We start from the raw sequence: 56,072 nt of genomic DNA, 5'->3' as shown, positions 1-56,072 counted from the left end.
CCGGCGCAGTTGTCGGGCGGTCAGCAGCAGCGTGTCGCGATCGCCCGCGCGCTCGCCATGAACCCCAAAGTCATGCTGTTCGACGAGCCGACGTCCGCGCTCGACCCGGAAATGGTCAACGAAGTCCTCGACGTCATGACCTCACTCGCCAAGGAAGGCATGACCATGCTCGTGGTGACCCACGAGATGGGCTTCGCCCGTAAGGCCGGCGACCGTGTTCTCTTCATGGCCGACGGCCAGATCGTCGAGGACTCCGAGCCCGCCACCTTCTTCACCGCGCCCAAATCCGAGCGCGCGAAGGACTTTCTCGGCAAAATTCTCAGCCACTGATCGGAGCGGGCACCCGCTGCGGTGCCCTCTCGGTCGACCGTGCTCCACAGGCAACACCCGTCATTTCAATTGGAGGAACTCGATGAGGATCAACCGCTCGATTCGTGTGGGAATCGGCGTCATGGCGCTCGCCGTCGTCGCATCGGCCTGTGGCGGAGGTGAAGAGAAGAGCGCCTCCCAGAGCGCGTCGGAGGGCAAACTCACAGTCGGTATCAAGTACGACCAGCCCGGCCTCGGACTGCGCAACCCCGATGGTTCCTTCAGCGGTTTCGACGTCGAGGTGGCCGAGTACATCGCAGGCAAGCTGGGTGTCGCGCCCGAGAACATCGAGTTCAAGGAGTCCCCGTCGGCTCAGCGCGAGACGTTGATCCAGAACGGTGAGGTCGACTACATCGTCGCCACCTACTCGATCACCGACGCCCGCAAGGAGAAGGTCGACTTCGCCGGGCCGTACTTCATCGCCGGCCAGTCGCTCCTGGTGAAGTCCGACAACACCGACATCACCGGCCCCGATTCGCTCAACGGCGGAAAGAAGCTGTGCTCCGTCACCGGGTCCACCCCGGCGCAGAAGGTCAAGGACACGTACGCGCAGGACGTGCAGTTGCAGGAGTTCGACACGTACTCCGCGTGCGTCGAGGCCCTGCGGAACGGTGCCGTCGACGCCGTCACCACCGACGACATCATCCTCGCCGGCTACGCGGCGCAGTACCCGGGCGAGCTGAAGGTGGTCGGCCAGCCGTTCACCCAGGAGCGCTACGGCGTCGGCCTGGCCAAGGGTGACGACGAGACTCGCGGCAAGATCAACGACGCCATCGAGGCGATGATCGCGGACGGTTCGTGGGAGCGCGCGTTCAACGAGACCGTCGGCGCGTCGGGCTACCCGATCCCCGCGCCGCCGACCGTCGATCGGTACTGAGCAACTCACTCATCCGGGTCGGACGACTCCCCTTTCGTGGAGTCGTCCGACCCGGTTCGACGCCAACCACCGGTGACCTGGGGAGACGGTAAGTGGACCTACTGAGCAAATACAGCGATCAGCTGATCGACGCGTTCTGGACGACGGTGCAGCTGACCGCGTTCTCGGCTGTCGGTGCTCTGATACTCGGCACCATCCTCGCGGCCATGAGGGTGTCGCCGATCCCGGTTGCGCGCGGCGTCGGCGCGGCGTACGTGACGATCTTCCGGAACACTCCCCTGACGCTCATCATCATCTTCTGCTCGTTCGGGCTCTTCCAGACGATGGGCGTCAAGCTCGCCCCCGAGCAGTCACCGACGTTCTTCGAGGAGAACAACTTCCGGCTCGCCGTGCTCGGCCTCAGCATCTACACCGCGGCCTTCGTCTGCGAGTCGCTGCGGTCCGGTATCAACACCGTGCACGTCGGCCAGGCGGAGGCGGGCCGGTCGCTCGGTCTCACGTTCTCCCAGAATCTGCGGCTCATCGTGCTGCCGCAGGCATTCCGCGCGGTCACCGCGCCCCTCGGCAGCGTGCTGATCGCCCTGACGAAGAACACGACGATCGCCTCGGTGATCGGCGTGGCGGAGGCATCGCTCCTGATGAAGGAAATGATCGAGAACGAGGCCGCCATCTTCGTCGTCGGTGGCATCTTCGCGCTCGGATTCGTGATCCTGACCCTGCCGATGGGGCTCCTGTTCGGATACCTGAGCAAGCGATTCGAGGTTGCACGATGAGCAATTCCGCCACCGTCCTCTACGACGCGCCGGGACCGAAGGCGAAGAACATCTACCGCCTGATCTCGGTGGCCGTCGCCCTCGCGCTGCTGGTAATCGGCTACTTCGTCTACGCCGCACTCGACGACAAGGGCCAGCTGACCGCGGCGAAATGGGAACCGTTCACCGAATCGACCTCGTGGACCACCTATCTCATTCCCGGCATCCGCGGCACCCTCGTCGCGGCCGCCGTGTCGATCGTGTTCGCGTTGATCCTCGGCGCGATCCTCGGCATCGGACGCCTGTCGGACCACCGCCCGGTGCGATGGGTCGCGGGCGGGATCGTCGAACTGTTCCGCGCCATCCCGGTGCTGATCCTGATGATCTTCTCGTACCAGTTGTTCGCCGAGTACGAGGTGTTCAAGTCGAAATACCTTGCGCTCGCCGCGGTCATCGTGGGCCTCACGCTGTACAACGGCTCGGTGATCGCCGAAATCGTCCGGGCAGGCATCAACTCGCTTCCCAAGGGCCAGAGCGAGGCCGCCATGGCACTGGGGATGCGCAAGAGCCAGGTCATGCGCACCATTTTGCTGCCGCAGGCCGTCACGGCGATGCTCCCCGCGATCATCTCGCAGATGGTGGTCGCCCTGAAGGACTCCGCGCTCGGTTACCTCATCGGCTACGTCGAAGTGGTGCGGTCGGGTCAGCAACTCGGTGCGTTCTACGGCAACTACCTGCCTGCCCTGATCGTGGTGGCGATCATCATGATCGTCCTCAACTACACGCTCACCGTGGTGGCGACCAGGGTGGAGAAGCGGCTGCGGGCCGCCCGGAAGGGCGGCGGGCCCCGGGGGGCCGTTCCCGAGCTTCCCGCGGTGTCCGTTCCGGGCATGGACATCACCGACAAGCGGCTGTGACGCGGGATCGCTTCCGAGACGAACAACACCGCGTCTGAGACGGCAACTGCGGTCGGATGGGAACTCGGTTCCCGTCCGACCGCAGTGTCATTCGTCGTGCCGTAGTCCGGTCGTGATCGTGGTCAGGTTTCGTCGAACAGGCCGTCGGTGTCCGCGCCGGCACGGTCGAGTTGCTCCTTGACGACCTCGAACGCCATGCCCTGGGGGAACCCACGGCGCGCCAGCATGGACACCAGCCGGCGGACTGCCCGGTCACGGTCGTCCGCCGCCACGGTGCGCAACTTCTTCGCAACCAGTTCGGTGGCTCGCGCTCGTTCGTCTTCGCTGTCGATCTGCGCGAGGGCTTCGGTGGCGTCTTCCTGACCGATGCCTTTGCGGCGCAGCTCCATTGCGAGCGCACGCTTCCCCTTGCCGGAGTACGTGTGCCGCGAATGCACCCACTGCTGGGCGAAGTCGGCGTCGTTGACGAGCCCGACCTCGGTGAGCCGATCCAGTACACGCTCGGCGATGTCGGCCGAGTAGCCCTTCTTCGCCAGACGGTCGGACAACTCCGCTCGACTCCGGGCACGGTCCGTCAGGAGACGCAGGCACAGATCCTTCGCCTGCGTCTCCGTTCCACCTTCGCCAGTGGGACGCACGGCGGCGCCTAGAACTCGACCGGCGCGGCGTCGTCCGTAGCAGCAGCAGTGACGTCGGCGCCGATTCCGAGCTTTTCCTTGATCTTCTTCTCGATCTCGTCCCGGATGTCGGTGTTCTCCAACAGGAACTTGCGGGCGTTCTCCTTGCCCTGCCCCAGCTGGTCGCCTTCGTAGGTGTACCAGGAACCCGACTTGCGGATGAACCCGTGTTCGACACCCATGTCGATCAGCGAGCCTTCCTTGCTGATTCCCTGGCCGTAGAGAATGTCGAACTCAGCCTGCTTGAACGGCGGCGCGACCTTGTTCTTGACCACCTTGACGCGCGTGCGGTTACCCACCGCGTCGGTGCCGTCCTTCAGGGTCTCGATCCGCCGCACGTCGAGGCGAACGGACGAGTAGAACTTCAACGCCTTACCACCGGTGGTGGTCTCGGGGGAACCGAACATGACGCCGATCTTCTCGCGCAGCTGGTTGATGAAGATCGCGGTGGTGCCGGAGTTGCTGAGCGCGCCGGTCATCTTCCGGAGCGCCTGGCTCATCAGACGTGCCTGCAGACCCACGTGGCTGTCGCCCATCTCGCCCTCGATCTCGGCGCGCGGGACGAGCGCGGCCACGGAGTCGACGACGAGGATGTCGAGGGCGCCGGAGCGGATCAGCATGTCTGCGATCTCGAGCGCCTGCTCACCGGTGTCGGGCTGCGACACCAGCAGTGCGTCGGTGTCGACACCGAGCTTCTGGGCGTAGTCGGGGTCGAGTGCGTGCTCGGCGTCGATGAACGCGGCGATGCCGCCGGCCGCCTGGGCGTTGGCGACCGCGTGCAGAGCGACGGTGGTCTTACCCGAGGATTCCGGGCCGTAGATCTCGACGACACGGCCGCGGGGCAGCCCGCCGATGCCGAGGGCGACGTCCAGCGAGATGGAACCGGTCGGGATGACGGCGATGGGCTGACGGACACCTTCGCCCAGGCGCATCACCGAGCCCTTGCCGAAGTTCTTGTCGATCTGCGCCAGCGCGAGGTCGAGCGCCTTGTCTCGATCGTGTGCCTGTGGTGCCATCGTCGTCCCCATTCTCGAGTCTCATCAGTGATCTGCGGTCAGGTTAGATCCAGGTACCGACAAGAACCGTGACCACCGAACATCTCCAGCATAGGGGAACGTGTGTTCGATTGGTGCGACCGGCCCGTTCGACACGCCGGATCTCTACCGGCGCTGCGGTGGAACGTCGAACTCGGCGCAGAGTTCACGCCACACCTCGCGGGGCTCCCGGCCGTCCTCGATGGCCTCGGCGGCGGTCTTGCCCCCGAGACTGAGCAGCACGTGGTCGACGAGTAGTGCGTCGCCGCGCATCTGCCCGAACTCCTCGCGGACGAGTTCGTGAAATTCTGTCAGTCGCACGCGTCCACGCTAGCCCAACCCCGGGCGGGACTCTCACCGCAGCGCGTCGCGGCACACCTCCACCGGATCCGCCACGTCCGCGATGCTCCGCGCGGCCCGCTGCGCGGCCTCCGCGTGGGCGCCGTTCGAGAGCACCTGGTCGACCGCCGCACGGAGCGCCGCGGCGCTCGGGGGACGCACCACGACGGCACTCCCCTGCCGCGCGGCGCGATTCGCGAGTTCCCACTGATCGCCGCCGCCGGGGACCACCACCGCCGGGACACCTGCGAGCAGGGCCTTCGCCAGCATCCCGTGGCCCCCGCCGCAGACGACGGCGGAGGCCTCGCGAAGCATCGCGTCCTGACGGCCGAGACCCGCTCGCACCCAGGGCGGAACCGCGGACGGCGATCCGTCCAGGATGGACGCGATCACGCGGACGCCGGCCCCGTCGAGCCCGGCGAGCGTCGTCTCGAGCATGCCCTCGGCACCGGTGAACGCGGTCGACGGAGCCACCATGACCAGCGGATCGGTGCCGTCCGGCGGCACGAGCACCTCGTTCGTCGGTTCCCACAGCAGCGGCCCGACCACGTGCGCCTCGGCGGGCCAGTCCGGTCTCGGTACCTCGAGCGCGGGGAGCGTCGCGATCAGCCGGCGCACCGGTCCCGGATCCTTCGCCGGCAGCCCGACGCCGACCCGGGCCTCGGAACGCTGCCGCCCGCCCTGCCGGATCGACCGTGCCGTCGCCGCCCGCATGAGCGTGTCGCGGGCCCGGCCCCGGATTCCCACACCCGGAGCCAACCCGCTTCCGATGGGCGGCAATCCCCGGGACGCCGCGTACAGCGGGTGCGGGGACAACTCGACCCACGGGATCCCCAGCCGCTCCGCCGCCATGCCGCCACCTGCGGTGAGGACGTCCGAGACCACGAGATCGGGTCCCATCGCGCGCAGGTCGGGAAGCAACTCGGTGGAGATGTGCGCGGCGCGGGCGTGGATGCGCGCGCCCGCGTCGAGGTCGTCGTCCGTCGGGCGGGGTGCAAGACCTTTCAGCAACTCGGCAGGCACCCCCGCTGCCCGCGCGCGCTCGACCCACCGGGTGCCGGTGAACAGGACCGGTTCGTCCCCGGCCTCGATGAAAGCGAGGCACAACGCCAGGGCGGGAAAGGCATGTCCGGGATCAGGCCCGGCGACCACGGCGACTCGCACGAAGCACAGGGTGTCACACGGTCGGCGTCACCGTTTCTCGAACACGGCTTCGGCCGCGGCGAGGGACCGCGCACGGTCGGCGGGGACGAGTCCGATCCGGGTGCGACGGTCGAGGAGGTCGTCGACGTCGAGTGCGCCCTCGTGGGTCACCGCGAACTCGAACTCGGCGCGGCTCACGTCCACGCCCTCGGCGATCGGGGCCAGTAGTCCGGGGTCGGCCGCGGCGATCAGCGCCGCCTCCGTTCCGTAGCGGGCGAGCAGCGTCGGCGGGGCCGAAACCTGCCGCAGCGCTTCGGGAGTCGCGGCGCCGACGAGCGGGAGGGCACGCGTCCGGCACGCGCGAGCGTCCAGTCCCGCCGCCGCCACCGCGGCGTCGACGGCGTCCTCCGCCATCTTCCGGTACGTGGTCAGCTTGCCGCCCACCACACTGACCAGACCGGTGTCCGAACGGAGGACGGCATGGTTGCGCGAGAGGTCGGCGGTCGATCCGTCGCCGGTGTCGAGCAGCGGTCGCAGTCCGGCGAACGCGCCGAGGACGTCCGAACGCCGCAAGGGCACCTCGAGTGCGGTGTTGACCGTGTCGAGCAGGAAGTCGATCTCCTGCTCCGACGCTTCCGGAACGTCGGGGACGGGTCCCGGCGCCGCCTCGTCGGTCAGGCCGAGGTACACGCGACCGAGCTGTGCGGGCAGGGCGAAGACGAAACGGTTGGTCTCACCGGGGATCGGAACCGTGAGCGCCGCGGTCGGGTTCCCGAGCCGTTCCGCCGGCAGGACCAGATGTGTGCCGCGACTGGGTCGCAGCGTGATCGACGGATCGATCTCACCCGACCACACGCCTGCCGCGTTGACGACGGCGCGCGCCGTGATCGACAGTTCCGAGCCGGTCAGCTCGTCGCGCAGGGTCGCGGACGTCCCGGTCACGTCGTAGGCGCCCGTACGGGTGAGCACCTTCGCGCCGTGGAGCGCAGCGGTGCGGGCGAGGGACACCACGAGCCTGGCGTCGTCGACCAGCTGGCCGTCGAAGGCCATCAGGCCGCCCCGAAGACCGTCCCGGCGCACCGCGGGGGCCAGTTCGACCACCCGGTCCGCCCGGACCGTCCGCGACCGCGGCAGGATCGCCGACGGTGTGCGAGCGCTCGCACGGAGCAGGTCACCGGCCAGGAATCCCGTGCGGACGAGGGACTTTCCGAACAGCGTCGTGGAATCGAGGACGGGGACGAGCTGTGGCAGCGCCCGGACGAGGTGGGGCGCGGTGCGAGTCATGAGGATTCCGCGTTCGACCGCACTCTCGCGGGCGATGCCGACATTGCCCGACGCCAGGTAGCGCAGCCCGCCGTGGGCGAGTTTCGAACTCCACCGGCTGGTTCCGAACGCGAGGTCCCGCTTCTCCACGAGTACGACGTCGAGGCCGCGTGACGCCGCATCGAGTGCGACGCCGACGCCGGTCACTCCGCCGCCGATCACCAGGAGGTCGACGCGTGCGCCGTCCGCCAACTGGTCGAGCTCACGTGTCCGTCGCGCGGCGTTGAGCGCCGACGAGCGGCTCACGGACGTCGTGCTGGGGTGGGTCACCGGTCTCCTCGATCTGTCGAGTGGGTGTCGGCTGCGTCGGGTGCCAGATAGGCGCCGACGGCGTGCCGGAGTTGTTCGGTCAGGGCGTCGCCGGGAAGTTCCTCGGCGACCATCACGGCCGACTGGACCGCGGACTGGGCGATCAGCAGGACCATGGTGGCGATCTGACGGCTGTCTCCCGCGCGGATCGAGCCCTGGACCTGTCCCGCCGACACCGCGGCCGAGACCTGGTCGATGATCGCCCGCTGGCTGGTACCGAGCCGCTCGAGGATGTAGGTGGTGAACAGTTCCTGATCCGAGCGCAGGATCTTCACGAACAGCGGATGGTCACGCACCTCGGTGGACACGCGAACCACGGCGTCGACCAGTTGGCGGTGAACCGATTCCTCGGTGGAGAATTCGGGCATCACCGCAGCGATCTCGCGGGTCATGAGATCGGCGACCACCGCCCTGGTGTCCGACCAGCGCCGGTAGACGGTCGGCCTGCTGACGCCGGCCCTCCGCGCGACCTCCGCCAGGGTGGTGCGGCGCAGTCCGAAATCGAGGATGCACGAGCGTGCGGCGTCAAGGATGGAGTCTTCGACGCTCGCTGAGGTGTCGTCACGCGACGGTGGATTACGAATAGACATTGTATGTAACACCGTAACGCATGAATCCCCCGTCGGCACCTCACCGGCACCCGAATCACGTCCGTGCGGCCGGTACCGGATGCCGCGGGGACTCCCCGCCGTCGGAGATTCGAGGGCGTGAGCAGGACCGGAAGGCGGGGCGACAGGCTTGGCGTGGATGTCGGGCACCGACAACCCGCGACCATCGGTAAATTCGGTAAATATTGCAGTTCCGTCCGGGTCGGACTCTCATTCACCAGCCCGCGCGTCGTCGCCTTGGTCAGTGCTCCGTGAACTCAGCCGAAGTGGTAGAGCTCGAACCCCACCGCGCGTTCGGCGTCGAATCCCGGTTGCGGCCCGGTCACCATCTCGACCTGGGCCCGCGCCTGCTGCCCCACCGGCACGTCGCTGAGCGCTTCCAGGTAGTGCACGTGCTCGGCAAGGGAGAGTACCGCCCGATCCACCGTGTGGGTGACATCGACGGCGTGAGTGGGGGTCATCGTGTGCACCGCCACCCACCGGACTCCGCGCCACGGCGGCAACCCCGACTCCCCCAGTTCGGGAAAGATCCATTCGTTGGCGGCGTCCGCTGTGGCGTCGAGGACGGCTCGCCCGAGAGCACGGTGGTCCGCACTGTTCAGCCGGCCCGGCCCCCAGGTGTCCCCGAAGTTCGCCGTCACCACCAGATCCGGACGATGACGACGGATCGCCGTGGCGAGGTCGCGCCGGAGCGCGAGACTCTCGACGAGAGTGCCGTCGGGATAACCGAGGAACTCGACGTCGGTCACCCCCACCACGGCCGCCGAGCGACACTCCTCCGCCTCCCTCAGCGGGCCCGACTCCGTCGGGTTCAGGCCCGCGATCCCTGCCTCTCCGCTGGTGGCGAGCACGTAGCGGATGTCCTTGCCCTGCCCGGTCCAGCGGGCCACGGCCGCCGCTGCGCCGTATTCGATGTCGTCGGGGTGCGCGACGACGACGAGCCCACGATGCCAGTCCTCCGGTACCGGTTCCATGGGTAGAGCATGCCCGTCAGCTGCGCGTGATGTCCGATTTCTCGTCGGATCCCGACATCGCCTTGATCAACAGGTACACACCGAAGACGACGGCGCTGACGACGAGAATCCAGAACAGACCCTTGACGAGGGCACCGACCACTGCGAGGGCGATCCAGATCGCCGCGACAGCGAGAACAATCTTCCAGAACATGGCTTCCTCCACTCACGTCTCCCCGATCGATTTTCTGCGCCCGACGTCCGGTCGACCCCATGTATCGGGTACGCACCCCAGCCTGGCATGCCGACGCGGGTAAATCACCTGGTCAACGTAAAGATCAGGGAAAGATCAGGGTTCTCCCCCACACGAGCTCCCCTGGGGCGCTGCGTCGATCGACGAGGTCAGCGGTAGCGGCGAACGATGTCGTCGATCTCGCCGAGGGCAGCCGCGAGGCCGGCGAGTTTCTCGGTCGCCGACACGAGTTCCGCGCGTTCGTAGGCAAGTTCGCCGACGGCACTCTCCGTTCCGGGCACGGCGACCTCGGCGGCAGCGGCCACCAGTTCTTCGAACTGTTCGACGCCGTCGCCGAGTTGCGCGGCGGCAGAGGCGATCGCCCGATGGAGCGGCGCTGCCGCGGCACGACTCCCCCGGGCGGCGTCCTCCATGCACGTGATGTCGAGTGCCACCGCCTGCAACGCGGCTGCCGCGGAGCGGGCCGTGGTATGGGTGTCCTCGATGTCCTCGGCGCTGATGGTCGCGGACCGGGACAGCACGCCGAGGATGCCGTGCAGCGCTCGCTCGCTGTGGACGAGTCGCTCCAACGGCTCCCGGGCGGCCGAGGACGGCGCCGGAAGCACCCGTCGGGCAGGCAGACCCGGCGGCAAAGTCACGGCGTCGAGCTTGCGGTACCGGCTTACGGCCAGCGCCGCGGGAACCGCGAACACGACCGCGCCCCCACCGGCCATCAGCATCGTCCACTCCGGAGCAGCCATCAGAGCGAGACCGGCGGCGCCGGTGGCCGAGGTTCCGGACACGAAGCCGAAGCGCTTCGCGCGACGGCGGGCCCGCCGCTTCTTCCGCAGGAGACGTTCACGAGGGTCGCGCCACCGCTGCGCCGCGTCCGCGACGGACTCACCGGCCTCGCGCAGCGCACCCTGGATCCCGGCGAGCCCGGACACGACAGTGGCCGACCGGACTCCACGTCCAGGTCGGCCACCACGGGTGGAACTCATGCTCACAGGCGATTCGGTTACTGCGCCGTGCCGGTCTGGCCTGCCGCCGGCGGCTGCTTGTCGAGGTTCGGGTTGGCGGCGGGCGTCGCCGGTGCGCCGGCCGCACCGCCGGAGGGCAGTGCATCGCCCTTCATGGAGGCCCGGATCTGTTCGAGGCGGCTGTGTCCGGCCATCTGAATGCTCGCCTGCTGCACTTCCATCATGCGGCCCGACACCGAGTTCTGCGCCAGCTCCGCAGAACCGAGGGCATCGGCGTAACGCCGCTCGATCTTGTCGCGCACGGCATCGAGGCTGGGCGTGTTACCGGGAGCCGAAAGGGTGCTGTCCATCGAGCGCAGCGACTCGCTGACCCGTTCCTGCATCTTGGCCTGCTCCAGCTGACTGAGCAGCTTCGTGCGTTCCGCGACCTTGGCCTGCAGAGCCATCGCGTTCTGCTCCACGGCCTTCTTCGCCTGGGCAGCTGCCTGCAATGACTGGTCGTGCAGTGCCTTCAGGTCCTCGACGCCCTGTTCGGCGGTGACGAGCTGCGCGGCGAACGCCTCGGCGGCGTTGGTGTACTGGATGGCCTTCTCGGTGTCGCCGGCGGCCTGCGCCTGATCGGCCAGGTTGACGGCCTGACGGGCGTTGGCGTTGAGCTTCTCCACCTCGTCGAGCTGTCGGCTGAGCTTCATCTCGAGCTGGCGCTGGTTGCCGATGACAGACGCGGCCTGCTGCGACAGTGCCTGGTGCTGACGCTGCGCATCCTCGATCGCCTGCTGAATCTGAACCTTGGGGTCAGCCTTCTCATCGATCTTGGAATTGAAGAGCGCCATCAGGTACTTCCATCCCTTGACGAAAGGATTAGCCATGGGTGTGATCCTGCCTCCATCTGTTGCGCCGCGCGATGCGCGACCCGATACGCGACCGTCACGCACCGGAACAAGGGCTGCGCCCCGACTACCTGGCTCACCCGCCGACGGATCGGCGGTTGACTGAAATCTATCGGTTCGGCACGGGTGTTGCTATGCGGCAGCCAGCGCCTGCGCGGGTGCAGGGATGACCACCCGGGTGTCGCGGGCGATGGTCGTCGAGCCCGGTCGTGCGCTCGCGGCGGCGGCTTCTGCGGGCGCGGATTCGACCGCATGCCGCTCGGTGTCGGCGCGCTTGGCCGCAGACCCGTCGGACAGCGATTCGCTGACGTCGACGAGCACGTCGGACAGTGGGACGTCCAACGCGTCGCAGATCGCCGCCAGGAGCTCACTCGAGGCTTCCTTGCGCCCTCGTTCGACCTCGGACAAGTACCCGAGGCTCACGCGAGCACTGTTGGAGACCTCACGCAGGGTCCGGCTCTGCGAAACGCGCGTACGCCGAAGACTGTCACCGATTGCCTCACGCAATAGCAGCGCCATCTCGCTCCTCCTTCATCCGTCACCTGTCTCGCCTATCTCAACGCGCGAACAGGACCGATTGGTTCCCGACCTTAGCCTGCGGATGTTTCCTGCACACGATCGAGGAGTCCCGACACGGCGGCGGAAACCGCAGATTTACGGATCTGCCACCGGTCGCCGGTCAATCCGAGTTCGAGGACCGACGTACCGGCCGCCCCGGAAATGCTCAGGAACACCGTGCCCACTGGATGTCCGTCCTGCGTGTCGGGGCCGGCGACGCCGGTCAGTCCTACGCCCCAGTCGGCGCCGCAACGGGCGCGGGCACCGTCGGCGAGCGCGTGCGCCGTGGACGCCGCCACCGGTCCGTCCTCCGCCAGCCGGACCGGATCGGCACCGGCGAGAGTCGCCTTCAGGTCGGTGGCGTAGACGACGAGTCCCCCGCGCAGCACGGTGCTCGCGCCGGGCACACCGGCGATGGTCGCGGTGAGCAGTCCCGCGGTGAGTGATTCCGCGGTGGCGACGGTCTCTCCTCGGGCGGTGAGCACGGCGACCAGGTCGGATGCGCGCGTGCCGTCGACCAACGGGTCGGTCACGCCCCGGTGCTCGCGTTCGCTTCGACCTCGAGCACGCCGGCGCGCAGGCGGGCCGCCTGCACGACGTAGTCCAGCCCGGTCACCACCGTCAACAGCACCGCGGCACCCATCAGGACCCATCCGAGGGTGTCGAATCCGTCCGGTAGCGGCAGCAGGTAGAACCCGATCGCGATCGTCTGGACGAGAGTCTTGAGCTTGCCGCCCCGACCTGCGGGAATGACCGCGTGCCGCAGGACCGCGAACCGGAGCAGGGTGATGCCCAGTTCCCGCACCGCGATCACCGCGGTGACCCACCAGGGCAGGTCGCCGAGAATCGACAGACCCACGAGGGCGGCACCGATCAGCGCCTTGTCCGCGATGGGGTCGGCGAGCTTGCCGAAGTCGGTGACGAGGCCGTACTTGCGGGCGAGTTGACCGTCGATCCGGTCGGTGATGGCGGCGACCGCGAACACGCCGGTGGCGATCAGGCGCCACGTCGTCGAGTGGCCGTCGCCGACGAACAGCACGACCAGGAAGACGGGGACCAGCAGGATCCGGAGGATCGTCAGGATGTTCGCGATGTTCAGCAGTGGTACGGCCGTCTCACTCGCGGGCTCGACCGCCGGATCCGGGGCCGCCGGGTTGTCGGCGGCCGTCCAATCCTCGCGCTGCGCGCTCATCGGAGCACCGCAGCGTCGAACTGCACCCCGGGACACGGCGGGGAGTGGGAGGGATTCGTAGGTCGTACCGGCACGTGCCTAAGAATATCGGTACGGCCGTTGGCTAATGTTCACGACATGACTTCTCGGACGCCGGACACCGCCGACAATCAGCTGATCGTGCGGCGAGCACGAACCTCCGACGTTCCCGAGATCAAGCGTCTGATCGACATCTACTCCGGCAAGATCCTGCTCGAGAAGAATCTCGTGACCCTGTACGAATCCGTTCAGGAGTTCTGGGTCGCCGAGCGCGGCGGCACTGTGATCGGTTGTGGCGCAATGCACGTGCTGTGGGCGGACCTGGGCGAGGTGCGCACGATCGCGGTCGATCCGTCGGCCAAGGGCCAGGGTGCGGGCCATCACGTGGTGGCCAAGTTGATCGAGGTCGCGCGGGAACTCGAACTCGAGCGCCTGTTCGTTCTCACGTTCGAGGTCGACTTCTTCGGCAAGCACGGATTCGTCGAGATCGACGGCACACCCGTGACCGCCGAGGTGTACGCGGAGATGTGCCGTTCGTACGACACCGGTGTCGCCGAGTTCCTCGACCTGAGCTACGTCAAGCCGAACACCCTCGGCAACACCCGAATGCTTCTCACCCTCTGAAATCCCAGTGCGTGAGACAGATGGGCCCTGATCCCATTGTTGTTCGATGAACCCGTCCCGAGAGAGCGAGAACATGTCCCTGTTCGTAGTGGAATACACGTATTCGGCCGATACCGTCGCCGGACGCGACGAGCATCGCCCCGCCCACCGGGAGTGGCTCGGTGAGCTGGCCGAGCAGAAGACCGTCGTGTCGTCCGGCCCGTTCGCCGACGGCAGCGGCGCGTTCATCCTCGTCGACGCCGCCGACGCGGCAACCGTGGAACAGCTCTTCACACACGACCCGTTCGCCCGCAACGGCCTGGTGACGGCCACCCGGATCGTCGAATGGGTCCCGGTACTCGGCGAATTCAGCTCCTGAACCGCCGAGCACCGGACCCCTCGAGCACGACGCCCGGCGGAGCTACTTCGCCGGCGTCGTGTTCCGCGTCTTGAGAAGGCTGGCGACAGTCGTCACTGCCAGCACACCGATGATGACGGTGAGCGAGAACACCGTCGACACCTCCGGTACGGACACGTGCTCCCCGCCGTTGACGAACCCGAGTGTGTTCTCGTGCAGTGCGTGCAGAACCAGCTTGACGCCGATGAACGCCAGGATGATCGACAGGCCGTACGACAGGTACACCAGGCGATCCAGCAGTCCGCCGATCAGGAAGTACAGCTGACGCAGACCCATCAGCGCGAACGCGTTGGCCGTGAACACCAGGTACGGCTCCTGGGTGAGCCCGTAGATCGCGGGGATCGAATCGAGCGCGAACAGCACGTCGGTGAATCCGATCGCGACCAGCGCGAGCAGAAGCGGCGTCACGACGCGTTTGCCGTTGATCCGCGTGACGAGCTTGTCGCCGTCGTAGGTGTCCGTGGTGGGGAGGATCTTCTTCGCGATGGCGACGATCTTGCTGTCGCGTTCCTCCTCCACTTCCTTCTCGTGCCCGTGATCACGCACCAGCGTGTACGCGGTGTAGATGAGGAACGCGCCGAACAGATAGAACACCCAGCTGTAGGCGTTGATCGCCGCGGCGCCGACGCCGATGAAGATTCCGCGCATCACCAGCGCCATCACGATGCCGATCAGCAGCACCTTCTGCTGGTACTCCCGTGGCACCGCGAACGTGCCCATGATGATGACGAACACGAAGAGGTTGTCGACCGACAACGCCTTCTCGGTGACGTAGCCAGCGAAATATTCGCCGCCGTACTGACTTCCCCACAGCCACATCACGATCAGGCCGAAGAGGATGGCGACGCCGATGTAGACCGACGACCAGAACGCCGACTCACGGAACGTGGGGGCGTGCGGGGTGCGCACGTGAGCGAAGAAGTCGAACACGAACAGTCCGAGAATCACCACACAGGTGATGACCCAGACCAGCGGTGACACATGCATGAACACAGACCTCCGGTAGACCTAGCGGGTACCGGAGGTCTCTCCCGCCGCACCGGAACCACTGTCCGAGCGACTGACAGCCCCGGATCGGCAATGGTGCCGATCGTGTTGACGATGCTGTCACAGAGGTGGGGATACTCCCCTCCAATTCGGTGACCATTCAACCACAGTGCGCGCGAACCGCACATTTCGGACACGCGCACCGTGTGTCACCCCTGGTCGGGCGGGGCCTCGTCCGGGTCGCCGCCGCGGATCGACCACAGCAGGCCGTCGAGTTCCTCGGGCTTGATGAGGACCTCGCGGGCCTTCGAACCCTCGCTGGGGCCCACCACTCCCCTGGTCTCCATCAGGTCCATCAGGCGACCCGCCTTCGCGAATCCGACCCGCAGCTTCCGCTGCAGCATCGACGTGGACCCGAACTGGCTGGAGACCACGAGTTCCACCGCCTGCAACAGCACGTCCATGTCGTCGCCGATGTCGGGATCGACGTCCTTCTTCTCCCCGACCTTCGCGGCGGTGACGCCCTCGGTGTACTCCGGCTCCGCCTGGTTCTTGCTGAAATCGACGACCGCGGAGATCTCTTCGTCGGTGATGAACGCACCCTGCAGGCGGGTCGGCTTGCCCGCGCCCATCGGCAGGAACAGCCCGTCGCCCATACCGATCAGCTTCTCGGCGCCGGGCTGGTCCAGGATGACCCGGGAGTCGGTCAGGGACGACGTCGCGAAGGCCAGCCGGGACGGCACGTTGGTCTTGATCAGACCCGTCACGACGTCCACCGAGGGCCTCTGCGTGGCCAGCACCAGGTGGATACCGGCGGCGCGCGCCTTCTGGGTGATGCGGACGATCGCGTCCTCGACGTCGCGGGGCGCGGTCATCATGAGGTCCGCGAGTTCGTCGACGATGGCGAGGATGTACGGGTACGGCCGGTAGACCCGTTCGCTGCCGAGCGGCGCCGTGATCTCACCGGACTTCACCTTGGAGTTGAAGTCGTCGATGTGGCGCACCCGGTTGGCCTGCATGTCCTGGTAGCGCTGCTCCATCTCCTCCACCAGCCAGGCCAGCGCGGCCGCGGCCTTCTTCGGCTGGGTGATGATGGGCGTGATGAGGTGCGGAATGCCCTCGTACGGCGTCAACTCCACCATCTTGGGGTCGATGAGGATCATCCGGACCTCGTCGGGTGTCGCGCGGGACAGCAGCGACACCAGCATCGAGTTCACGAAACTCGACTTACCGGAACCGGTGGAACCGGCGACCAGCAAATGCGGCATCTTCGCGAGGTTGGCGCTGACGAAGTCGCCCTCGATGTCCTTGCCGAGACCGATCACCAGCGGGTGGTGGTCCTTGCGGGTGCTCGGGGCGGTGAGCACGTCGGCGAGGCGCACCATCTCACGGTCGGAGTTGGGGACCTCGATACCGACCGCGGACTTGCCCGGGATCGGCGCGAGCAGGCGCACGTTGTCGGTGGCGACGGCGTACGCGATGTTGCGGGCGAGCGCGGTGATCTTCTCGACCTTCACACCCGGGCCGAGTTCCACCTCGTAGCGGGTGACGGTCGGGCCGCGGGTGAATCCGGTGACGGCGGCGTCGATCTTGAACTGTTCGAGGACCTCGGTGATGGCCTCGATCATCGCGTCGTTGGCCGAACTGCGCGTCTTCGGCGGATCGCCCTCGATGAGCAGCGACGTCGGCGGCAGCGTGTAGTCGCCCTCGACCACCCGGTCGGTGACGAACTTGTCGACGTCGGGCAGCGGTTCCGGTTCGGGTTCCGGCTTCGGGGCGACGACGGGCTTGGCCTTGGCGCGCGCCGGTTTCGGGGCCGGTGCCGGAGCGGGCACGGGTTCCGTGGCGGGCTCGGTCTCCCACAGCCCGAGCACCTCCGTCTTCGCGGTGTCGCTGACGTCGTACTCGTCGGTGGGATAGTTGTCGGCGGGGGCACCCCGGACCCCGGTCTTGTAGTCGTCTACCGGGTAGCCGTCGGCGTCGAACAGGGTGGGGTCGTAGTCGCCGTCCTCGTAGTACTCGCTGTCGTAGTCGGCGTAGTGATCGCGGCCGAAGGATGTTCCGAAGTACGACTGCAGCTTGCCGGGCACCTCGCGGACCGTGGTGCCGGTGAGGAGCAGGACACCGAACAGTGCCGCCATCAGCAGCAGCGGCGCGGCGAGCCACACGGTGAGACCGTCGGTCAGCGGACCGCCCGCCGCGTACCCGACGAAACCGGCGCCGCGGGCCCTGCCGTCGGCGTCGGTGGGCGACCCCGTCGCGATGTGCCACAGACCCAGGGCGGGCAGGCCGACCAGTAGCGACCCCAGGACCAGCCTCGGCCGGATCTCGGGTTTCGGTTCGGTGCGCATCAGGATCACCGCGACGGCGACACCGATCAGCGGCAAGACGGCGGACGCCCCGCCGAACACGGCGCGGACTCCGGTCTCGATCCACTCGCCCACCGGGCCACCCGCGGAAAACCAGATTCCGCCGGCGACGACGACGCTGATCGCGATCAGCCCGAGGGCGATGCCGTCGCGCCGGTGGCCCTGCTCGATCTCGGCCGCCTTGCCGACGGTGCGGGTGGTGGCTCCGACGCCCTTCGCCACGAGCGACCAGCCGGCGCCGATTCCCCGGCCCACCGACTTCAGGGGACTGGACGTGGACGCCTTCTTCGCCGTGGGACGCCGCGCGCCGCCGCGGGAGCCGCCGCCACGCGGCGACGTGGACTTACGCGGAGTACTGACCGTCCGGGTCGTGCGGGACTTCGGCTTGGACGACGTGGCCGAGCCGCCTCGCACGCCCGTCCTCGCCGTGGACGTCGTGCTCGAACCGCGGGCGCTCGCCTTACCTGCCATGGCTCTCAGATTAGTCGCTACGGCACCTTCCGGACCATCCGCAACACCCGTAACAGCGGCCGGGCTGGGTCGAAATGGCCTCAGAACCCTCGGTCGAGGGAGGTCACGGCCTCGATGTCCGCGGCCTCACCCTCGGTCTCGATCCGCACCTGATTCCGGCCGAACGCGTGCAGGGCGAGTTCCGACGGTTCCCCCCGCAGAATCACCCGGCCGGCTCCGGCCGTGCGGACGGTGGCCTGCTCGCCGGACGGCCGCTCGAGTACCACCGTCACCGGGGCGTGCCGGTAGCCGAGCTTGCCGACCTTGCGCGCCAGACCCCACAGCGCGTCCTGACGGTCGGCGGGCAGCACACGCGGCTCCCACCCGTCGTGGGCGCGGCGCACGTCCTCGTGGTGGACGAACATCTCCCCCAGGTTCACCTGCGCGTCCACCCAGTACATCGGCGACCACATCGGCGGACCCGACCGGACCTCGTCCAGCAGTCGGCTCCACGGACGCGTCGCCGTCTCGTTCTGGACGCGTTCGGTGTACCCGGCGAGCAGGCCCACGACGATGCCGGGGGCAGCGTCGAGGCGTCGTTCGCGCACGATCAGGTGGGCGGCCAGGTCCCGGTTGGTCCACGTCCCGCAGAGGGTCGGGGCGTCGGGACCGAATTCGGCCATCGAGTCGACGAGGGCGAGGCGTTCATCTCGGGCGAAGGTCACCCGACCGAATCTACCTGCCGGAGAACTACTTGCCGTCCGCCGACGGCACCGCGATGACGGTCGGAACGATCATCGGCCGGCGACGGTACTTGTCGGCCACCCATCGGCCGACGACACGCCGGATCGCCTGGGCGATGCGGTGAGCGTCGTTGATGCCTTCGGTGGCCAGGCGCAGCAGCTCCGCCTCGACCAATTGCGCCGCGTCCTTGAGGGCCGTCGGGTCGTCGGAAAATCCGCGGCCGGACACCTCGGGGGTGCTGACCGCGCGGCCCGTGTGCTCGTCGATGACGACGTTGATGGCGATGAACCCGCCCTCACCGAGGACCAATCGGTCCGACAGTGTGGAGTCGCCGACGTCGCCGACGGACAGTCCGTCGACGTAGACGTGTCCGACGGGTACCTGTCCGACGATCTCGGCGAGACCGTCGACCATGTCGACCACCACACCGTCCTCGGCGAGCACGATCCGCTCCTCCGGCACCCCGGTGGCCTTCGCGAGTGCGGCGTTGGCGCGCAGGTGGCGCCATTCGCCGTGCACCGGCATGGCGTTGGTGGGCCGGACCGCGTTGTAGAGGTACAGGAGCTCGCCGGCCGAGGCGTGACCGGAGACGTGTACCTTCGCGCTCTGCTGGGTGACGACGGTGGCGCCGCGCTTGGCGAGGCCGTTGACGACGGCGAACACGGAGTTCTCGTTGCCGGGGATCAGCGACGAGGCCAGCACGACGAGGTCGTTGGCCCGGATGTTGATCTGCCGGTGCTCGCCGCGGGCCATCCGCGACAACGCCGACAGCGGTTCGCCCTGCGAGCCGGTGGAGATGAGGACGAGTCGATCGTCGGGCAGGTTGGCGGCGGTGTCGATGTCGACGACCAGACCGTCCGGCACGTTCAGGTAGCCGAGATCCTGCGCGATCTGCATGTTGCGGACCATCGACCGGCCCACGAACGCGACCCGCCGGTTGTACCGGTGCGCGACGTCGACGACCTGCTGGATGCGGTGCACGTGACTGGCGAAGGACGCCACGATCACACGCTGCCGGGCCTTGCCGATGACGTTGTCGAGCACTCCCCCGATCTCGCGTTCGGGGGTGACGAATCCCGGCACCTCGGCGTTGGTGGAGTCGACGAGGAACAGGTCGACACCCTCGTCGCCCAGGCGGGAGAAGCCGGCGAGGTCGGTGAGTCTGCCGTCGAGCGGCAGCTGGTCGAGCTTGATGTCGCCGGTGTGCAGCACGACTCCGGCGTCGGTCCGGATCGCGACGGCGATGGCGTCGGGGATCGAGTGGTTGACGGCGAAGTACTCGCACTCGAACGGGCCGTGATCGGTGCGCTGCCCCTCGACGACCTCGACGAGGTTGGGGCGCTGGCGGTGTTCACGGCACTTGGCCGCGACGAGCGCCAGCGTGAACCGCGAACCCACGACCGGCAGATCCGGGCGCAGGCGCAGCAGGAACGGGATGGCGCCGATGTGGTCCTCGTGGCCGTGCGTGAGGACGACGGCCTCGACGTCGCCCATCCGGTCCTCGATGTGCCGGAAGTCCGGGAGGATCAGGTCGACACCCGGCTGCTGGTCTTCCGGGAACAGCACACCGCAGTCGACGATGAGCAGCTTGCCCTGATGTTCGAAGACGGTCATGTTGCGACCGATCTCGCCGATGCCGCCGAGAGCGACCACCCGCAGCCCCTTGAACGGTGCCTTCGGCGGTGCTCCGAGCCGCGCCGTCGGATCGACCGCCGCCGGCCGCGAGTCCTGACGCTTGCTGCCGCCGCGCCGTCCGGAGCGAGACGACGACTTGTTGGCGGCGCCCCCCTTCGTCGACGCGGTCTTCACGGGCGCGGACTTGGCCGGCTCCGACTTCGGCGCACTCGGCTCGTCGGCAACGACGGGCGCCGACTTCGCCGGCTCGGCGGCGGGGGCCGGCGTCGTCGGCTCGCTCGCCGTGGGGGAAGGGGGACCTGCCTGGCGGCTGGCGCTGCGACGACGAGGCGGTCGGGTCACGCGAGCACCCCCGCGGCGTGCAGATCGGCGGCCAGGAGATCGATCTGATCGTGAGTGGGCGCCACCTGTGGCAACCGAGGTTCACCGACGTCGAGGCCGATCAGGCGCAGACCCGCCTTCGACGCGCTCACGCCGCCGAGACGCGCCACCGAACGGATGACCGGGATGAGACTGAGGTTGATGGCGCGGGCGCGGGCGATGTCCCCCGCCGCGAAGGCGGTGTGCAGTTCACGCAACCGGCCGGGCACGAGGTGCCCGATGACGCTGACGAATCCCGTCGCGCCCACCGACAGCCACGGCAGGTTGAGCGGATCGTCACCCGAATAGAACTGGAGGTCGGTGGTGCCGATCAGCTCGGCGCCCGCGTTGAGGTCGCCCTTGGCGTCCTTGACCGCGACGATGCGCGGGTGCTCGGCGAGGCGCCGGATGGTCTCCGTCTCGATGGGGACCACGGAGCGGGGTGGAATGTCGTAGAGCATGACCGGAAGGTCGGTGGCGTTGGCGACGGCGGTGAAGTGCGCGAACAGTCCGGCCTGCGGCGGACGCGAGTAGTAGGGGGTGACGACGAGGAGGCCCTGCGCGCCGGCGCGGGCGGCGTCACGGGCGAGTTCGACGCTGTGCGCGGTGTCGTTGCTGCCCGCGCCGGCGATGATCTTCGCGCGGTTGCCCACCGCGTCGATGACCGCCCGGAGCAGCTCGAGCTTCTCGTTTTCGGTGGTCGTCGGCGACTCACCGGTCGTGCCGGCGAGCACGAGGGAGTCGCACCCGTTGTCGACGAGGTACGCCGCGAGGCGGACACCGGCGTCGACGTCCAGCTTTCCGTCCGAGGTGAACGGCGTCACCATCGCTGTGGACACGGTGCCGAACGGACGCTCGACTGGAGAAGCGGAATCACCGTAGGTCATGGTCAGAAGGCTACCCGGTGACCCAGGTACTTTTGCACACCCGTCACGCGTCGGCGGAAAACGTGCTCCTCGCCACCTCCGTGCCGTCGCCCCAGTCCAGTACCTCGAAGTCGCCGAAGACATTCGGTGCTGCCGCTTGCAGCTGCCTCAGGCACTCGACCGCGACACGGCGAATCTCCACATCGGCGTGCTCGGTGGCACGCATCGACACGAAGTGCCGCCAGGCGCGGTAGTTGCCGGTGACCACCACGCGGGTCTCCGTCGCATTGGGGAGGACGGCCCTCGCGGCCTGCCTCGCCTGCTTGTTGCGCAGCGGCACGTTGGCGGTGTCGGCCAGTTTCGCTTCGAGGGCCTCGAGGAGTTCGCCGTACGCCGTCCGGCTGGCGTCGGTGGCCTTCGCGAACAGCTCCTCGAGTTCGGGGTCGCCGGCGATCGCGGGCGGGACGACGACGTTCCCGTCGTTCTCCCGCACGAAGCGCTGCGACAGCTGCGAGTAGGAGAAGTGGCGGTGCCGGATCAGCTCGTGGGTGCAGGACCGGGAGATGCCGGTGATGTAGAAGCTGACGGTGCCGTGTTCGAGAACCGACTCGTGCCCGACCTCGAGGAGGTGGCGCAGGTATCCGGCGTTGGTCGCGGTGCGGGGGTTGGGTTTGGACCAGCTCTGGTAGCACGCCCGGCCCGCGAATTCCGCCAGCGCTTCGCCGCCGTCGGCGTCGGTCTCCCACGGGATGTCCGCCGGTGGAAAGAACTCCGTCTTCGCGACGAGTTGCACCCTGAGCGGCACGGTCTGCGGCACTGCGCTGATCCTCCTACCGAACTCCCTGGTGGGGAGTCCCTCCTGAATGCATCGACCCTAGTCGCAGCGTCGGCCCGGCACTGCCCGAGGGTGACATCACCCAGCTGAGGTCACGACTGCTTGACTGACGTCATCGATGACGCCATGCTGGCGTCATGAACCTCGGAATCTACGTCTCCCGGCTGCGAGACGACCTGAACGCAGCAGCCGCACTCGGCGACGAGCAGACTCGGGCGACCGCTGCTGCGCTCGCCGCCGCCGTCGAACCCGCCGCGCGCCTGCTCCTCCTCTCGGCGCTCACCAACTTTGCCGGAGAGGTGTCTTCCGAGCTCGGCAATCGCACCGTCGGTGTGCGTCTGGACGGCAGCGAGGTGGCGGTCGACGTGCACCGCACTCCCACTCAGCCGGGGCCGGACGGGGAACGCACCGCCACCGTCGAGGACCTCGGCGCCGCCTTCGATGACGTCACAGGTGACATCAGCCGCGTCACCCTCCGGCTGATGGATCAGATCAAGTCGAAGGCCGAGGAGGCCGCCTCCCAGAACGGGATGTCGCTCAATTCCTGGGTGTCGCAAGCCGTCCAGGGCGCGCTCAAGGACCAGATGCGCCGGAACGGGAGAGGCGATTTCTGAGCGCCGGTGCACTCACTCCACGCGCCCGTCGGCGGCGGTGATGTAATTACGTCGCATCAGCCACACGGTGAGAGTCGCCACGGGCTCGAAGGAGCGAAGAACATGGCCGTTTCCGGCGTCAAGGAATTCGAGATCAAGGCCGATCCGGCCACGGTGATGGCCGCGATCGCCGCGGTGGATCGCCTGCCCGAGTGGTCCTCGGCCCACAAGTCGGTCACCATCGAGAGCACACACGACGACGGACGCCCCCACCGAGTCCGGATGAGCGTCTCCATCCTCGGGATCAGCGACGAGCAGGTCGTCGACTACACGTTCGAGGGCGACAACACGGTGTCGTGGCACCTCGTCGAGAGCGGGCAGCAGAACGCTCAGGACGGGTCGTACGTCCTCACCGAGTCCGGCGCCGGCACCAAGGTGACGTTCGAATTGACGGTCGACCCGAAGATTCCGCTGCCGGGGTTCCTCGTGAAGAAGGCGCAGAAGACGGCACTCGAGACCGCGAGCAAGGGTCTGACGAAGTTCGTCGAGAGCCTGTAGGCAGTCGGCAGCCCGACGTTTCTCACGCTCCTCGCGGCCGCGACGCCTCGGCCGCGAGGAGCGCACCGAGGTTGCCGCGATCGTCCACCCGGATGTCGTCCAGGCCCAACCACGTTGCCATTCTTCGCAGTTCCGGGATCAGCGCCTCCACCACGTGCCCCGGACTCCGGTCGGGTTCGACGAACGCGGATCGCACTTCGAGCGTCCCCGACCCGCGGTCGGCCTTGAGATCGACTCTCGCGACCAGTTCCCCGTTCAGCAGGAACGGGAAGACGTAGTACCCGTGGACACGTTTGTGCGCGGGGGTGTAGATCTCGAGGCGGTACCGGAAGTCGAATATCCGCTCGGTGCGGGGCCGGCAGAAGACCAGCGGATCGAACGGGCACAGCAGCGCCGCCCCCTCCACCTTCCGGGGAACCCGGACGTCGCGGTGGACGAATGCCGGTGCCTCCCAGCCCCGGACGCCGACCCGTTCGAGCACACCGTCCTCGACGAGGTCCTCGACGGCCGCGGCACTCTGCGCCGGCGACAGCCGGTAATAGTCGCGCAGATCGGGTTCGGTGGCGACACCGAGGGCCCGCGCGGATCGCTGCACCAGGCCACGGACGGCGTCGTCCTCCGAAACATTCTCGGCGAGAACCGCTTCCGGCAGCACCCGTTCCGTGAGGTCGTAGTGACGGGTGAAGGCGACCCGCTTGTCGACGGCCAGCGCGCCGGACGCGAACAACTGCTCGCACACCACTTTGGTGTCGCTGCGATCCCACCACGGACCTTTGCGGTCGGGCCGGTCGACCTCGAGATGTTTCTCCACGTCGCCCGCGCTGCACGCACCGACGGCGCCGATCACGTCGAGCACGTCGGCGGCGAGCGTGGGATTGCGGTCGAGTACGCGGGATTCGCCGGACCAGCGTCCGTGCCGATACCGGTGCATCCGCCAGCGCAGCAGCGGCCAGTCCTCGACCGGGATGAACGCCGCCTCGTGCGCCCAGTACTCCGCCAGCATGCGGGGTGCGCGGGCGGAGTGCGACCAGGCCGCCGAGTCGACGAGCCCGCGGTCGTACACCCCGAGACGGCTGAACAGTGGGACGTAGTGGGCCCGCACGGCCACCGACACGGAGTCGATCTGGAACAGCCGCACGCGGTCGAGAATCGAGCGGACGTGCCTGCGCGTCGGTGTTCCGGCCGGCTTCCGGTCGGCGAACCCCTGCGCCCAGAGCGCCGTTCTCCGGGCCGCGGCGGCGGTCATCTCACGCATGCCCGCAGCTTGCCATCGGCCACCGACACAGTCGACGGCGACGTGGTCAGGCGTCGTCGGCCAGCGTGACCGCCACCGTCGCGCCGAGTTCGTACAACCGCTCCCGCGCGCCCGCGTCGAGAGATCCGGTCAGTTCCAGTGTCTCGGCGACCTGGGTCAGCGCCAGCCCGGTCACGATCTTCTGCACCGACGTCACGGCCCCGGCGGTGTCGTTGTTGCCGTGCACCCAGAGTCCGTAGGGGCGCCCGGCGACCGCGTCGAGGCACGGGTAGTAGACGGTGTCGAAGAAGTGCTTCAGTGCACCCGACATGTAGCCGAAGTTGGCGGAGGTCCCGAACAGGAACCCGTCGGCCTCGAGGACGTCGGGGACGGTCGCGCCGAGTGCGGGGATCGACTTCACCTCGACACCCTCGATGTCGGGGTCCCGGGCGCCTTTCAGCACGGCTTCGAGGCACTCACGGGTCACCGGCGACGGCGTGTGGTGGACGACGAGTAGCGACTTCACAGTCGTCAGCGTACGACCGGTTCCGTGCCCTACCGGCCGGACCCGGCTTCCCGTTCGACGCGTTCGAGTTCCACGGCTCGTTTCATCGTTTCCCGTGCCCGGCCGCGGTCGCCGGCGTAGTCGTAGGCGCGCGCGAGCCGGTACGAGTTCCGCCAGTTGTCCGGGTCTGCTTCCCATTCGGACTTGACCTGCTGGAACAGTGCGTCGGCCGCGTCCCGGTCGATGCGACCCGAGGGACGCTTCGGGAGATCGGTGACGTCCAGTTCGAGTCGCTCGTCGGCGATGCGGCGGGACAGATGCTGATGCTGGAATCCGGCGCGGAGCGTGGCGTAGACGATCCAGGCACCGAGGAACGGCAGGATCAGGACGCCGATACCCAGGCCGATCGCCGCTGCCCCGCCGTCCTGGATCAGCTCGATGCCGCGCTGCCCGAGCAGGACGAAGTAGAACGCCAGGGCCGCGACCAGCAGTCCGATCGTGACGACGGTCTTGGTCGAGCCGTCCTTCACAGGTCGAGAAGGGGGTCGATACCGACGGTGAGACCGGGGCGGGAGCCGATTTCCCGCACACCGAGCAGGACGCCGGGGGCGAAGGAGTTGCGGTCGATCGAGTCGTGGCGGATGGTCAGCGTCTCGCCCTGCGTGCCGAGGATGATCTCCTGATGGGCGACCAGACCTGCGAGCCGTACGGAATGGACCCGCACGCCGTCCACGTCGGCGCCGCGCGCACCGTCCAGTTCGGTGGTCGTCGCGTCGGGGCTCGGTCCCACGCCGGCCTTGCGGCGTGCCTCCGAGATGAGGGCGGCGGTCCGGTAGGCGGTGCCGGACGGCGCATCCGCCTTGTTGGGGTGGTGCAACTCGATGACCTCGACGGAATCGAAGAATCGTGCTGCCGCTTCGGCGAAGCGCATGGAGAGGACGGCGCCGATCGCGAAGTTGGGGGCGATCAGGACCCCGACGTCGGGGCGCTCGGTCAGCCACGACCGCACGGTGTCGAGCCTCGTGTCGTCGAACCCGGTGGTGCCCACGACGGCATGAATGCCGTTGGAGACGAGGAACTTCAGGTTGTCCATCACCACGTCGGGGTGGGTGAAGTCGACGACGACCTGCGTGCCGGCCTCGGCGAAGGACTCGAGCCGGTCGCCGTGATCGACCTCTGCGACGAGTTCGAGGTCCGGTGCCTGCTCCACCGCCTCGCAGATCGCCCGTCCGACCTTGCCCTTGGCCCCGAGAACCCCGACCCTGATGGGTGCTGCTGCGCTCACTTCTCCACGCTCCGTCCAGTCACAACGATTCGCCCGAAAGCCTACGCAATCGCCGGGTGCCGACCGCTGTGCAGGGGCGGGGTGAGAGACCTGCGTCTCGTCCTCGCGCGCGGCCGCTCTCGTATTCGGCGTGCCACTGCGCGCACGGTGTCGCGCGCGGCAGGTCGCCGCTCGTCACGATCTCCACACTCGCCTCCACGGCGCGGGCATCCCAGCGCCGGACCTTGTCCACATCCGTCGTCGGTACCTGGGCCTTCGAACCTGAACCGCTCACTGGTGGCGGCAGAACTCCCCGTGCTCGCCGGACACGGGCTGACCATGTGGGGCTACGTCGTGCTGCTGGCACTCGACGAGCACCCGCTGCGCACTCAGCCTGCGCTCGCGGAGACGATCGGCGCCGACAAGACCCGGATCATCGGTGTGCTCGACGACCTGCAGGACCGTGGTCTGATCAGTTTTCTGGCCGGCCTGATCGCGTTGTCGGCACTGTCCGTCGAAGACGTCACGGGGCGCCCGAGCGACTCCGACTGACGGAATCCGCGCGAATCAGTCGAACACGATGATCTGCCGGATCGCGTTGCCGTCGGCGAGTTCGTCCATGCCGCGGTTGATGTCGTCGAGCGTGATGCGGGAGGAGATGAGCTTCTCCACGGGAAGCTTCCCGGAGCGCCAGAGGTCCTCGTAGATCGGGATGTCCCGGGACGGTACCGCCGAGCCGAGGTAGCTGCCGATGATCGTGCGGGCCTCCGCCACCAGGGTGAGCGGGGAGATCGACGACTGCGCGTCCGGGCTCGGCAGTCCGACGGTGATCGTCGTGCCCCCGGGAGAGGTTGCGCGAACAGCCGATTCGAACGCGCGGGCGTTCCCGGCGGCCTCGATGACGATGGGCGCCCGGACCCCGGCTTCCTCGAGTTCCGCCGGGGTGTAGACCGCGGTCGCTCCGAGTTCGCGGGCGGTCTGCAATTTCGCGGGCACGGCGTCGACGCCGATGACCTCGCCGGCGCCTCGGGACACGGCCGTCAGGATCGCGGCCATTCCCACGCCGCCGAGTCCGACGACCATCACGGCCTGGCCGGGTTGCGGGTCGCCCGCGTTGAGGACGGCGCCGCCGCCGGTGAGGACGGCGCATCCGAGCACGGCCGCCACGTCGGCGGGGACGTCGTCGCCGACGGGAACGACCGAGCGCCGGTTGACGACCGCGTGCGTCGCGAATCCGGACACCCCGAGGTGGTGGTGCACGGTGGCGCCGCCGCGGTGCAGTCGCGCTCCCCCGTCGAGTAGGGTGCCGTCGTTGTTGGCGCTGGTGCCCGGCACGCACGGCATGCGACCGTCGGTGGCGCAGCCGTCACACTCTCCGCAGCGTGGAAGGAACGTCATGACCACGCGCTGCCCGACCGTGACGTCGTCGACGCCGGCGCCGAGTTGCATGATCCGTCCCGCCGCCTCGTGCCCGAGCAGCATCGGGACCGGGCGCACGCGGTTGCCGTCGACGACGGACAGATCGGAGTGGCACAGACCCGCCGCCTCGATCCGGACCAGGATCTCGCCCGCACCGGGCTCGTCGAGGTCGAGTTCGGAGATCGAGATCGGCGCCGACTCGGCGAACGGGCGCGTTCTCCCGATCTCCTCGAGTACCGCTCCACGGATCTTCATGTCGGGCTGCTCCTGTCGGTGTTCGGCGAATCCTCGTTACCGGACGATGCCGCGCACCGAGGCCGGCAGGTCGCGCTTGCGACGATACGGTCCGACGACGGCGGCGGCGAACGGGCGCTGCAGCAGGACCCTCGCGACGTCGCGGACCTCGTCGGTGGTGACCGCGTCGATCTTGCTCAGGGTTTCGGTGATGCTGCGGTGATTGCCGTAGTTGAGCTCACTGCGACCGATGCGGTGCATCCGGGAACCCGAATCCTCCAGTCCCAGAACCAGTCCGCCCCGCAGCGAACCCTTGGCGCGGGCGCACTCGGCGTCGGTGATGCCCTCGGCGGCCACGTTCGACAGCACCTCGCGGATCACCGTGGTGACATCGCCGAGGTTCTCGGGCTGGCACCCGGCGTAGATCGAGAACGCGCCCGTGTCGGAGAACGTGTCGATGCCCGAGTACACGGAATAGGCCAGGCCGCGGATTTCCCGCACTTCCTGGAAGAGCCGGGAGCTGAGCCCGCCGCCGACGGCGGCGTTGAGGACCGACAGCGCCCAGCGGTGGGCCTCGTGCCGCCCGAACGCGCGCACGCCGAGCGAGAGGTGGACCTGTTCGCTGTCCCGGTTGGTCAGACTGAGTGCCGGCTCCGTGCGCAGGCGCAGGGTGCCTGCGCGTCGGGGAGCCGGTTCGGACGCCGAGTCGAGGTGCCCGGCGAACGCGCGCCGCACCAGCTCGACCGTGTGTTCGTGCTCCACGTTGCCGGCGACGGCGACCACCATGCGCGGCGGAGTGTAGCGCCGCACGTGGAACGAGTGGAGTTGGGTGCGAGTCATCGATTCGATGGATTCGACACTGCCGATCACCGGCCTGCCGACGGGATGGTCGCCGTACAGGGCGGTCAGGAACGCGTCGCCGAGGAGGTCCTCCGGGTCGTCGTCGCGCATCGAGATCTCTTCGAGGACCACCTGGCGTTCGACGTCGACGTCGGAGGTCCGGCAGCGGCCGCGCAGGACGACGTCACTGACGAGGTCGATGGCGAGCGGCAGGTCGTCGTCGAGCACGTGCGCGTAGAAGCAGGTGTGCTCCTTCGAGGTGAAGGCGTTGAGCTCGCCGCCGACGCCGTCCATCACCTGCGCGATGTCGAGAGCGCTGCGCGACGGCGTGGCCTTGAACAGCAGGTGCTCGAGGAAGTGTGCGGCCCCGGCGACGGTGGGTTGCTCGTCACGTGATCCGACACCCACCCAGACGCCCACGGACGCCGATCGGACACCGGGAACGTATTCAGTGACCACCCGGAGCCCGCCGGGGAGCACGGTGCGCCGGACGCCGGCATCCGGCTCGTGCAGGGTCGGCGCTTGGGTGAGTGCGGCAGTGCGGCTGCGATCGATCTTGGCCATGTAGTGGTTCAGCGGTCCTCGAAAGCTGGGCGTCGTCGAACGGCAAACTTTACACGCGGCCCCCGACCACGGTTCACCAGCCTCGACGATGTGGTTGCGAGCCGATGAGCTCGCCGTTTCGGGCGACGTCGCGGCTGCGGTAGACGATATAGGGACGGAACAGATAGGCCACCGGAGCACTGAAGGCGTGCACGAGCCGGGTGAACGGCCAGAGGGCGAACAACACCAGCGCGATCGCGACGTGGACGTGGAAGGCGAGTGACGCCTGCGCCATCAGATCGCCGCGGGGCTGCAGGATCCAGATCGACCGGAACCACGGCGATACCGTGTCGCGGTAGTTGCTCTCCTCGCCGACGACGCCGGATCCGAGCAGGGTGGTCGCCAGCCCGGCGACGATCGCGGCGAGCAGCACCGCGTACATCAGCTTGTCGTTCCAGGTGGTCGCCGTGAACACCGGACCGCGGGTGCGCCGCCGGTACACCAGAACGAGCGCACCGGCCAGGGTCGCCACCCCCGCGATCGTGCCGAGCACGAGGGCCTGGACGTGATAGGCGTGCTCGCTCATCCCCATCGCGTCGGTCCACGACTGCGGGACGACCAGGCCGATGACGTGGCCGCCGATCACGACGAGGATGCCGAAGTGGAACAGCGGGCTGCCGATCCGCAGCAACCGGCTCTCGTAGAGCTGCGAGGAGCGGGTGGTCCAGCCGAACTTGTCGTAGCGGTACCGCCACCACGTGCCCACCACGAAGATCGCCAGCGTCACGTACGGCACGATGTCCCAGAACAGTTCACCGGCAAACATGTCAGGTCGCTCCTTCGCGGCGCGGTGGAACGGTCAGGGTGAAGGGCTCGAGCCCGACGGCCTCGGCGGGCGGCCCGGCCGCGGCGAGTTGCCGCGCCCGCACCACGTCCCGGTCGGAGGCGGGCGGCAGTGTGCCGCACACCGCCGCGACGACGCCGGCGTACGGCGAGCCCGTCTCGCCGAGCGCCGCGTGCAGCATGTCGAGCGGAACCCGGTGCGCCGACAGGAGTCCCGCACCCGCGGCGGCGTCGACGAGCGCGGCGAACTCGAGCACCACCGTCAGGTGATCGGCCGACTCGTCCTTCGGCGGTTCGACCCCGGCGCGGCGGTACGTGTCGGCGAAGGCCAGGATCTCGCGGCCGCGGTTGCGGGTGTCGCCCGCGGTCCAGTACGTCAGATACAGCGTCGTGCGGCGGCGGAGATCGAACGTCTCGACGTACTGCGCTGCCGCCACGTACGGGTCCGTCTCGCACAGGAAGCGATGCGCCTCCGCGAGCAGCCGCCTCGAATCGGGCGGCAGGTGCCCGAGGATGTCGGCGACGACGTGGAGACGCTCGTCGCGGCCGTCGTCCGGATACGCGAGCAGCAGTGCCGCCGCGTGCCACACCAGGCGATCGCGGGTGGCCGCGCGCCGACGGCGGAACAGTCCGGTCACGACTGCTCGCTCCGTTCCGGGAACATGCCGGCCGGGGCGCCTTTGCCGTCCCAGTTCAGCAGGTTCACGCGGGACGGGTGGCTCGCGTTGGCGGACATCTCGCCGGTGGTCTGCCGCTCGCGCAGCGCGTGGAATGTCTCGACCGCCACGGGGACCGGGCCGCCGCTGGCTTCACCGAAGGGACCGGACCCGTGCATGCCGGGGCCGCCCTCGAAGTCGAGAGCGCATTGCGTCGCCGTCTCCTCGAGGCGGTGTCCGTCGGCGGCGTAGGCGGTGGGGATCACGTACCGCTCTTCGTATTTCGCGAGCGCCAGCAACCGGTACATCTGGTAGATCTGTTCCTCCGTCATCCCGACCGCGGCCGGGATGTGGGGCTGCGGCTCTCGGCCGAGGTTGATGTCGCGCATGTACGACCGCATCGCAGCGAGGCGGCGCAGGACGCCGTCCACCACCTCGGTGTCGCCCGCGGTGAACAGTCCCGCCAGGTATTCGACCGGGATCCGCAACGAGTCGAGCGCACCGAACAGGTTGCCGACGTCCTCGCCGTCGTGACCGTCGCGGCTGACGGCGTCGACGACGGGCGACAGCGGCGGCACGTACCAGACCATCGGCATCGTCCGGAATTCCGGATGCAGCGGAAGCGCGACCCGGCAGTCCGTGATCAGGGCGTGGACGGGCGAATTCTGGGCCGCCTCGATCCATTCGTCCGAGATTCCCTCCGCGCGGGCGCCCTCCACTACTGCGGGGTCGCGGGGGTCCAGCAGGAGGTCGAGTTGCGCCTCGTACAGGTCCGTGTCGTTCTCCACCGAGGCCGCGGCCAGGACCTTGTCGACGTCGTAGAAGAGCAGGCCGATGTAGCGCAGCCGGCCGACGCACGTCTCCGCGCACACGGTCGGCAGTCCCACCTCGACGCGCGGATAGCAGAACGTGCACTTCTCGGCCTTGCCGGTCTTGTGGTTGAAATACACCTTCTTGTACGGGCATCCGGACACGCACATCCGCCAGCCGCGGCACTTGTCCTGGTCGACGAGCACGATGCCGTCCTCGGACCGCTTGTACATCGCCCCCGACGGGCAGGAGGCGACGCAGGACGGGTTGAGGCAGTGCTCGCAGATGCGCGGCAGGTAGAACATGAACGTCTCTTCGAGTTCGAGCTTGACGGTGTCGCTCACCTTCTTCAGCACCGGATCGTCCGGAAGGATCTCGGGCGAACCCGCGAGATCGTCGTCCCAGTTCGCCGACCACTCCACCTTCATCGGCCTGCCGCTGATCAGGCTGCGCGGCGCCGCGACGGGTATGTGCTCGCCGAGCGGGGCCCGGGTGAGGTTCTCGTAGTCGTACGTCCAGGGTTCGTAGTAGTCGTCGATGGACGGCATCTTCGGGTTCGAGAAGATCCGCGAGAGCTTCTTCCACCGGCCGCCGTCCCGCAGGCGTAGCCGCCCCTTGCCGTCCCGCACCCACCCGCCGCGCCACTTCTCCTGGTCCTCGTAGGTGCGCGGATAGCCCTGGCCGGGCCGGGTTTCCACGTTGTTGAACCACACGTATTCGGTGCCCGAGCGATTGGTCCACGCCTGCTTGCACGTCACCGAACAGGTGTGGCAGCCGATGCACTTGTCGAGATTCATCACCATCGCGAGCTGAGCCATGACACGCATCAGTACGTCACCTCCTGCGAGCGACGGCGCACCACCGTCACCTCGTCGCGCTGGTTCCCGGTCGGCCCCAGATAGTTGAACGCGAACGACGTCTGCGCGTAGCCGCCGGCCAGGTGGGACGGCTTGATCAGCAGCCGGGTCAGCGAATTGTGGATGCCCCCACGCTGTCCTGTCGTTTCGGTGAGTGGCACGTCGATGGTGCGTTCCTGCGCGTGGTAGACGTAGACGACGCCGTCCGGCATCCGGTGCGAGACGATCGCCCGGCACACCACCACCCCGTTGCGGTTGACCGCCTCCACCCAGTCGTTGTCCCGCACCTCGATCTGCGTGGCGTCGTTCGGGCTCATCCACATGGTGGGCCCACCCCGCGACAGCGACAGCATGAACAGGTTGTCCTGGTACTCGGAGTGGATCGACCACTTCGAGTGCGGGGTCAGATAGCGCACGCTCAGCCCGATCCCGCCCTGCCGATCGCCCACGGCGGGTTCCCCGAACAACCGGGCCATGTCGAGCGGCGGGCGGTAGATGGGCAACTGCTCCCCCAGTTCCTCGATCCAGTCGTGGTCGAGGAAGAAGTGCATGCGCCCGGTCAGCGTGTGGAAGGGCTTCAACTCCTCGATGTTCACCGTGAACGGTGCGTACCGGCGACCGCCGGTCTCGCTGCCCGACCATTCGGGGCTGGTGATCACCGGAACAGGCCGGGCCTGGGTGTCGGCGAACGTGATCCGGCGCTCCTCGCTTCCCTCGGCGAGGTGCGCGAGCGGCCTGCCCGTCCGCTTCTCCAGTTCGCGGAATCCCTGGACGGCGAGTCTGCCGTTCGACGTCCCCGACAGCACCAGGATGGTTTCGGCCATCTTCTCGGCGGTGTCGAGCGCCGGACGACCCGCGGCGACACCGGAGTCGAGAACACCGTGCTCGGCGGCGAGTTCGCGTACCTCTCGGTCCGGATGCGTGGTGACGCCTTTGGTGGTGAGCCCCGCCGACTCGACGAGTGGGCCCAGCGCCGCCCACTTCTCGGCGACGGCGGGATAGTCCCGTTCGACCACCACCAGCGGCCCCATCGTCCTGCCCGGGACCGGCGTCTCACCGCGCGCCCGCCAATCCTGTTCGGTGCCGCCCCGGTACGCCATCGCTCCCGGGGTGTCGTGCTGCAACGTGCCCATCACGACGTCGCGGCGCACACCGAGATGCCGTCGCGCCAGCACGCTGAACGCCTGCGCCACCGCACCGAAAGCGTCGAAATCGGAACGGGTTTCCCACGGCGGGTCGATCGCCGGCGAGAAGGCGTGCAGGTACGGGTGCATGTCGGTGCTCGACAGGTCGGACTTCTCGTACCAGGTCGCGGCGGGAAGGACGACGTCCGACAGCAACGTGGTGGACGTCATCCGGAAGTCGATGGACATCAGCAGGTCGAGTTTGCCCTCCGGGATGTCGTCGCGCCACGTCACCTCGTTCGGACGGAGGTCCTCGGGCGTGGGTTCCGCCTGCAGATTCGACGACGTGCCGAGGAGATGACGGAGAAAGTACTCGTTTCCCTTGCTCGACGAACCGAGCAGGTTCGCGCGCCACACACTCAGCACCCGCGGCCAGTTCCGCGGATCGTCCGGGTCGGTGAGCGCGAATTTCAGCTCCCCCGAGGCCAATCCGCTGGTCACGTACTCCACCACGTCACGCCCCTCGGCCTCGGCCTCGTCCGCCAGGTCGAGGCTGGAGCGGTCGAACTGCGGATAGAACGGCGTCCACCCCATCGAGACGGCCGACGTCATCACGTCCATCGTGTGCCTGCCCCGGAAGTTTCCCCGGCCGGTGGGGCTCGCGAGGGCGTCGGCGCGGTACCCGTCGTACCGCCACTGGTCGGTGTGGACGTACCAATACGACGTGCCCGCCATCTGGCGCGGCGGACGACTCCAGTCCGTGCCCATCGCAACCGTCGCCCATCCCGTGACGGGTCGGCACTTCTCCTGCCCGACGTAGTGGGCCCACCCGCCGCCGTTGCGGCCCATCGACCCGGTGAGCAACAGCAGGCTCAGCACCGCCCGATACGTCGCGTCGCCGTGGAACCACTGGCAGATCCCGGCGCCCATGATGATCATCGAACGCCCGCCCGAGTCGACGGCGTTGGTCGCGAACTCGCGGGCGATCCGGATCACCTGCGCCGCCGCGACCCCGGTGATCGGCTCCTGCCACGCCGGGGTGTACGGGGTCCCCGCGTCGTCGAAGCCGCCGGGCCAGTCACCGGGAAGCCCGGGCCGCACAACGCCGTACTGGGCGAGCAGGACATCGAAGACGGTGCACACCCGCAGGTCGCCGACCCGGCGGACCGGCACACCGCGCACCAGCGTCTCGCCGTGGCCGTCCGGGGTGTCGAACCGCGGCAGGTGCACCGCGGCGGTCTCGCCGTCCCCGTCGGGCCCGGCGACCGTCAGCGCGGGAACGACGTCACCGAGGTCCAGGTTCCATTTCCCCACGCCCTCGTCGCCGTAACGGAATCCGAGGGAACCGTGCGGCACCACGACGTCGCCGGTCGCGCCGTCCACCAGGACGGGTTTGAACGCGGCGTTCTCGCTCGTGTCCCCGAGATCCGCGGCCGTCACGGTCTTTCCCGGAACGAGGCGGCCGTCGCGTTCCTCCAGTGCGATCAGGAACGGCAGATCCGTGAACTGCCGCACGTAGCCGACGAAGAACGGCTCCCGCCGCGTCACGAAGAACTCCGACAGGATCACGTGTCCCATCGCCATCGCCATCGCGCCGTCCGTGCCCGCCGCGCACGGCATCCACTCGTCGGCGAATTTCGTGTTGTCGGCGTAATCGGGGCTGACCGACACGACTTTCGTTCCGCGGTACCGCACCTCGGCCATCCAATGGGCGTCCGGCGTCCGGGTGACCGGAACGTTGGAACCCCACATCATCAGATACGCCGCGTCCCACCAGTCGCCGGACTCGGGAACGTCGGTCTGGTCGCCGAACACCTGCGGCGAGGCAACCGGCAGGTCGGCGTACCAATCGTAGAACGAGGTCATGACGCCACCGAGAAGTTCGACGAACCGCGATCCCGCGGCGAACGACACCATCGACATCGCGGGGATCGGTGAGAACCCGGCGACGCGGTCGGGACCGTATTCCTTGATGGTGTGCACGTGCGCCGCGGCGATCATCTCGGTGGCCTCGGCCCAGGTGACCCGCACGAGCCCGCCCTTGCCCCTGGCCTGCTGATACTTGCGGCGACGTGCGGGGTCGGCCTGGATGTCGGCCCACGCGTCCACCGGATCACCGAGACGCTCACGCGCCTCCCGGTACATTTCGACGAGAACCCCGCGCGCGTAGGGATACCGCACGCGTGTCGGCGAGTAGGTGTACCAGGAGAACGCCGCTCCGCGGGGGCAGCCGCGGGGTTCGTACTCCGGGCGGTCCGGACCCACCGACGGGTAATCGGTTTCCTGGGTCTCCCACGTGATGATCCCGTCCTTGACGTAGATCTTCCACGAACACGATCCGGTGCAGTTCACGCCGTGGGTGGACCGCACCACCTTGTCGTGGCTCCAGCGGTCCCGGTAGAAGACATCGCCCTGCCGCCCGCCTTCCCGGGTCACGGTGCGCAGGTCGTCCGAGAACACACCCGGGGTGAAGAAGCGCCCTCCCCTGAGCAGGGCTTCCTCCGCGGGACCACCGGTGTGCGGGATGACCACGTCTGCTCTCCTTCAGGTCGAGTGGGCCGACGCCGGATTCGGGGTCCGCGCCGACTTCGATACCTTGCGAAGTCCTGAACGCACCCGTCCATGGAACCGCAGTTGCCGCGCGATCGTGGCGAATCGGACAAACACCGGAATCGGGTCGATGCGCTCGCCGGGTCAGTGCCGCGTGTCGCCGGACCGCAGGTCGGTCGCCGCCAGCACCGCGATGCGCTCGGTGCGCTGGCCCGGCCGGATCATCTCCCGTGCCTCCAGCATCCTCGTGCGGGACGTGAGCGCGGGACCGAACGGCACGTCCTCCGCCGCCACCACGTCCACCCGCAGTCCCCGTTCCTCGAGCATGGCCCGCGTCTTGTCGACTCCGTTGAGCGTCGACTGGACGAGGAGCAGCGTGCCGCCGGGAGCGAGGAGGTCCGGGGTTTCGCTGCAGATCCGGTCGAGCACGGCGCGCCCGTCGACGCCCCCGTCCCAGGCCCGCGCGAGAACCCGGCCCGGCCTGGCGTCGTCGGTCGCCGGCGCGTACGGCGGGTTGGCCACCACCACGTCGAAGCGAAGAGTCCGGACCGCGTCCACCAGATCGCCCCGCACCACACGGATCGTCCGGCGGTTCAATGTGGCGTTGAGCCACGTACTGATCGCGGCGCGGCGGGATACGTCGACCGCGGTCACCCAGCCGGCCCCCGCCGCACACGCCTCGACACTCAACACGCCTGTGCCGCAGCAGAGATCGAGCACGCGGGTGCCCGGGCCGAGTTCTCGGGTGGCCAGCACCTCGGCGAGCAGCCATGTGTCGCGCTGGGGGCGATACACCCCGGGTAGACGAACGAGCATGATCGGCTCCCTCCCTCACCGTTCCCTACAAGCGTGGCCAGTACCGCGAGTTACACGCAACTCGACACGGCCCAGTTCACCCGTTGTTCACGTCCACCCCCCTCCCCGTCGGCCGGGGCCGAAAACGGGTACTCCTACCCCGTGCCGCATTCCTTCTCAGCTGATTCCGACGCCTCGGTGGACGCCGTGTGGGCGCTCGTCGCTCAGCCGGCGCGCTGGCCCGAGTGGGCGCCGCACGTGCGCGGCGCGTGGGGTCTCGGTTCCCCCGAGATCGAGTCCGGCAGGTGCGGCGCGGCCCGATTGCTCTGGATCGTGCCCGTTCCCGTATCCATCTCGGCCACGACACCCGGCCGCTCCTGGACCTGGCAGGTGGGGCCGATGACGCTCGATCACCTCGTCGAGCCCCGCGGCCACGGTTCGCGGATCACGATGACGATGTCCGCGCCCGGGCCGCTCGATGCGGTGCTCGGCGTCACCTACGGCCCGGTCGTGCGGATCCTCGTCCGCCGGCTCGCCCGGGTCGCGGGCGCACGCTAGGCCTGCCGTCGCAGGTACAGGTCGCGCAGCAGCGCCACTTCGGCACCGTGGTGGATGACCTCGCGATTGATGTGCAACACCAGCGCCGCCATCGGGTAGTCCGCGAACGGTCCCTCGCTGGGCCCGCACGGCTCGGCGAGGCCGCTGGTTCCGAGACCCCGCACGCCGTCACACCAGGCGTCGTACTGCTCGTCGAGTTGGGTGAGCGCCCGCGCAGCGGTGCCGGCGTAGTCGAACGTCTCGTAGTCCATGGGCGGGCCGCCGAAGTGACTGCCGATCCGCATGCCCAAGACACCGACGATGATGTGCCCGAGCCGCCAGGCGATGGTCGTGATCGGCGGCGGGTCCGGCGCGGGAAAGGCGAAGTCGATGGTGAACTCGCCGCTGCCGGCCTGAACGGGAGCCTGCGAGCGGCCTCTCGGTCGCACACTCCAGCAGTCCGGCGCAGGCTCCCAGAAGTACTCCTCATCGGTCAGCCCCGCCAGCCGTGGGCGCAATTGATGGTCCCAGTGCCAGCTGAGCTGATCGGCGAGTTCGTGCGGCCAGTCCATTCGATTCTCCCCTCTCCGGTCGCCGGAATGATCTGCTACTGCACACCGTCCCCGATCCGGACACCCGGATGGTTGGCCCGCAGATTCATCGCAGCCAGCGTGACCGTCCGTTCGATCCGCCGCTTCCTCGTGTCCGGCTTCTTGGCTGACGCTTTGACTTCCTCTCGGCCGTGAACGACCGAGATTCCCCTCGGGACTCGCGCCCCGAGGTTCCTGTTTCACAGACAGTCGCCTCCCCACACTTTAGGTGCGGGGTGGTCTCACACCGTCTCCGCAGGCTGCCACCGTCAGTCCGACGGCCAAAATGTTCCTCGCCGCATTCACATCCCGATCATGGACCGCGCCGCATCGGCACGCCCACTCCCGCACATTCAGCGGCATCGTCGACGCGATCTCCCCGCACACCGAGCAGGTCTTCGACGACGGACAGAACCGGTCGACCGCCACCACCCGCCGCCCGTACCAGTCGGCCTTGTACTCGAGCATCGACCGGAACTCGGACCAGCCCGCATCCGAGATCGCCCGAGACAACGACCGATTCTTGACCATGTTCCGCACACTCAGATCCTCGATGGCGATCACTTGGTTTTCGCGCACCAGTCGAGTAGAGAGTTTGTGCAGATAATCGCGGCGCCGATCGGCGATCCGGCCATGAATCTTCGCGACCTTCAGTCGGGCCTTGGCCCGGTTACGGGACCCTTTCTCCTTCCTGGCCAGCGTCCGCTGCGCCTTCGCCAACCGCACACGGTCCGTGCGCTCGTGGCGCGGGTTGGCGATCTTCTCCCCCGTCGAGAGCGTGTACAGGCTCGTGATCCCGGCGTCGAGCCCGACCACCCGATCGACCGGCTCGAGCTCGCTGATGGTGTCCTCGACGAGGATCGAAATATGGTACTGACCACGAGCATTGCGCGAGACCGTCACCTGCGACGGCACAGCCCCCTCCGGTAACGGCCTCGACCACCGAATATCCAGGGGTTCGGACTGCTTGGCCAACCGGAGCTGCCCGCCCCGGTAGGTGAAGCAGTTCGAGAAGTAGGTCGCCGAATCCTTCGACCGGCCCTTACTCTTGAACTGCGGGTAGCGGGACTGCTTGCGCCAGAACCTCTCGAACGCGCCCTGCAACTGCCGCAGCGATTCCTGCAACGGCCCCTTCGACGGCTCCGCCAACCACGCGGTCTCGGGGTCCCGTTTCCATCCGGTGAGCATCGTCGAGGTGTCCGCGTACGTGATCCGCCGCTGCTCCTGCGACCACGCCCGCGTCCGCTCGGCCAACGCCCGGTTGTAGACATACCGGGTGCACCCGAACGTTCGAGCGAGCTGTTCCGCCTGCACCGCAGTCGGATAGAAACGAAACTTGAACGCCCGCTTCATCACCCTCCCCGCCATGACCCAGACACTAGCCCCAGGGTCCGACAAATCCAGATCGGCTATCCCGGACCTGAAGGACCGGGATTGCGCGGAAGACTCCAGGATCAACCGTGTCGAAGACGGCGGAAACTTCTCGAAGTTCGGGTGTGCAACCTCGTTTCGCGCGAACGCTGCCCTCAGATCGCCGGGAACCACCGAGCTGTCGTCCTGTGTCGCGTTCTCCCAGGTCCCCGCGGACTTGGCCAGTTCGATGGCCGCGTGATCCGCCTCGGTCATCAGTCCCTGCTCGATCATGCTCGCCGCGCGCTGCCGGTTGGCCCGGCTCCAGGAACTGCGCGCGGTGCGGGGTGTGAAGCGCAGTCGCGAGCTGTCGGCGTCATGTGAGCGGTGCAGGCCGTCGATCCATCCGAAGCACAGCGCCTGCTCGATCGCCTCGGGATAGCGGACACTCGGCGTCCCGCTGCCCTTGTGCTGGATGATCAACCAGGCCTCCTTCTCGGACCGGCAATTCTCCGAAAGCCATGCACGCCACTGTGCGGTCGTGCGAGCGACGACGGTGTTCATGTCACATCCCTGCCTTCGACGCGAGAATGTCCAGGTAGTGCTGGTTGAACATGACGCCGAGAATGTTCCCGAACGGATCGGCCACGGACGCGGTGACGAATCCGGGCCCGTGTTCGACCGGCTTCCCGTGCAGGGTGGCGCCCAGGGACAGCAGCCGCTCGACACCCGCCTTCAGATCGTCGACGTGCCAGTAGGTCATCGTGTTCTCGGCGTCGCGCGACCGGTCCGGTCCGGCGAATCGGCTGTCGATGATGCCGAGTTCGTGCTGGTAGTCGCCGATCCGGAACTCGACGTAGGCGGGCGACCCCGCCACCGAGCGCACGAAATACGGCTCGACTCCGAGCAGTTCGGTGTACCAGGCCTGGGCGGCCGTCAGGTCGTCGGCATAGAAGCTGACGGTGGTGAGTCCTCGCAACATCGGTGGATCCCTTCCTCGGACGGTGACAAGATCCATCCTCCGACTCAAAGTGCTCACCAATTGAGCACTTTCCGAGGGACACTGTGGACATGCGCGCTGACCGACTCGTCGCCACCCTCCTGCTGATGCAGTCCCGGGGGCGGGTGACCGCCGCCGAAGTGGCCGACGAACTCGAGGTGTCCGTCGCCACCGCGCGGCGCGACCTCGAGGCGCTGTCCGCCGCAGGTATCCCCGTGTATCCGCAGTCCGGCCGCGGCGGCGGATGGTCGCTCCTCGGCGGCGCTCGCACCGACCTCAGCGGACTGTCCGCAACCGAGGCGCAGGCGCTGTTCCTGCTGGTCGGCCCGGCCGCCGCCGTCTCGGGTGAGGCCAAGGCGGCGCTGCGCAAACTCGTGCGGGCGCTGCCACAGACCTTCCGGGCCGACGCCGAGGCCGCCGCCACTGCCACCCTGATCGATCCCACCCGGTGGGGCGAGCGCGACCGCCGCAGACCCGAGATGGTCGACCTGCTGCAGGCCGCCGTCGTCCGGCGCCGGAAAGTGCGCCTGACCTACACGAACAACGCCCGGCAGCGGTCCGAACGACTCGTCGACCCGTGGGGTCTCGTCGACAAGGACGACATCTGGTATCTGCTCGCCGGCACCGAACGGGGTCAGCGAACGTTCCGGGTGGACCGGATCGTCGACGCCGTATCGACGGAGCAACCCGCCGAGCGCCCCGACGACTTCACCCTCACAGCGGCGTGGGACGACGTGGTCGGCGAGGTGGAGCAGCGGCGTTCCACGACGTGGGCGACCGTGCTCATCGACGCCAGGTTCGTGCCGATACTGCGTGACCACTTTGGGCGGCACTGCCACGCCGACGGTGAGAGCGACGACGGTCGCGCCCGCGTCCGTCTCGCCGCACCGACCCCGTTGGACATCGCCCGAAACCTCGCCGGCTGGGGCTCGACGGCCTGGGTGCTCGAACCCAGGGCGGTCCGCGCCGAACTCGCCCGGATCGGCACGGAACTCGCCCACCAGTACTCCGGCGAGAACGGTCACTCGGCCAGGTAACGCTCCACGGTCTCGACCTTCGCCCGAAGCTGACCGCTGCGCGCCGGCCGGATATCCGCCTTCAGCACCAGACTGACCCGCGGAAACTGTTCCAGCAGAACGTCCGTCGCGCGCTTCACGACGGCCATCACCTCGTCCCACTCACCCTCGACGGTGGTGAACATCGACGTGGTCTCGTTGGGCAGCCCGGATTCGCGGACAACACGCACGGCCGCGGCGACCGCGGCACCGACACTGTCGGAGTCCCCGCCCATCGGGCTGACGCTGAATGCCACCAGCATGCGCTCTCCTTGCCGTGGGGATCGATGACCACCATTGAATCACCTCGTCCGAATCACGTCCTCCGCTCCCGCTGGACCGTTCGGGGCAGGGCCGCTGTAGCCGTGCCGGCGTGCGCCTGCCGCCGCAGCGCCTCCAGGTTCTGCCGCATCTGCGGCCGCATGTCGCGGTGCTGCGGCTGGACGTGCGAGTAGAGCGAGAGCAGCGGGCGGTACGGCATTACGTCGATCCGGTACGAGTGCGTCACCCGGGTGCCGTCGCCGTCCGCCCTGAACGTGTACGACCACGTGGTCGAGTCGTGGTACAGCGGGTTTCGCCGATCCGAGACCGTGTGGAATGCGAATCTCCTGCCCGGATCGGCGGTGGTCACCTCGCATACCCGGGACCATCGCATGTGATGTGCGCGGTTGTGCCCCCGGAATCGGGCGCCCACGGTCCCCGGCGACCGTCCCGGCAGCCACACGCACCTGCGGCACTCCGGGCTGCGTTCGCCGATGCGGGTGACGTCGGCAACCGCGTCGTACAGTTGCCGTGCCGGCACGTCGATCCACAGTTCCGCCGAGCCCTCGGTGCGGGCGGGCCGCTGGTGCCGCGGTCTCACGTCGAGGTCGGCGCCCCACCGGGCGGCGCAGGCCCGCCGATACGGTCGTGCGAACGTATGGAGCAGCACGAACCGGGTGACGGGACCGACCTTGCGAACGGTGACGTCGTAGTCGTCCCGATCGACACCGTCGACAATCCAGTGAGCTTCGATCCCCAGCTCCCGCTTGGTCTTCGAGTCGATGAACACCTGCTGTTCCACGTCGTCCCACTGACGAGGGGTCAGAGTTCGGGCGACGACCGGCATCATCTCGTCCTCCTCACGCCGTAGATGCGGCAGCAGAACCTGCTCGAGAGCAGTGATAGAATTCGAAAGCTGCACGCGAGCAACAGAATTCACACGATACTCGGTTGCGGCAGCGGCGACCCGCTCCATCTCGGGACCGATTCGCGCGTGGTCGGCGTCCATCGCGTCGAGCAGCGGCCCGGCGTCCGGGTTCAACTCGCGAACCAGCGGCCACAGCCCACGGTCCTCGCCGCTGTGGTGCAAGTGCAGGAAATGCATCATCCACACGAGATGATCGGCGAGGGCGACCCGCTGGGTCTGTGCGGGCGGAGGTGCCGTGCGCAGCACGCCCGAGGCGCGCGCGATATCGCGGCGCAGCGCGTTGTGGACGACGCGCATGATGCGGGTGTCGGCGGAGGGCCGAGTGTCGGTAGTCATGACCTACTCCAGACGAGAACGCCGGTGGATCACACCGGGCGGCCGAGGATTTCTTCGATGCGGTCGATCAACCACGACTCGTAACGGACACGGCTCCACCCGCATTCGTCCACGAGCAGGGCGTAGACCTGGTCGTGGGTCTGGACCCACAGTTCGTCGACCTGACCGGGATCGGCGTGACGGCCCATGATCAGGTCTGCGACGTCGGCGACCGAGCGCCTGCGCTGCCCCTCCAGGTCGGCGGCCACCGCTGCGAGCGTGGCATCCGCCGTCGCACCCTGGCGGATGGCCACGGCGAGGCGGTAGATGCGCTCGTTGATCGTGGCGATCATGCGCGCACCCGACTCGATGCGGTCACTGGGCGTGCGCCCCGTTCGGATCGCGGTGTAGACGGGCCGGTCGGCCAACGGCACCTGCGCGTCGTCTCCGACGATGGCAACCTCCAGTGCCGACTTCAGCAGGTCGGCCTTGGATCCGAATGTCGCGTAGACGGTTTCGACGGAGACCTCCGCGGTCCGCGCGACATCCCGCACTCCGGTGCCGACCCAGCCGCGCTCGGCGAACAACCGGGTGGCGGTCTCGAGTACGACCGCCCGCGTCTGCGCCGCCTGCATGCGGCGCAGCGGAGATCGGTACCGGCGGCTCCCGGATCCGCCCGGCACCGCCGAGTCGTGCTCGACCGTCGCCATACCCCAGCTTAGAACGCACAAGTTTTCAATACAACCCTGTTCAAGCGATTTCGGCGACGCAACCGTCCGCGCCCGGACGCAGTCGAGGAGCACCCCTTCCAGGCACACTGTGGCCGGTCGGAGAACCGCGACCAGGCGTAGTGCCGGCGACCGCGTCCGCATTCGAGAAACGGAGGGTCCATGCCCGAGATCACCATCGTCGGAGCCGGCATCTGCGGGCTGACACTCGCGATCGCCGCCGTCGGCCACGGGCACCGGGTGACCGTGTACGAGCGGCGCGAACCCGAACCCGCGGGCGAGGACGGCGCGTACCTCACAGTGTCCGGTCAGGCACTCGCGGACCTCGACGCCCTCGGCGTCGGCGTCACACTCCGCGCCACGGGGGTCCCGGTCCACACGATCTCGATGACGACCGACGGCCGGAGTCGACGCGCACCCCTGACACCTGTCGACGGGATCGGCCACCACCATTTCTGGCGTCGCGATCTCATCGGCGCACTGCGCCGGCGGTGCCGGGAACTCGGCGCCACCATCATCCACGGCGCGACAGCCACCGCGGTGGACACCTCCCCCGACGATGCGCGACTGCACCTGGCCGACGGCCGGATCGTCACCTCGGACGTGCTCGTCGGGTGCGACGGAATATCCTCGATCGTGCGCGGAGAGATCATCGCCGGCCCCACCCGACCCGTCTACGACGACCAGGTGGTGTTGTACGGCCACCACGCACGCATCCCCGGCCACGCACACCCCGAACCCGGGGTGCTGTCGTTCTTCCGCCACGCAGAACACACCTTCGGCATCCTCGACGGCGGCGACACGGGGATCTTCTGGTTCGCGCGGCTGACCCGCCCGGAGCTCCCGCCGGCCGGTGTCGGCCTGCACTCGTCGCAGGACTGGGCACGCGAGCTGACGGCAGCCTTCCCGACCCCGGCCCCGGACGTCCGCCGCCATCTCGAGCCGACCCCGACGATCTTCGCCTGCAATGCCGAACGCGTACCCGACCACTCCTCGTGGGGTGATCGACGGGCCGTGATCATCGGCGACGCCGCCCACGGCATGTCACCAGCGGCAGGCCAGGGCGCCTCCCTCGCCATCGCCGACGCCCTCGGCATCGCGGCCGTCCTCGACCCGCGAACCCCCGGATCGGAGTTCTCCTCCGCGATCGACCGGCGCCGCACCGCGACCGACGATGCCCGCAACACGCCCGCCCGCCGGCCGCAGGACTGAAGTCGGCCGGACGAATTCGAGGGACGCCGGTCAGTGACGGCATCGCCTCGCCGCCACCACACCCGGGCCGACCCCGCCGGCGTGCCCGACTTGTCCTATCCGGGACTTTCGGCCTCGCGCGGTTGTCTACGCGTCCTGTACAACTGAATAAAGGACACCGGATTGTGATATGAACCACACCTGACCGTTATCTTACGACTCGATTACCTAGAGCTGTACGAGGGCCCCGAGAATCCCGCAGTGGCAGTGCGGGCGTGCGGGCGGGGCCGGAAGGGATGCCTCGCATGCTGCTGCCGATGTCGCCGACCGATTCGCTGTTCCTCCTCGGCGAGTCGCGAAAACATCCGATGCATGTGGGCGGCCTGGCAGTGTTCACCCCACCCGAGGGATCGTCCGCGGCCGGCATGGGGGACATGTTCGAGACCGCTGTCACCTCCGACGAGGTGGCACCGCTCTTCCGCAAGCAGGCCCGTCGATCGGTGACCACCCTGGGACAGTGGGGTTGGGACACCGCGACCGACGTCGACGTCGACTATCACGTGCACCGCAACGCCCTCCCCCAACCGGGCGGCATGCCCGAACTGATGACACTGGTGGCACGACTGCACGGCACCGCACTCGATCGCAGCCGACCGCTGTGGGAGATGCATTTGATCGAAGGCCTCGCCGACGACCGCTACGCGGTGTACACCAAGATCCACCACGCCCTCGCCGACGGCGCATCGGCGATGAATCTGTTGCGCCGCAGCATGAGTGAGGACCCCACCCGCACCGGCATGCCCGCCCCCTGGCAACCCGCCGCACCCGTGCCGGCGACTGACAGTGCGCTGCCGGAACATGCGACGATGCCGCCCAACCGGCGTAACCTACCCGGTCAGGTCCTGCGCGGCGTTCGCGACGCGTCGAGCGAGGTGGCCGGCCTGGCACCGGCTCTGGCCGGCACCATCGAACGCGCCCTCCGAGCCAAGGGCGGCCCGCTGTCCATGCAGGCACCGCACACGATGTTCAACGTCGCGATCGGGGGTGCCCGCCACTTCGCCGCCCGCACCTGGCCGCTCGAACGGATTCGGCTGCTCGCCAAACACGCCGACGCCACCGTCAACGACATCATCCTGGCGATGTCCGCAGGAGCACTGCGCGGCTACCTGCACGACCTCGGTGCGCTGCCGGCCGATCCGCTGATCGCGATGGTCCCGGTGTCCCTGCGCCCCAACACCTCCGGCACCGATGCGGACTTCTCGAGCGGGAACCGGATCGGAGTCCTGATGTGCAACCTCGCCACCCACCTGCCCGACCCGGCCCACCGCCTCGACACCGTGCGCACCTGTATGCGCGAAGGCAAGGACGCCCTCCGCGCGATGAGTCCCGCCCAAGTGCTGGCGATGAGCGCCGTCGGCGCCACCCCCCTCGGTATCGAAATGCTCCTCGGCCGGCGAGGACCGCAGCGGCCGCCGTTCAACCTGGTGATCTCCAACGTCGCCGGACCCGACACCCCGCTGTACTGGAACGGCGCCCGCCTCGACTCCCTCTACCCCCTGTCGATCCCGGTCACCGGACAAGCCCTGAACATCACCTGCACCAGCAGCGACGACCAACTCGTGTTCGGGTTGACCGGCTGCAGGCGCACCATCCCGAACCTGCACCACATGCTCGACCACCTCGACACCGAACTCGACACTCTCGAACACGTCGTCGGCCTGTGACTCCACGTACGCCACCGCTGTTCGCGGCCGACTACATCGATCACGCCATTCGGGCGGTAAGGTCCCGTCGACAGATCCGAGTGCACCTTCGGCCCGGTCAGCGCAGCAACTGGGAAGCCGACAACCCCGTCCGGAGCGCTTCGTACTCGTCGTCGTCGAGAGCAAGGAGCGGGGACCTCACGGTTCTGTTCTGCAGGACAGCGAGCAACTGCAGCGCCCCTTTGACCGTCGTCGCACCGTAATTGGGGACACCCATGACCGCACGCAGAGCCGGCTGCAGGCGGGCATTGATCTTCCGCGCGGTTTCGACGTCCCCGGAGAAGAAGGCCTCGATCATGGCACGGATCTCGTCGCCCGCCACGTGACCGAGAACAGAGACGACCCCGCATGCCCCGTATGCGAGGAAACCCAAGGTGAGGCTGTCGTCTCCCGAGTAGACCGCGTACCCCAATTCGCGCAGCATGATCGCTTGGGTGGGGTCTCCGGCTGCATCTTTCACCGCGACCACGGACGGCCAGTCCGCCATCGCCTCGAATGTCGAGGGTGCCAGCTTGGTGCCGGCCCGGCCGGGAATGTCGTAGAGCATGACAGGGGCATCGACGGCATCCGCTACGCAGCGAAAGTGGTGCAGTATCCCGCCTTGACTCGGTTTGTTGTAGTACGGCGTTACCAGCAGCAGCCCGTCGGCACCCTGCGCGACGGCCTGGCGCGCCAATTCCAGCGTGTGGCGGGTGTCGTTCGTGCCCACTCCGGCAATGATCTGGGCGCGGTCGCCTACCGCGTCCTTGACCGCGCGCAGTATCCGACCGTCCTCGGCGGTGGTAGTCGTGGCCGCCTCACCGGTTGTGCCGGAGACGACGAGTCCGTCGTGTCCGTGGTCCACCAGGTGCAGGGCGATCCGAGCAGTCGCCTCCTCATCGATGTCGCCCTCCACCGTGAACGCCGTAGCCATCGCGGTCAGTACGCGTCCGAACGGGGCGACAGGCGCTGACGAGAGTATCATTGCCCCAGTCTATGCGCCATCAATCGCCGACAGCGTTGACCGAACCGGTTATTCGCTGACTGGAAGCTCGCGACGCTGCCGCACAGTCATACCCTGGATCCCGGCACCTGGCGAACCGATGCGTGCGCCACGGCGCCGAATCCTTCTTCCGTTCGATCGTCGACAGGAAGTGGGACGCGTCCTCGATGGCGATCGGCCCCTCGGTGTGCGTGGGGTCGACACGATCGGGGCTTCGAGGCGTTCTGGAGTGGTGCCGTGACTACCCACCGCAGCACGTCGTCGCGCGCGATACTGGGGTATCCGACCCTTCCGAGGAGACGCGACATGAGCTTGTACGCAGTAGTGGATCCGGCCACCGGGCAGACGGTGCGCGAATACCCGACCGCCACCGACGAGGAGGTACAGGCGGCGTTGTCCGCGGCGGAGAAGGCGCACCGTGAGTGGTCGCGGCGGTCGACGATTCCCGAGCGCGCTGCGCTGCTCACGAGAGTGGCCGAGTTGCACACCGAACGCCGCGACGAGCTGGCCACGATCATCCAGCGGGAGATGGGCAAGCCACTCGATCAGTCGCTGGGGGAAGTGGACTTCAGCGCCGCGATCTACCGGTACTACGCCGACAACGCCGAGAAGTTCCTCGCCGACGAGCCCATCGACCTGGTCGAAGGCACCGGCAGCGCGCTGATCCGGCGACGCTCGATCGGTGTGCTGATCGGCATCATGCCGTGGAACTACCCCTACTACCAGGTGGCCCGGTTCGCGGGTCCGAATCTGGCGCTGGGCAACACGATCGTGCTCAAACATGCACCGCAGTGCCCCGAGTCGGCGGCGGCGCTGCACCAGATCTTCAGCGACGCCGGATATCCGGAGGGTGCCTACGTCAACGTCTACGCCACCAACGAGCAGATCGCCGACGCGATCGCCGACCCGCGGGTCCAGGGTGTGTCGCTGACCGGGTCCGAGCGTGCGGGTGCGGCGGTCGCCGAGATCGCCGGACGCAACCTCAAGAAGGTGGTGCTGGAACTGGGCGGCTCCGATCCGTTCATCGTGCTCAGTTCCGACGACCTCGACGCCACCGTCAAGGCGGCAGTGGAAGGTCGTTTCGAGAACACCGGGCAGGCCTGCAACGCAGCGAAGCGATTCATCATCGCCGAGGACCTGTACGACGATTTCGTCGGAAAATTCACCGCGGAGGTGCTCGCCTCTGCAGACGGACTCGCGCCGCTGTCGTCGGTCGCCGCCGCCGACCGGCTGTCCGAGCAGGTGCAGCAGGCGATCGCCGAGGGAGCCACCATTGCGTCCGAGGGTGAACGGCAGGGAGCCTTCTTCCCACCCGCTGTGCTGACGAATGTGTCACCGGATTCGCGCACGTACCGGGAGGAACTGTTCGGGCCGGTGGCGACCGTCTACAAGGCAGGCTCCGAGGCCGAGGCCGTCGAACTGGCCAACGACACACCGTTCGGTCTCGGTTCCTACGTCTTCACCACCGATCCCGATCAGGCCGACCGCGTAGCCGACTCGCTGGACGCGGGCATGGTGTTCGTCAATGCCGTTGGCGCCGAAGGAGTCGAGCTGCCGTTCGGCGGCGTCAAACGCTCCGGTTTCGGTCGCGAACTCGGCAAATACGGGATCGACGAATTCGTGAACAAGAAACTCATCCGAGTCAGCTGAACCATCGACACCCGAGTTTCGACACCCCGCCGTGCAGCGGCAGGACCACGCCGGGACCCGGCGGCCAGTCCGATGCGCCATGATCGGATCGTGGCGACATTCAACGACTACGACAGGTACGCGTCGGCGTACGACGCCGACATCGAGGACAACGTGTACAACACGTTGTACGAGCGACCTGCGACGTTGGCGCTGGTCGGCGACGTCGCCGGGCGGAGGGTGCTGGATGCGGGCTGCGGCAGCGGTGTGCTGTCGCAGGCGCTCGTCGCCGCGGGCGCCACGGTCACCGGCGTCGATGTCAGCACGAACCTGCTCGCGATCGCCCGAAACCGCCTGGGACCCGACGTCCCGTTGATCCAGGCAGATCTCGAGCAGCAGTTGCCCATCCCGTCGTCGACGTTCGACGTCGTCGTGGCGTCGCTGGTGATGCACTACCTCCACGATTGGTCGGGACCGTTGTCCGAGTTTCGACGGGTACTCGCGCCGGGCGGGTGCGTCGTGATCTCGACGCATCACCCGTTCGTGGACTTCAGACCGTCCGGCCAGGACGACTACCTCGGAACGTTCGAGTTCACCGAGGAATGGGTGAAGTCCGGTGAGACCTTCCCCATGAGATTCTGGCACCGACCGTTGCACGCCATGTTCGACGCGTTCACCGCGGCGGGGTTCACCGTCGAACGTGTCTCGGAGCCGCGCCCGGGTGCCGCCGTGCGCGATCGCTCCCCGGAACTCTTCGAGCAGCTCAGCCGGGAGGCCCCGTTCATCTTCTTCACCCTGCGCAGCGGCGACCGCCATCCCACCCAGGCAGGCGAAACACCGTCAGGGAAGATGCATCAGCTTGCCGGCGAGGGTGAACAGTCGCCGGGCGAGCTTCATGACGGGCAGGCCCAGGGGAATCAGGAGGATCGTCACGCACAGGATCCCGCCGACGAGCCACACCACGGCCGCGACGATCCCCAGCACCGTGCCGAGTACGGCCGTGAGGATTCCCAGCACCACATCGAGCATGCCCCGTAACAATCGCATGATGACCTCCTGGTTCCAGTCTGCGCGCATGCGGACCTGATCGCACCCGTCGTCCGTGGCCCGCATCGGAATTCTCGGTTGAGTCAGACCACCCGCTCCAGTGCACGGACGTCGGCGTCCAGTTTCCTGTACAGCCAGTACACGGCGACGAACGCGAGCCCCGACGCCGCGCACAACCCCAGGACCGAATCGCGCACCAGTGGTAGTTCCTCGGGTTCGAGGGTGCTGAATCCGGCCAGTACACCGACGAGCGGCACCGACGCCGTCACCGCCAGATACACCGTCGTTCTTCGGCGCAGCCCGCCGAGAACGTCGGCGTCGTGCGCTGTCGTGCGGCCGTGTCGCAGATAGATGGGATAGACGCAGCGGACGACGTAGAACGTCGACAGGAAGAACGTGTACGCAACGGAGATGGTGCCTGCCACCAGGACTGTCGTCGCCGCATGGACCATCAGCCGCGACGACAGCTCGGTGAACCAGCGAAGAAACATCACCCCCGCCACGGATGCGCAGACCGCGAATACGAAAGTGTTGAGCGCACACAGATCGCCCCAGAACAGGGTTCGCGACCGCACCCGTGCCAGGTCGGCCTCGTCGTAGCGTCTGCCCTTACGCAGGCCGCGGGGAACCGCGAGCAGATCGCGGGACATGTAGGCGTAGATGAGGACGGCCAGCGGCCAGGCGATGAGGTTGAAGACGACGGTGCTCGTGTAGAGCTTCGAGTACGTGGCGTCGGACAGTCGCTCGTTGAGAAGTTCCTGCATGTGCACGGCCAGGTAGATCGTCGCCAGTCCGATGCCGACGAGCGACGACGACCACAGGATGGGGGTGGGTGATCGCGACAGTCGTGCCCGCCAACAGTCCGGGGGCGGATAGACCAGGTCCCGGGACCTCTTCTCGAGGCACAAGTCGAACTGCTGGGCCAATTCCGAGCCACTCGGGTAGCGGTCTTCGCGATCGGGCGACAAGCATTTCAGGAGTACCCGGCGCAGGGCCATGGGGCAGTCCGGCGGAAGCTCCGACAGGAACTGCGCGGCCACGGGCCTGCGGCGCAATGCGAGCATGCGGGCCAGCGACGTCTCCGACTCACCGGCCGTCGTTTCGTCCGCGAACGGTCGACGTCCGGTGAGCAACTCCCACAGCATGACCGCGAGCGCGTAGACGTCGCTCCGGGTGTCGAGGTCGGCGGCGGTGGTCGGTGAGCCCGGGTGGCAGGCTTCGAGCTGTTCGGGCGACATATAGGCCAGTGAGCCACCGAAATACGCCAGCGGGCTGGTGCCCTTGATGCGCTGGCTGGAGCTGACGTTGAAGTCGGCCAGCTTCGGGATCCCCTCGGCGCTCAGCAGTACGTTCGCCGGTTTGATGTCTCGATGCAGCACCCCGCGCTCGGAGGCGTGCCGAAGCGCGTCGGCGAGCCGGCGGCCCAGCCAGGCGACGGTCTCCGGCCACGTCAAGGAGGCGATCCGTGTTCGAACAGCGGATTCGGTGGGCCGCACCTCGCCCTTGGCGGCGAGGACCCCGTCGACGGCATCGAGCAGCAGTTGCCCGCTCCGGTGTTCCGTCGGCGTCGAGCGCAGTAGATGCACCACGTCGAGCAGCGTTCCCCCAGGTAGATACTGCATGTACAGCAACTTCAACTCGCCGTCGGCGATCAGTCGCTGGTCGTAGATGCGCACGATGTAGTCGTGATCCAGCTGGGCGAGGGTCTGCGGCTCGATGCCGTGGTTGTGGGAAATCTTGACCGCGACGAGTCGTTGCATCGATTGTTGCCGCGCGAGATACACCTGGGCGAAGGCGCCGGACCCGATCCTCATCAGCAGGTCGAAGTCGTCGACACGGTCGCCGACGTCGATGTTGCCGAGAACAACTTGTGCCCGCGGTCGAGCGATCATCGTGCTGCAGTAGTCGTCCGTGAACTCTTCGGGTCGCCGGCCGCCCGCCATGGTGGCAGCCTCGGCCGCCATGGTGGCCGCATCGGCGTCGGGTGTACCGCGGCGCCGAGCGTGAAATTCCTCGTAGACCAGTTCTGCGGGAAGCGGTCCGTCCTGCAGCTCCGCGAATTCCGCTCGGTACTCGGTCAGTCGTTTGGGGAAGTCGTAGCGAAGCCAGCGGTACTCGAGGTCGATCTTGATCAGTTCGATCAGTGTCGACCGTCGTTCTGCCGGTTCGCGGGGAAGGAAGACCGACAGGTCAGGCGGGGACCCGGACCCCCACGCGTCCGAAAAGCGTGCCACGACCGTGGCGAGCGCTGTGCGGGTCCGTTCTGCTGATTCGACCAGGTCGGTCGGCTCGTACATCGGTAACTCGGAGTGCAGCCCCGGCCGATCACACGGCGGCTACGCCCGGTGCGGCGACGGGTCGTTGGTGCCCCACATTGTGTCCTTCCGCCGAATCTCCCCGCTCAAGGGTATCGCTCCGATACCAGCGCACGGGCGGCAAAACGGTGGGAGGGCACCGCCGAGGCCGAGGTTGACTGCGAATTTGTCGGCGCTCGAGCCGATGCGGCACCGCACCCGCCCCGTGCGGGGCACGATGGACCCGGAGGTTGGCGCACGCCGACGCGGTCGCGGCGACCACCACCGACGGCGATCGTGAAGGTGGTCGAATGAGCGACACGGCATCCGTCGTGGGCCGACGGGTACTGGGGTTGGTATTCTTCGTCGTCCTCGCACTGTTCCTGGCAATCTCGTTCGCACTGTTCGACAAGACGTTCACCGAGGTCGTCGAGATCGACCTCGTCACCGACAGCGCCGGAAACTCACTGGCACCGGACGCGGACGTGAAGGTGCGGGGTCTCATCGTCGGCGAGGTGCGGTCGGCGTCGTCCCAGGAGGGCGAGGTCACGCTCGCTCTCGCGATCCAGCCGGACAAGGCACCGCTGATCCCGTCCAACGCGACCGCGCGGCTGCTGCCCAAGACGCTGTTCGGTGAACGCTATGTGTCGCTGATCGTTCCGGAGGGTGACACGGCTCCGCCGATCCAGGCCGGTGACACGCTGCGCCAGGACAAGAGCGGCAACGCCGTCGAGGTCGGCGAGGTTCTGGACGGCCTGCTGCCGCTCCTGCAGGCGATCCCGCCGCAGGACCTGGCGAACACACTGGGCGCGCTGTCCCAGGGTCTGAGCGGCCGCGGCGCCGAACTCGGCCCCACCCTCGACCGGCTGGAGGAGATCTTCGGCGGACTGAACACCGAACTTCCCGCCATCCAGGAGGATCTGCGCGGTCTGGCCGACTTCTCGCAGACGTACTCCGAGGCGGCGCCCGACCTGGTCAACGCCCTCGACAACCTGCGGACCACCGGAAACACCGTGGTGGAGAAGCAGGGTCAGATTTCCACACTGCTCGCGACGGTCACCGGGACGAGTGCGTCCACCGCGGACCTTCTGCAGGCGAATGCCCGGAGCATCGTGACGATTGCCGCCGATTCGCGTGAGGCTCTGCAGCTCCTCGGCCGCTACTCGCCGAGCTTCGGGTGCATGTTGGCGGCGTTCGTGCGGGCGGCGCCGATCGCCCTCGAGTTGCTCGCGTTGGACGATCCATATCCCGGCGGGCGGGGCACCGTGCAGTTCGTCAACCCGAAGGGCCGCTACGTGCCCAACCAGGACGAGCCGCGCCTGCTCGACAACCGCGGGCCGGCTTGCTACGACGACGTCGCCGCACCGGGCGGGAACTTCCCGCAGTACCCGGGCGGATCGTTCAACGACGGGGCCTACCAGGTTCCCACGCGGAACCCCGGACCGTCGGCCATCGAATACTTTCCGGCGCCTGCCGGTGTCCCCGAACAGGTCCCGGGGTACGGAGCTCGGGTCACGCCCGCGAGCTACGCGGGTTCGACGATGGAACGGGACACCCTGGACGTCGTCTACGGCGAGGCCGGGGGCATGGCACCGGAAGACGTGCCGAGTTGGACGACACTCGTCGGCGCGCCGACGCTGAGGGGAACCGAGGTGAGCTTCGAATGACGACGCACCAGGGCCGTGGCCACCGAACCCGAACGGGACGATCTCAGAGCGCCACCGCCAGCGTGCCGACTCCCGGTCCGTCGAGGTCGTCCAGCGCCACCCTCCGGCCGGAGACGGCCAGAAGAAGGGACAGGGCGGTGCCGCGCACGTCCGGACCGTCGCCGATCGAGATGTCGGCGTCCACGGCCGTCAGCCGCACACGGGCAACGAGTTCCTTGGCGCCGCCGAACGACGCCGGCGTGCGCGTCTGCAGGCGGAGCGATCTGACGACGGCCTCCGCCGGGTAGGAGCGGGTGAGGCCGAGCGGTCGACGGATGTCCTCACCGTGGACGACCTCCTCGACGAGCCTGCTGTCGAGGGGAGCGGGGGGTGTCGACGTGCGCAACGCCACCCGGCGAAGCCGCTCCAGCGTCTCCTGCGGCGAGGCGCCGCGTTCGCGTTCCACGCCGCGAGCGTTCAGGCGGTCGAAGTCGAACCGCGCCCGGGCGAGGCCGACCACGAAACCGAGGCGGGTGGTCCGGGCCGTGTCGACCAGGTGAGCGACCACGTCGTGGACGGTCCACTCCCCGCAGAGCGACGGCTCGTTCCACCGCTCGGAGTCGAGATCGACGAGGTCGTCGATCAGCGCGGCACGCTCCGCATGCACCATCGACCAGACATCGTCCACGGCTCTCTCCTTCACTCGGCCACATCGTCTGCCGGGTAGGACTCCCGGATCCGCGGAAAATCATCGGTGCGGTCGCACAGATCGCGAACAGACGCGCTGTCCACCTCTCGATCGACGTACTCGACATCGGTTGGCCACCCGATGTTCACGTGTCCGGTCAGGACCGGCGGTCGTCACAGATGTCGGTTCGCCCGTCGAAGGCGCACGCACACAGCGGGTTCGGTTCCGCTCCCCCGAACAGTGCGACGGCCAATCCCAGGACACCGATGCCGCCGGACAGCACGGCACCGAGTAGGAATACGTCAGTCATCATGCGCCCTCCCCCTTGTCTCTCGTCCCCATTACAACAGGTCTGCCCTCGGACGGTGGCCCCGGGCGTACGTGAGAGAGTCAGCGCGGCGGATTCGTCTTCGGGAGAAGCGCGAGGACGAGGGCCAGGGTCGTCAGGACCAGGACGAGCGCGGCCACTCCGGCCCAGTGTCCGCTCGCCCAGGCGATACCTCCGACCCAGCCGAAGAGGCTGGATCCGGCGTAGTAGGAGACGTTGTACAGCGCCGTCGCCTGTGCGCGACCCGTAATCGCGTGGGCGCCGACCATGCCGGATGCGACGGCGTGGCCGACGAACAGTCCGGCGGTCACGGCGGCCAGGCCGAGCAGGATCAGGATCAGCGACCCGTCGAGGCTCAGCACCGTCCCACCCGCCATGGACGTGCAGGCCAGCACGAGCACGATTCGGTGGCCGAAGCGGCCCACCAGCCGGCCTGCGGCGCGGGAGCCCACCGTGCCCGCCAGGTACGCGAGGAAG

The 56,072-nt window shown here is 68.0% G+C and carries 57 protein-coding genes and 1 pseudogene (2 of these 58 cut by a window edge); 16 read left to right on the top strand and 42 right to left on the bottom strand.

Annotated features, from left to right (window positions below; translation table 11 throughout):
* From gluA to ACFU5V_RS20160, 4 genes are all read left to right on the top strand, one after another.
* A protein-coding gene (gene gluA, locus ACFU5V_RS20175; RefSeq protein ID WP_087555993.1) for a glutamate ABC transporter ATP-binding protein GluA crosses the window boundary here: on the top strand, positions 1-330 show its 3' portion. Its footprint begins 399 nt before the window's first position; 330 of the gene's 729 nt are visible here — the last part of the coding sequence; the start codon falls outside the window, past its left edge; the stop codon is at positions 328-330.
* An 82-nt stretch (positions 331-412) separates the two neighbouring features.
* Entirely contained in the window at positions 413-1,246 is an 834-nt protein-coding gene (locus tag ACFU5V_RS20170) for a glutamate ABC transporter substrate-binding protein (protein ID WP_378440586.1), read from the top strand.
* Positions 1,247-1,338: 92 nt separating this feature from the next.
* Entirely contained in the window at positions 1,339-2,019 is a 681-nt protein-coding gene (locus ACFU5V_RS20165; RefSeq protein ID WP_015890437.1) for an amino acid ABC transporter permease, read from the top strand.
* Positions 2,016-2,915 (top strand): amino acid ABC transporter permease, encoded by a 900-nt coding sequence (locus ACFU5V_RS20160; RefSeq protein ID WP_378434861.1) that lies wholly within the window; start codon positions 2,016-2,018, stop codon positions 2,913-2,915. Before ACFU5V_RS20165 ends, ACFU5V_RS20160 begins: the two co-directional genes overlap by 4 nt.
* A 122-nt stretch (positions 2,916-3,037) precedes the next feature.
* Here the strand turns inward: ACFU5V_RS20160 and recX are convergent, their stop codons facing one another.
* The 13 genes from recX to pgsA all read right to left on the bottom strand — a co-directional run bounded on the left by recX (position 3,038) and on the right by pgsA (position 13,153).
* Positions 3,038-3,553: a recombination regulator RecX gene (gene recX / locus ACFU5V_RS20155; RefSeq protein WP_378434859.1), complete on the bottom strand. Its 516-nt coding sequence runs from the start codon at positions 3,551-3,553 to the stop codon at positions 3,038-3,040.
* An 8-nt stretch (positions 3,554-3,561) separates the two neighbouring features.
* Positions 3,562-4,608, bottom strand: a complete 1,047-nt coding sequence (recA, locus tag ACFU5V_RS20150) for a recombinase RecA (protein ID WP_015890434.1) — start codon at positions 4,606-4,608, stop codon at positions 3,562-3,564.
* A 144-nt stretch (positions 4,609-4,752) separates the two neighbouring features.
* The gene (locus ACFU5V_RS20145) at positions 4,753-4,947 is read right to left on the bottom strand and encodes a DUF3046 domain-containing protein (RefSeq protein ID WP_015890433.1); all 195 of its coding nucleotides are present in this window, start codon (positions 4,945-4,947) and stop codon (positions 4,753-4,755) included.
* Positions 4,948-4,980: 33 nt separating this feature from the next.
* Positions 4,981-6,129: a glycosyltransferase gene (locus tag ACFU5V_RS20140; protein WP_378434856.1), complete on the bottom strand. Its 1,149-nt coding sequence runs from the start codon at positions 6,127-6,129 to the stop codon at positions 4,981-4,983.
* 27 nt (positions 6,130-6,156) lie between these two features.
* Positions 6,157-7,701: a glycerol-3-phosphate dehydrogenase/oxidase gene (locus ACFU5V_RS20135; protein WP_378701415.1), complete on the bottom strand. Its 1,545-nt coding sequence runs from the start codon at positions 7,699-7,701 to the stop codon at positions 6,157-6,159.
* On the bottom strand, positions 7,698-8,330 hold the full coding sequence (locus ACFU5V_RS20130) for a TetR/AcrR family transcriptional regulator (RefSeq protein WP_378434852.1): 633 nt from the start codon (positions 8,328-8,330) through the stop codon (positions 7,698-7,700). The genes ACFU5V_RS20135 and ACFU5V_RS20130 overlap by 4 nt, the downstream gene beginning before the upstream one ends.
* A 275-nt stretch (positions 8,331-8,605) precedes the next feature.
* Positions 8,606-9,322: a PIG-L deacetylase family protein gene (locus tag ACFU5V_RS20125; RefSeq protein WP_378701413.1), complete on the bottom strand. Its 717-nt coding sequence runs from the start codon at positions 9,320-9,322 to the stop codon at positions 8,606-8,608.
* Between the two features lie 16 nt (positions 9,323-9,338).
* Positions 9,339-9,515: a hypothetical protein gene (locus tag ACFU5V_RS20120; RefSeq protein WP_378701411.1), complete on the bottom strand. Its 177-nt coding sequence runs from the start codon at positions 9,513-9,515 to the stop codon at positions 9,339-9,341.
* Positions 9,516-9,703: 188 nt separating this feature from the next.
* Positions 9,704-10,534: a hypothetical protein gene (locus ACFU5V_RS20115; protein ID WP_378701409.1), complete on the bottom strand. Its 831-nt coding sequence runs from the start codon at positions 10,532-10,534 to the stop codon at positions 9,704-9,706.
* A gap of 17 nt (positions 10,535-10,551) precedes the next feature.
* Positions 10,552-11,382, bottom strand: coding sequence for a PspA/IM30 family protein (locus ACFU5V_RS20110; protein ID WP_124392892.1), 831 nt, complete (start codon positions 11,380-11,382; stop codon positions 10,552-10,554).
* A gap of 153 nt (positions 11,383-11,535) precedes the next feature.
* Positions 11,536-11,922 (bottom strand): helix-turn-helix domain-containing protein, encoded by a 387-nt coding sequence (locus ACFU5V_RS20105; RefSeq protein ID WP_378434843.1) that lies wholly within the window; start codon positions 11,920-11,922, stop codon positions 11,536-11,538.
* 71 nt (positions 11,923-11,993) lie between these two features.
* Entirely contained in the window at positions 11,994-12,494 is a 501-nt protein-coding gene (locus ACFU5V_RS20100) for a CinA family protein (protein WP_378434841.1), read from the bottom strand.
* Complete coding sequence (gene pgsA, locus ACFU5V_RS20095) at positions 12,491-13,153, bottom strand: CDP-diacylglycerol--glycerol-3-phosphate 3-phosphatidyltransferase (protein ID WP_378434838.1); 663 nt, start codon at positions 13,151-13,153, stop codon at positions 12,491-12,493. The genes ACFU5V_RS20100 and pgsA overlap by 4 nt, the downstream gene beginning before the upstream one ends.
* 117 nt (positions 13,154-13,270) lie before the next feature.
* Between pgsA and ACFU5V_RS20090 the strand changes: the two genes are divergently transcribed.
* Both ACFU5V_RS20090 and ACFU5V_RS20085 read left to right on the top strand, forming a co-directional pair.
* Positions 13,271-13,795, top strand: coding sequence for an amino-acid N-acetyltransferase (locus ACFU5V_RS20090; protein WP_378434836.1), 525 nt, complete (start codon positions 13,271-13,273; stop codon positions 13,793-13,795).
* Positions 13,796-13,868: 73 nt separating this feature from the next.
* Positions 13,869-14,153, top strand: coding sequence for a YciI family protein (locus tag ACFU5V_RS20085; RefSeq protein ID WP_378434863.1), 285 nt, complete (start codon positions 13,869-13,871; stop codon positions 14,151-14,153).
* 42 nt (positions 14,154-14,195) lie between these two features.
* On the opposite strand, the gene ACFU5V_RS20080 is transcribed toward ACFU5V_RS20085, so the two are convergent.
* The 6 genes from ACFU5V_RS20080 to thyX all read right to left on the bottom strand — a co-directional run bounded on the left by ACFU5V_RS20080 (position 14,196) and on the right by thyX (position 22,420).
* Positions 14,196-15,179, bottom strand: a complete 984-nt coding sequence (locus tag ACFU5V_RS20080; RefSeq protein ID WP_378434834.1) for a TerC family protein — start codon at positions 15,177-15,179, stop codon at positions 14,196-14,198.
* Between the two features lie 209 nt (positions 15,180-15,388).
* On the bottom strand, positions 15,389-18,019 hold the full coding sequence (locus ACFU5V_RS20075; RefSeq protein ID WP_378434832.1) for a DNA translocase FtsK: 2,631 nt from the start codon (positions 18,017-18,019) through the stop codon (positions 15,389-15,391).
* 80 nt (positions 18,020-18,099) lie between these two features.
* On the bottom strand, positions 18,100-18,723 hold the full coding sequence (locus ACFU5V_RS20070; RefSeq protein ID WP_378675465.1) for a TIGR03085 family metal-binding protein: 624 nt from the start codon (positions 18,721-18,723) through the stop codon (positions 18,100-18,102).
* Positions 18,724-18,748: 25 nt separating this feature from the next.
* Positions 18,749-20,719: an RNase J family beta-CASP ribonuclease gene (locus ACFU5V_RS20065; protein ID WP_378701406.1), complete on the bottom strand. Its 1,971-nt coding sequence runs from the start codon at positions 20,717-20,719 to the stop codon at positions 18,749-18,751.
* On the bottom strand, positions 20,716-21,624 hold the full coding sequence (gene dapA, locus ACFU5V_RS20060; protein WP_015890417.1) for a 4-hydroxy-tetrahydrodipicolinate synthase: 909 nt from the start codon (positions 21,622-21,624) through the stop codon (positions 20,716-20,718). Before dapA (ACFU5V_RS20060) ends, ACFU5V_RS20065 begins: the two co-directional genes overlap by 4 nt.
* A 43-nt stretch (positions 21,625-21,667) precedes the next feature.
* Entirely contained in the window at positions 21,668-22,420 is a 753-nt protein-coding gene (gene thyX / locus ACFU5V_RS20055) for an FAD-dependent thymidylate synthase (protein ID WP_378701404.1), read from the bottom strand.
* 155 nt (positions 22,421-22,575) lie between these two features.
* Here thyX and ACFU5V_RS20050 point away from each other — a divergent pair, with 155 nt between their 5' ends.
* A complete protein-coding gene (locus ACFU5V_RS20050; protein WP_378701402.1) occupies positions 22,576-23,052 on the top strand; it encodes a toxin-antitoxin system HicB family antitoxin in 477 nt (158 codons plus the stop codon).
* A gap of 102 nt (positions 23,053-23,154) precedes the next feature.
* Positions 23,155-23,589: an SRPBCC family protein gene (locus ACFU5V_RS20045; RefSeq protein ID WP_015890414.1), complete on the top strand. Its 435-nt coding sequence runs from the start codon at positions 23,155-23,157 to the stop codon at positions 23,587-23,589.
* 22 nt (positions 23,590-23,611) lie between these two features.
* Here the strand turns inward: ACFU5V_RS20045 and ACFU5V_RS20040 are convergent, their stop codons facing one another.
* The 4 genes from ACFU5V_RS20040 to dapB are packed head-to-tail and all read right to left on the bottom strand — an operon-like array spanning position 23,612 to position 26,613.
* Positions 23,612-24,844 carry a winged helix-turn-helix domain-containing protein gene (locus ACFU5V_RS20040; protein WP_378432156.1) on the bottom strand — a complete coding sequence of 411 codons (1,233 nt, stop codon included), beginning with the start codon at positions 24,842-24,844 and terminating at the stop codon, positions 23,612-23,614.
* A 46-nt stretch (positions 24,845-24,890) separates the two neighbouring features.
* Complete coding sequence (locus ACFU5V_RS20035) at positions 24,891-25,349, bottom strand: flavodoxin family protein (RefSeq protein ID WP_378432157.1); 459 nt, start codon at positions 25,347-25,349, stop codon at positions 24,891-24,893.
* Between the two features lie 29 nt (positions 25,350-25,378).
* The gene (locus ACFU5V_RS20030) at positions 25,379-25,858 is read right to left on the bottom strand and encodes a hypothetical protein (RefSeq protein ID WP_276136603.1); all 480 of its coding nucleotides are present in this window, start codon (positions 25,856-25,858) and stop codon (positions 25,379-25,381) included.
* The gene (gene dapB, locus ACFU5V_RS20025; RefSeq protein ID WP_378432158.1) at positions 25,855-26,613 is read right to left on the bottom strand and encodes a 4-hydroxy-tetrahydrodipicolinate reductase; all 759 of its coding nucleotides are present in this window, start codon (positions 26,611-26,613) and stop codon (positions 25,855-25,857) included. Before dapB ends, ACFU5V_RS20030 begins: the two co-directional genes overlap by 4 nt.
* A gap of 276 nt (positions 26,614-26,889) precedes the next feature.
* Here dapB and ACFU5V_RS20020 point away from each other — a divergent pair, with 276 nt between their 5' ends.
* Positions 26,890-27,144 carry a hypothetical protein gene (locus ACFU5V_RS20020; protein WP_378701400.1) on the top strand — a complete coding sequence of 85 codons (255 nt, stop codon included), beginning with the start codon at positions 26,890-26,892 and terminating at the stop codon, positions 27,142-27,144.
* A gap of 15 nt (positions 27,145-27,159) precedes the next feature.
* Here the strand turns inward: ACFU5V_RS20020 and ACFU5V_RS20015 are convergent, their stop codons facing one another.
* The 7 genes from ACFU5V_RS20015 to ACFU5V_RS19985 all read right to left on the bottom strand — a co-directional run bounded on the left by ACFU5V_RS20015 (position 27,160) and on the right by ACFU5V_RS19985 (position 37,284).
* A complete protein-coding gene (locus ACFU5V_RS20015) occupies positions 27,160-28,266 on the bottom strand; it encodes a zinc-binding dehydrogenase (RefSeq protein WP_378432161.1) in 1,107 nt (368 codons plus the stop codon).
* Between the two features lie 36 nt (positions 28,267-28,302).
* Positions 28,303-29,649, bottom strand: a complete 1,347-nt coding sequence (locus tag ACFU5V_RS20010; protein WP_378701398.1) for a M16 family metallopeptidase — start codon at positions 29,647-29,649, stop codon at positions 28,303-28,305.
* A gap of 73 nt (positions 29,650-29,722) precedes the next feature.
* Entirely contained in the window at positions 29,723-30,454 is a 732-nt protein-coding gene (gene narI, locus ACFU5V_RS20005) for a respiratory nitrate reductase subunit gamma (protein ID WP_378701396.1), read from the bottom strand.
* Between the two features lies 1 nt (position 30,455).
* Positions 30,456-31,109: a nitrate reductase molybdenum cofactor assembly chaperone gene (gene narJ, locus ACFU5V_RS20000; RefSeq protein WP_378432164.1), complete on the bottom strand. Its 654-nt coding sequence runs from the start codon at positions 31,107-31,109 to the stop codon at positions 30,456-30,458.
* Positions 31,106-32,764: a nitrate reductase subunit beta gene (narH, locus tag ACFU5V_RS19995; protein WP_378701394.1), complete on the bottom strand. Its 1,659-nt coding sequence runs from the start codon at positions 32,762-32,764 to the stop codon at positions 31,106-31,108. Before narH ends, narJ begins: the two co-directional genes overlap by 4 nt.
* Positions 32,764-36,450, bottom strand: coding sequence for a nitrate reductase subunit alpha (locus ACFU5V_RS19990; protein WP_378701391.1), 3,687 nt, complete (start codon positions 36,448-36,450; stop codon positions 32,764-32,766). The genes narH and ACFU5V_RS19990 overlap by 1 nt, the downstream gene beginning before the upstream one ends.
* A 162-nt stretch (positions 36,451-36,612) precedes the next feature.
* Positions 36,613-37,284 carry a HemK2/MTQ2 family protein methyltransferase gene (locus ACFU5V_RS19985; protein ID WP_378701389.1) on the bottom strand — a complete coding sequence of 224 codons (672 nt, stop codon included), beginning with the start codon at positions 37,282-37,284 and terminating at the stop codon, positions 36,613-36,615.
* A 33-nt stretch (positions 37,285-37,317) separates the two neighbouring features.
* On the opposite strand from ACFU5V_RS19985, the gene ACFU5V_RS19980 reads away from it, so the two are divergent.
* Complete coding sequence (locus ACFU5V_RS19980; protein ID WP_378701387.1) at positions 37,318-37,821, top strand: SRPBCC family protein; 504 nt, start codon at positions 37,318-37,320, stop codon at positions 37,819-37,821.
* Here the strand turns inward: ACFU5V_RS19980 and ACFU5V_RS19975 are convergent.
* The 3 genes from ACFU5V_RS19975 to ACFU5V_RS19965 form a co-directional block, all read right to left on the bottom strand.
* Positions 37,818-38,372, bottom strand: coding sequence for a DinB family protein (locus ACFU5V_RS19975; protein ID WP_378701385.1), 555 nt, complete (start codon positions 38,370-38,372; stop codon positions 37,818-37,820). The genes ACFU5V_RS19980 and ACFU5V_RS19975 overlap by 4 nt on opposite strands.
* 243 nt (positions 38,373-38,615) lie before the next feature.
* Positions 38,616-39,743, bottom strand: coding sequence for an RNA-guided endonuclease InsQ/TnpB family protein (locus ACFU5V_RS19970; protein ID WP_378701519.1), 1,128 nt, complete (start codon positions 39,741-39,743; stop codon positions 38,616-38,618).
* 562 nt (positions 39,744-40,305) lie between these two features.
* The gene (locus ACFU5V_RS19965; protein ID WP_378432178.1) at positions 40,306-40,722 is read right to left on the bottom strand and encodes a VOC family protein; all 417 of its coding nucleotides are present in this window, start codon (positions 40,720-40,722) and stop codon (positions 40,306-40,308) included.
* Between the two features lie 89 nt (positions 40,723-40,811).
* On the opposite strand from ACFU5V_RS19965, the gene ACFU5V_RS19960 reads away from it, so the two are divergent.
* The gene (locus ACFU5V_RS19960) at positions 40,812-41,777 is read left to right on the top strand and encodes a helix-turn-helix transcriptional regulator (protein WP_378701383.1); all 966 of its coding nucleotides are present in this window, start codon (positions 40,812-40,814) and stop codon (positions 41,775-41,777) included.
* Here ACFU5V_RS19960 and ACFU5V_RS19955 read toward each other — a convergent pair.
* The 3 genes from ACFU5V_RS19955 to ACFU5V_RS19945 are packed head-to-tail and all read right to left on the bottom strand — an operon-like array spanning position 41,762 to position 44,009.
* Positions 41,762-42,058, bottom strand: a complete 297-nt coding sequence (locus ACFU5V_RS19955) for an MTH1187 family thiamine-binding protein (protein ID WP_072937944.1) — start codon at positions 42,056-42,058, stop codon at positions 41,762-41,764. The two genes, ACFU5V_RS19960 and ACFU5V_RS19955, sit on opposite strands and share 16 nt — an antisense overlap.
* Positions 42,059-42,111: 53 nt before the next feature.
* The gene (locus ACFU5V_RS19950) at positions 42,112-43,320 is read right to left on the bottom strand and encodes a hemerythrin domain-containing protein (RefSeq protein WP_378432181.1); all 1,209 of its coding nucleotides are present in this window, start codon (positions 43,318-43,320) and stop codon (positions 42,112-42,114) included.
* Positions 43,321-43,349: 29 nt separating this feature from the next.
* Complete coding sequence (locus ACFU5V_RS19945) at positions 43,350-44,009, bottom strand: TetR/AcrR family transcriptional regulator (protein ID WP_378432184.1); 660 nt, start codon at positions 44,007-44,009, stop codon at positions 43,350-43,352.
* 180 nt (positions 44,010-44,189) lie between these two features.
* Between ACFU5V_RS19945 and ACFU5V_RS19940 the strand changes: the two genes are divergently transcribed.
* Positions 44,190-45,239, top strand: coding sequence for an FAD-dependent oxidoreductase (locus ACFU5V_RS19940; RefSeq protein ID WP_378701381.1), 1,050 nt, complete (start codon positions 44,190-44,192; stop codon positions 45,237-45,239).
* A 284-nt stretch (positions 45,240-45,523) separates the two neighbouring features.
* Positions 45,524-46,942, top strand: coding sequence for a wax ester/triacylglycerol synthase family O-acyltransferase (locus ACFU5V_RS19935; RefSeq protein ID WP_378701378.1), 1,419 nt, complete (start codon positions 45,524-45,526; stop codon positions 46,940-46,942).
* 97 nt (positions 46,943-47,039) lie between these two features.
* Here the strand turns inward: ACFU5V_RS19935 and dapA (ACFU5V_RS19930) are convergent, their stop codons facing one another.
* Complete coding sequence (gene dapA, locus ACFU5V_RS19930) at positions 47,040-47,945, bottom strand: 4-hydroxy-tetrahydrodipicolinate synthase (protein WP_378701376.1); 906 nt, start codon at positions 47,943-47,945, stop codon at positions 47,040-47,042.
* A gap of 324 nt (positions 47,946-48,269) precedes the next feature.
* Here dapA (ACFU5V_RS19930) and ACFU5V_RS19925 point away from each other — a divergent pair, with 324 nt between their 5' ends.
* Together ACFU5V_RS19925 and ACFU5V_RS19920 are read left to right on the top strand one after the other, a co-directional pair.
* Positions 48,270-49,613, top strand: a complete 1,344-nt coding sequence (locus ACFU5V_RS19925; RefSeq protein WP_378701374.1) for an NAD-dependent succinate-semialdehyde dehydrogenase — start codon at positions 48,270-48,272, stop codon at positions 49,611-49,613.
* A 72-nt stretch (positions 49,614-49,685) separates the two neighbouring features.
* Positions 49,686-50,279, top strand: a pseudogene (locus ACFU5V_RS19920) (class I SAM-dependent methyltransferase); the annotation flags it as partial.
* 153 nt (positions 50,280-50,432) lie between these two features.
* Here the strand turns inward: ACFU5V_RS19920 and ACFU5V_RS19915 are convergent.
* Both ACFU5V_RS19915 and ACFU5V_RS19910 read right to left on the bottom strand, forming a co-directional pair.
* Positions 50,433-50,639, bottom strand: a complete 207-nt coding sequence (locus tag ACFU5V_RS19915) for a hypothetical protein (protein WP_378701372.1) — start codon at positions 50,637-50,639, stop codon at positions 50,433-50,435.
* 83 nt (positions 50,640-50,722) lie between these two features.
* A complete protein-coding gene (locus tag ACFU5V_RS19910) occupies positions 50,723-52,936 on the bottom strand; it encodes a serine/threonine-protein kinase (RefSeq protein ID WP_378701369.1) in 2,214 nt (737 codons plus the stop codon).
* 308 nt (positions 52,937-53,244) lie between these two features.
* On the opposite strand from ACFU5V_RS19910, the gene ACFU5V_RS19905 reads away from it, so the two are divergent.
* The gene (locus ACFU5V_RS19905) at positions 53,245-54,600 is read left to right on the top strand and encodes an MCE family protein (protein WP_378701367.1); all 1,356 of its coding nucleotides are present in this window, start codon (positions 53,245-53,247) and stop codon (positions 54,598-54,600) included.
* Between the two features lie 43 nt (positions 54,601-54,643).
* Here ACFU5V_RS19905 and ACFU5V_RS19900 read toward each other — a convergent pair whose 3' ends face one another.
* The 3 genes from ACFU5V_RS19900 to ACFU5V_RS19890 form a co-directional block, all read right to left on the bottom strand.
* A complete protein-coding gene (locus ACFU5V_RS19900; protein WP_378701365.1) occupies positions 54,644-55,267 on the bottom strand; it encodes a maleylpyruvate isomerase family mycothiol-dependent enzyme in 624 nt (207 codons plus the stop codon).
* Between the two features lie 157 nt (positions 55,268-55,424).
* The gene (locus ACFU5V_RS19895; RefSeq protein ID WP_378701363.1) at positions 55,425-55,577 is read right to left on the bottom strand and encodes a hypothetical protein; all 153 of its coding nucleotides are present in this window, start codon (positions 55,575-55,577) and stop codon (positions 55,425-55,427) included.
* An 80-nt stretch (positions 55,578-55,657) separates the two neighbouring features.
* Positions 55,658-56,072 carry the end of an MFS transporter gene (locus ACFU5V_RS19890; protein ID WP_378701361.1) on the bottom strand. The gene runs 866 nt beyond the window's last position, so the window shows 415 of its 1,281 coding nt (coding positions 867-1,281); the start codon falls outside the window, past its right edge; the stop codon is at positions 55,658-55,660.

Source organism: Rhodococcus sp. NPDC057529 (assembly GCF_042802055.1).
In the GTDB taxonomy this organism is placed as follows: Bacteria; Actinomycetota; Actinomycetes; order Mycobacteriales; family Mycobacteriaceae; genus Rhodococcus_F.
The sequence above is the reverse complement of the archived record's forward strand: the minus strand, read 5'-3'. Positions and strand labels throughout refer to the sequence as shown.

What these genes read in the sequence shown, in the direction of transcription:
- ACFU5V_RS20170 (WP_378440586.1), top strand. Translation starts at nt 413, where the DNA reads ATGAGGATCAACCGCTCGATTCGTGTGGGAATCGGCGTCATGGCGCTC.
- ACFU5V_RS20160 (WP_378434861.1), top strand. Translation starts at nt 2,016, where the DNA reads ATGAGCAATTCCGCCACCGTCCTCTACGACGCGCCGGGACCGAAGGCG.
- recA (WP_015890434.1), bottom strand. Translation starts at nt 4,608, where the DNA reads ATGGCACCACAGGCACACGATCGAGACAAGGCGCTCGACCTCGCGCTG.
- ACFU5V_RS20130 (WP_378434852.1), bottom strand. Translation starts at nt 8,330, where the DNA reads ATGTCTATTCGTAATCCACCGTCGCGTGACGACACCTCAGCGAGCGTC.
- ACFU5V_RS20125 (WP_378701413.1), bottom strand. Translation starts at nt 9,322, where the DNA reads ATGGAACCGGTACCGGAGGACTGGCATCGTGGGCTCGTCGTCGTCGCG.
- ACFU5V_RS20120 (WP_378701411.1), bottom strand. Translation starts at nt 9,515, where the DNA reads ATGTTCTGGAAGATTGTTCTCGCTGTCGCGGCGATCTGGATCGCCCTC.
- ACFU5V_RS20115 (WP_378701409.1), bottom strand. Translation starts at nt 10,534, where the DNA reads ATGAGTTCCACCCGTGGTGGCCGACCTGGACGTGGAGTCCGGTCGGCC.
- ACFU5V_RS20110 (WP_124392892.1), bottom strand. Translation starts at nt 11,382, where the DNA reads ATGGCTAATCCTTTCGTCAAGGGATGGAAGTACCTGATGGCGCTCTTC.
- ACFU5V_RS20105 (WP_378434843.1), bottom strand. Translation starts at nt 11,922, where the DNA reads ATGGCGCTGCTATTGCGTGAGGCAATCGGTGACAGTCTTCGGCGTACG.
- pgsA (WP_378434838.1), bottom strand. Translation starts at nt 13,153, where the DNA reads ATGAGCGCGCAGCGCGAGGATTGGACGGCCGCCGACAACCCGGCGGCC.
- ACFU5V_RS20090 (WP_378434836.1), top strand. Translation starts at nt 13,271, where the DNA reads ATGACTTCTCGGACGCCGGACACCGCCGACAATCAGCTGATCGTGCGG.
- ACFU5V_RS20085 (WP_378434863.1), top strand. Translation starts at nt 13,869, where the DNA reads ATGTCCCTGTTCGTAGTGGAATACACGTATTCGGCCGATACCGTCGCC.
- ACFU5V_RS20080 (WP_378434834.1), bottom strand. Translation starts at nt 15,179, where the DNA reads ATGCATGTGTCACCGCTGGTCTGGGTCATCACCTGTGTGGTGATTCTC.
- ACFU5V_RS20075 (WP_378434832.1), bottom strand. Translation starts at nt 18,019, where the DNA reads ATGGCAGGTAAGGCGAGCGCCCGCGGTTCGAGCACGACGTCCACGGCG.
- dapA (WP_015890417.1), bottom strand. Translation starts at nt 21,624, where the DNA reads ATGACCTACGGTGATTCCGCTTCTCCAGTCGAGCGTCCGTTCGGCACC.
- ACFU5V_RS20050 (WP_378701402.1), top strand. Translation starts at nt 22,576, where the DNA reads ATGAACCTCGGAATCTACGTCTCCCGGCTGCGAGACGACCTGAACGCA.
- ACFU5V_RS20045 (WP_015890414.1), top strand. Translation starts at nt 23,155, where the DNA reads ATGGCCGTTTCCGGCGTCAAGGAATTCGAGATCAAGGCCGATCCGGCC.
- ACFU5V_RS20040 (WP_378432156.1), bottom strand. Translation starts at nt 24,844, where the DNA reads ATGCGTGAGATGACCGCCGCCGCGGCCCGGAGAACGGCGCTCTGGGCG.
- ACFU5V_RS20015 (WP_378432161.1), bottom strand. Translation starts at nt 28,266, where the DNA reads ATGAAGATCCGTGGAGCGGTACTCGAGGAGATCGGGAGAACGCGCCCG.
- ACFU5V_RS20010 (WP_378701398.1), bottom strand. Translation starts at nt 29,649, where the DNA reads ATGGCCAAGATCGATCGCAGCCGCACTGCCGCACTCACCCAAGCGCCG.
- narI (WP_378701396.1), bottom strand. Translation starts at nt 30,454, where the DNA reads ATGTTTGCCGGTGAACTGTTCTGGGACATCGTGCCGTACGTGACGCTG.
- narH (WP_378701394.1), bottom strand. Translation starts at nt 32,764, where the DNA reads ATGCGTGTCATGGCTCAGCTCGCGATGGTGATGAATCTCGACAAGTGC.
- ACFU5V_RS19985 (WP_378701389.1), bottom strand. Translation starts at nt 37,284, where the DNA reads ATGCTCGTTCGTCTACCCGGGGTGTATCGCCCCCAGCGCGACACATGG.
- ACFU5V_RS19975 (WP_378701385.1), bottom strand. Translation starts at nt 38,372, where the DNA reads ATGGACTGGCCGCACGAACTCGCCGATCAGCTCAGCTGGCACTGGGAC.
- ACFU5V_RS19970 (WP_378701519.1), bottom strand. Translation starts at nt 39,743, where the DNA reads ATGAAGCGGGCGTTCAAGTTTCGTTTCTATCCGACTGCGGTGCAGGCG.
- ACFU5V_RS19965 (WP_378432178.1), bottom strand. Translation starts at nt 40,722, where the DNA reads ATGTTGCGAGGACTCACCACCGTCAGCTTCTATGCCGACGACCTGACG.
- ACFU5V_RS19960 (WP_378701383.1), top strand. Translation starts at nt 40,812, where the DNA reads ATGCGCGCTGACCGACTCGTCGCCACCCTCCTGCTGATGCAGTCCCGG.
- ACFU5V_RS19955 (WP_072937944.1), bottom strand. Translation starts at nt 42,058, where the DNA reads ATGCTGGTGGCATTCAGCGTCAGCCCGATGGGCGGGGACTCCGACAGT.
- ACFU5V_RS19950 (WP_378432181.1), bottom strand. Translation starts at nt 43,320, where the DNA reads ATGACTACCGACACTCGGCCCTCCGCCGACACCCGCATCATGCGCGTC.
- ACFU5V_RS19945 (WP_378432184.1), bottom strand. Translation starts at nt 44,009, where the DNA reads ATGGCGACGGTCGAGCACGACTCGGCGGTGCCGGGCGGATCCGGGAGC.
- ACFU5V_RS19940 (WP_378701381.1), top strand. Translation starts at nt 44,190, where the DNA reads ATGCCCGAGATCACCATCGTCGGAGCCGGCATCTGCGGGCTGACACTC.
- ACFU5V_RS19935 (WP_378701378.1), top strand. Translation starts at nt 45,524, where the DNA reads ATGCTGCTGCCGATGTCGCCGACCGATTCGCTGTTCCTCCTCGGCGAG.
- dapA (WP_378701376.1), bottom strand. Translation starts at nt 47,945, where the DNA reads ATGATACTCTCGTCAGCGCCTGTCGCCCCGTTCGGACGCGTACTGACC.
- ACFU5V_RS19925 (WP_378701374.1), top strand. Translation starts at nt 48,270, where the DNA reads ATGAGCTTGTACGCAGTAGTGGATCCGGCCACCGGGCAGACGGTGCGC.
- ACFU5V_RS19915 (WP_378701372.1), bottom strand. Translation starts at nt 50,639, where the DNA reads ATGCGATTGTTACGGGGCATGCTCGATGTGGTGCTGGGAATCCTCACG.
- ACFU5V_RS19910 (WP_378701369.1), bottom strand. Translation starts at nt 52,936, where the DNA reads ATGTACGAGCCGACCGACCTGGTCGAATCAGCAGAACGGACCCGCACA.
- ACFU5V_RS19905 (WP_378701367.1), top strand. Translation starts at nt 53,245, where the DNA reads ATGAGCGACACGGCATCCGTCGTGGGCCGACGGGTACTGGGGTTGGTA.
- ACFU5V_RS19895 (WP_378701363.1), bottom strand. Translation starts at nt 55,577, where the DNA reads ATGACTGACGTATTCCTACTCGGTGCCGTGCTGTCCGGCGGCATCGGT.